General features: G+C 65.2%; 50 protein-coding genes (1 of these 50 running past the window's edge). 24 read left to right on the forward strand and 26 right to left on the reverse strand.

Features of this window, described 5'->3' with window-relative positions; translation table 11 throughout:
* Positions 1-15: 15 nt before the first annotated feature.
* Positions 16-846 carry an enoyl-CoA hydratase-related protein gene (locus AC0L3J_RS24125; RefSeq protein ID WP_473348519.1) on the forward strand — a complete coding sequence of 277 codons (831 nt, stop codon included), beginning with the start codon at positions 16-18 and terminating at the stop codon, positions 844-846.
* A gap of 15 nt (positions 847-861) precedes the next feature.
* Here AC0L3J_RS24125 and AC0L3J_RS24130 read toward each other — a convergent pair whose 3' ends face one another.
* Entirely contained in the window at positions 862-1659 is a 798-nt protein-coding gene (locus AC0L3J_RS24130; RefSeq protein WP_473348520.1) for an adenylate/guanylate cyclase domain-containing protein, read from the reverse strand.
* A gap of 117 nt (positions 1660-1776) precedes the next feature.
* On the opposite strand from AC0L3J_RS24130, the gene AC0L3J_RS24135 reads away from it, so the two are divergent.
* A complete protein-coding gene (locus AC0L3J_RS24135) occupies positions 1777-2280 on the forward strand; it encodes a hypothetical protein (protein ID WP_473348521.1) in 504 nt (167 codons plus the stop codon).
* Between the two features lie 11 nt (positions 2281-2291).
* Here the strand turns inward: AC0L3J_RS24135 and AC0L3J_RS24140 are convergent, their stop codons facing one another.
* From AC0L3J_RS24140 to AC0L3J_RS24150, 3 genes are all read right to left on the reverse strand, one after another.
* The gene (locus AC0L3J_RS24140) at positions 2292-3479 is read right to left on the reverse strand and encodes an adenylate/guanylate cyclase domain-containing protein (RefSeq protein ID WP_473348522.1); all 1188 of its coding nucleotides are present in this window, start codon (positions 3477-3479) and stop codon (positions 2292-2294) included.
* 141 nt (positions 3480-3620) lie between these two features.
* Positions 3621-4205 (reverse strand): HutD/Ves family protein, encoded by a 585-nt coding sequence (locus AC0L3J_RS24145; RefSeq protein WP_473348523.1) that lies wholly within the window; start codon positions 4203-4205, stop codon positions 3621-3623.
* Between the two features lie 101 nt (positions 4206-4306).
* Complete coding sequence (locus AC0L3J_RS24150; protein WP_473348524.1) at positions 4307-6397, reverse strand: adenylate/guanylate cyclase domain-containing protein; 2091 nt, start codon at positions 6395-6397, stop codon at positions 4307-4309.
* Between the two features lie 319 nt (positions 6398-6716).
* Between AC0L3J_RS24150 and AC0L3J_RS24155 the strand changes: the two genes are divergently transcribed.
* Genes AC0L3J_RS24155 through AC0L3J_RS24170 form a run of 4 tightly spaced genes read left to right on the forward strand, consistent with a single transcriptional unit; the run spans position 6717 to position 9261 of the window.
* The gene (locus AC0L3J_RS24155) at positions 6717-7022 is read left to right on the forward strand and encodes a BufA1 family periplasmic bufferin-type metallophore (protein WP_007600627.1); all 306 of its coding nucleotides are present in this window, start codon (positions 6717-6719) and stop codon (positions 7020-7022) included.
* Between the two features lie 46 nt (positions 7023-7068).
* Positions 7069-7983: an MNIO family bufferin maturase gene (gene bufB / locus AC0L3J_RS24160; RefSeq protein ID WP_473348525.1), complete on the forward strand. Its 915-nt coding sequence runs from the start codon at positions 7069-7071 to the stop codon at positions 7981-7983.
* Positions 7973-8752: an HvfC/BufC N-terminal domain-containing protein gene (locus AC0L3J_RS24165; protein ID WP_473348526.1), complete on the forward strand. Its 780-nt coding sequence runs from the start codon at positions 7973-7975 to the stop codon at positions 8750-8752. Before bufB ends, AC0L3J_RS24165 begins: the two co-directional genes overlap by 11 nt.
* Entirely contained in the window at positions 8752-9261 is a 510-nt protein-coding gene (locus AC0L3J_RS24170) for a DoxX family protein (RefSeq protein WP_473348527.1), read from the forward strand. Before AC0L3J_RS24165 ends, AC0L3J_RS24170 begins: the two co-directional genes overlap by 1 nt.
* A 15-nt stretch (positions 9262-9276) precedes the next feature.
* Here AC0L3J_RS24170 and AC0L3J_RS24175 read toward each other — a convergent pair whose 3' ends face one another.
* From AC0L3J_RS24175 to AC0L3J_RS24185, 3 genes are read right to left on the reverse strand one after another with little or no spacing between them, the layout of a single operon-like run.
* Positions 9277-10125 carry an SDR family NAD(P)-dependent oxidoreductase gene (locus AC0L3J_RS24175; protein ID WP_473348528.1) on the reverse strand — a complete coding sequence of 283 codons (849 nt, stop codon included), beginning with the start codon at positions 10123-10125 and terminating at the stop codon, positions 9277-9279.
* A 9-nt stretch (positions 10126-10134) separates the two neighbouring features.
* Positions 10135-10692: a carboxymuconolactone decarboxylase family protein gene (locus AC0L3J_RS24180; protein WP_473348529.1), complete on the reverse strand. Its 558-nt coding sequence runs from the start codon at positions 10690-10692 to the stop codon at positions 10135-10137.
* Entirely contained in the window at positions 10670-11371 is a 702-nt protein-coding gene (locus AC0L3J_RS24185; RefSeq protein WP_473348530.1) for a TetR/AcrR family transcriptional regulator, read from the reverse strand. The genes AC0L3J_RS24180 and AC0L3J_RS24185 overlap by 23 nt, the downstream gene beginning before the upstream one ends.
* Positions 11372-11488: 117 nt before the next feature.
* Between AC0L3J_RS24185 and AC0L3J_RS24190 the strand changes: the two genes are divergently transcribed.
* The 3 genes from AC0L3J_RS24190 (at position 11489) to AC0L3J_RS24200 (ending at position 13968) form a co-directional block, all read left to right on the forward strand.
* A complete protein-coding gene (locus AC0L3J_RS24190; RefSeq protein WP_473348531.1) occupies positions 11489-12478 on the forward strand; it encodes a Bug family tripartite tricarboxylate transporter substrate binding protein in 990 nt (329 codons plus the stop codon).
* A 25-nt stretch (positions 12479-12503) separates the two neighbouring features.
* Positions 12504-13040, forward strand: coding sequence for a VOC family protein (locus AC0L3J_RS24195; protein WP_473348532.1), 537 nt, complete (start codon positions 12504-12506; stop codon positions 13038-13040).
* Positions 13041-13155: 115 nt separating this feature from the next.
* Positions 13156-13968: a class I SAM-dependent methyltransferase gene (locus tag AC0L3J_RS24200; protein ID WP_473348533.1), complete on the forward strand. Its 813-nt coding sequence runs from the start codon at positions 13156-13158 to the stop codon at positions 13966-13968.
* A gap of 25 nt (positions 13969-13993) precedes the next feature.
* On the opposite strand, the gene AC0L3J_RS24205 is transcribed toward AC0L3J_RS24200, so the two are convergent.
* The 3 genes from AC0L3J_RS24205 to AC0L3J_RS24215 form a co-directional block, all read right to left on the reverse strand.
* Positions 13994-15550, reverse strand: a complete 1557-nt coding sequence (locus tag AC0L3J_RS24205; protein WP_473348534.1) for a L,D-transpeptidase family protein — start codon at positions 15548-15550, stop codon at positions 13994-13996.
* A 357-nt stretch (positions 15551-15907) separates the two neighbouring features.
* Positions 15908-16933 (reverse strand): fatty acid desaturase, encoded by a 1026-nt coding sequence (locus tag AC0L3J_RS24210; RefSeq protein ID WP_473348535.1) that lies wholly within the window; start codon positions 16931-16933, stop codon positions 15908-15910.
* A gap of 161 nt (positions 16934-17094) precedes the next feature.
* On the reverse strand, positions 17095-18531 hold the full coding sequence (locus tag AC0L3J_RS24215; RefSeq protein ID WP_473348536.1) for a lipopolysaccharide biosynthesis protein: 1437 nt from the start codon (positions 18529-18531) through the stop codon (positions 17095-17097).
* A gap of 306 nt (positions 18532-18837) precedes the next feature.
* Between AC0L3J_RS24215 and AC0L3J_RS24220 the strand changes: the two genes are divergently transcribed.
* Positions 18838-19905 (forward strand): endo-1,4-beta-xylanase, encoded by a 1068-nt coding sequence (locus tag AC0L3J_RS24220; RefSeq protein ID WP_473348537.1) that lies wholly within the window; start codon positions 18838-18840, stop codon positions 19903-19905.
* Between the two features lie 12 nt (positions 19906-19917).
* Here AC0L3J_RS24220 and AC0L3J_RS24225 read toward each other — a convergent pair whose 3' ends face one another.
* From AC0L3J_RS24225 to AC0L3J_RS24235, 3 genes are all read right to left on the reverse strand, one after another.
* Positions 19918-20868: a DUF6492 family protein gene (locus tag AC0L3J_RS24225; RefSeq protein WP_473348538.1), complete on the reverse strand. Its 951-nt coding sequence runs from the start codon at positions 20866-20868 to the stop codon at positions 19918-19920.
* Positions 20869-20963: 95 nt separating this feature from the next.
* On the reverse strand, positions 20964-21758 hold the full coding sequence (locus tag AC0L3J_RS24230) for a protein-L-isoaspartate O-methyltransferase family protein (RefSeq protein WP_473348539.1): 795 nt from the start codon (positions 21756-21758) through the stop codon (positions 20964-20966).
* Positions 21755-25225: an ATP-binding protein gene (locus tag AC0L3J_RS24235; protein ID WP_473348540.1), complete on the reverse strand. Its 3471-nt coding sequence runs from the start codon at positions 25223-25225 to the stop codon at positions 21755-21757. The genes AC0L3J_RS24230 and AC0L3J_RS24235 overlap by 4 nt, the downstream gene beginning before the upstream one ends.
* A 142-nt stretch (positions 25226-25367) precedes the next feature.
* On the opposite strand from AC0L3J_RS24235, the gene AC0L3J_RS24240 reads away from it, so the two are divergent.
* The 4 genes from AC0L3J_RS24240 to AC0L3J_RS24255 all read left to right on the forward strand — a co-directional run bounded on the left by AC0L3J_RS24240 (position 25368) and on the right by AC0L3J_RS24255 (position 34089).
* Positions 25368-31823: an amino acid adenylation domain-containing protein gene (locus tag AC0L3J_RS24240; RefSeq protein WP_473348541.1), complete on the forward strand. Its 6456-nt coding sequence runs from the start codon at positions 25368-25370 to the stop codon at positions 31821-31823.
* Between the two features lie 141 nt (positions 31824-31964).
* Entirely contained in the window at positions 31965-32135 is a 171-nt protein-coding gene (locus tag AC0L3J_RS24245) for a hypothetical protein (RefSeq protein WP_162847227.1), read from the forward strand.
* Between the two features lie 245 nt (positions 32136-32380).
* Entirely contained in the window at positions 32381-33112 is a 732-nt protein-coding gene (locus AC0L3J_RS24250) for a 4'-phosphopantetheinyl transferase family protein (RefSeq protein WP_456765928.1), read from the forward strand.
* The gene (locus AC0L3J_RS24255; RefSeq protein ID WP_473348542.1) at positions 33109-34089 is read left to right on the forward strand and encodes an LLM class flavin-dependent oxidoreductase; all 981 of its coding nucleotides are present in this window, start codon (positions 33109-33111) and stop codon (positions 34087-34089) included. Before AC0L3J_RS24250 ends, AC0L3J_RS24255 begins: the two co-directional genes overlap by 4 nt.
* 138 nt (positions 34090-34227) lie before the next feature.
* On the opposite strand, the gene AC0L3J_RS24260 is transcribed toward AC0L3J_RS24255, so the two are convergent.
* The 3 genes from AC0L3J_RS24260 to AC0L3J_RS24270 form a co-directional block, all read right to left on the reverse strand.
* Positions 34228-35253, reverse strand: a complete 1026-nt coding sequence (locus AC0L3J_RS24260) for a histone deacetylase family protein (protein ID WP_473348543.1) — start codon at positions 35251-35253, stop codon at positions 34228-34230.
* A gap of 126 nt (positions 35254-35379) precedes the next feature.
* Positions 35380-36321, reverse strand: coding sequence for an SMP-30/gluconolactonase/LRE family protein (locus AC0L3J_RS24265; RefSeq protein WP_473348544.1), 942 nt, complete (start codon positions 36319-36321; stop codon positions 35380-35382).
* The gene (locus AC0L3J_RS24270; protein WP_473348545.1) at positions 36278-38350 is read right to left on the reverse strand and encodes a PQQ-dependent sugar dehydrogenase; all 2073 of its coding nucleotides are present in this window, start codon (positions 38348-38350) and stop codon (positions 36278-36280) included. Before AC0L3J_RS24270 ends, AC0L3J_RS24265 begins: the two co-directional genes overlap by 44 nt.
* Before the next feature lie 206 nt (positions 38351-38556).
* On the opposite strand from AC0L3J_RS24270, the gene AC0L3J_RS24275 reads away from it, so the two are divergent.
* The 3 genes from AC0L3J_RS24275 (at position 38557) to AC0L3J_RS24285 (ending at position 40824) form a co-directional block, all read left to right on the forward strand.
* Entirely contained in the window at positions 38557-38790 is a 234-nt protein-coding gene (locus AC0L3J_RS24275) for a DUF6894 family protein (RefSeq protein WP_007606355.1), read from the forward strand.
* A gap of 9 nt (positions 38791-38799) precedes the next feature.
* Positions 38800-38976: a hypothetical protein gene (locus tag AC0L3J_RS24280; protein ID WP_197031156.1), complete on the forward strand. Its 177-nt coding sequence runs from the start codon at positions 38800-38802 to the stop codon at positions 38974-38976.
* A gap of 258 nt (positions 38977-39234) precedes the next feature.
* Entirely contained in the window at positions 39235-40824 is a 1590-nt protein-coding gene (locus tag AC0L3J_RS24285) for a gamma-glutamyltransferase family protein (RefSeq protein ID WP_473348546.1), read from the forward strand.
* Positions 40825-40827: 3 nt separating this feature from the next.
* Here the strand turns inward: AC0L3J_RS24285 and AC0L3J_RS24290 are convergent, their stop codons facing one another.
* From AC0L3J_RS24290 to AC0L3J_RS24305, 4 genes are read right to left on the reverse strand one after another with little or no spacing between them, the layout of a single operon-like run.
* Complete coding sequence (locus AC0L3J_RS24290; protein ID WP_473348547.1) at positions 40828-42114, reverse strand: NAD(P)/FAD-dependent oxidoreductase; 1287 nt, start codon at positions 42112-42114, stop codon at positions 40828-40830.
* 12 nt (positions 42115-42126) lie between these two features.
* Positions 42127-42858 carry an amino acid ABC transporter ATP-binding protein gene (locus AC0L3J_RS24295; protein WP_027568180.1) on the reverse strand — a complete coding sequence of 244 codons (732 nt, stop codon included), beginning with the start codon at positions 42856-42858 and terminating at the stop codon, positions 42127-42129.
* Positions 42855-43508, reverse strand: a complete 654-nt coding sequence (locus AC0L3J_RS24300; protein ID WP_007600584.1) for an amino acid ABC transporter permease — start codon at positions 43506-43508, stop codon at positions 42855-42857. Before AC0L3J_RS24300 ends, AC0L3J_RS24295 begins: the two co-directional genes overlap by 4 nt.
* Positions 43509-43539: 31 nt before the next feature.
* Positions 43540-44298 (reverse strand): ABC transporter substrate-binding protein, encoded by a 759-nt coding sequence (locus AC0L3J_RS24305; RefSeq protein ID WP_473348548.1) that lies wholly within the window; start codon positions 44296-44298, stop codon positions 43540-43542.
* 180 nt (positions 44299-44478) lie between these two features.
* Here AC0L3J_RS24305 and AC0L3J_RS24310 point away from each other — a divergent pair, with 180 nt between their 5' ends.
* Complete coding sequence (locus tag AC0L3J_RS24310; RefSeq protein ID WP_473348549.1) at positions 44479-45153, forward strand: helix-turn-helix domain-containing protein; 675 nt, start codon at positions 44479-44481, stop codon at positions 45151-45153.
* A gap of 105 nt (positions 45154-45258) precedes the next feature.
* Here AC0L3J_RS24310 and AC0L3J_RS24315 read toward each other — a convergent pair whose 3' ends face one another.
* Both AC0L3J_RS24315 and aptA read right to left on the reverse strand, forming a co-directional pair.
* Positions 45259-46524 (reverse strand): D-amino acid dehydrogenase, encoded by a 1266-nt coding sequence (locus AC0L3J_RS24315; RefSeq protein WP_473348550.1) that lies wholly within the window; start codon positions 46522-46524, stop codon positions 45259-45261.
* Between the two features lie 70 nt (positions 46525-46594).
* Positions 46595-47923 carry an omega-aminotransferase AptA gene (gene aptA / locus AC0L3J_RS24320; RefSeq protein ID WP_007600575.1) on the reverse strand — a complete coding sequence of 443 codons (1329 nt, stop codon included), beginning with the start codon at positions 47921-47923 and terminating at the stop codon, positions 46595-46597.
* A 149-nt stretch (positions 47924-48072) separates the two neighbouring features.
* Between aptA and AC0L3J_RS24325 the strand changes: the two genes are divergently transcribed.
* Positions 48073-48621 carry a cupin domain-containing protein gene (locus AC0L3J_RS24325; RefSeq protein ID WP_473348551.1) on the forward strand — a complete coding sequence of 183 codons (549 nt, stop codon included), beginning with the start codon at positions 48073-48075 and terminating at the stop codon, positions 48619-48621.
* A 141-nt stretch (positions 48622-48762) separates the two neighbouring features.
* The gene (locus AC0L3J_RS24330; protein WP_456765940.1) at positions 48763-48915 is read left to right on the forward strand and encodes a hypothetical protein; all 153 of its coding nucleotides are present in this window, start codon (positions 48763-48765) and stop codon (positions 48913-48915) included.
* A 43-nt stretch (positions 48916-48958) separates the two neighbouring features.
* Here the strand turns inward: AC0L3J_RS24330 and AC0L3J_RS24335 are convergent, their stop codons facing one another.
* From AC0L3J_RS24335 to AC0L3J_RS24345, 3 genes are read right to left on the reverse strand one after another with little or no spacing between them, the layout of a single operon-like run.
* Positions 48959-51214 carry a xanthine dehydrogenase family protein molybdopterin-binding subunit gene (locus AC0L3J_RS24335; RefSeq protein WP_473348552.1) on the reverse strand — a complete coding sequence of 752 codons (2256 nt, stop codon included), beginning with the start codon at positions 51212-51214 and terminating at the stop codon, positions 48959-48961.
* A complete protein-coding gene (locus tag AC0L3J_RS24340) occupies positions 51207-52262 on the reverse strand; it encodes an FAD binding domain-containing protein (RefSeq protein ID WP_473348553.1) in 1056 nt (351 codons plus the stop codon). The genes AC0L3J_RS24335 and AC0L3J_RS24340 overlap by 8 nt, the downstream gene beginning before the upstream one ends.
* Positions 52259-52756, reverse strand: a complete 498-nt coding sequence (locus AC0L3J_RS24345; RefSeq protein ID WP_473348554.1) for a (2Fe-2S)-binding protein — start codon at positions 52754-52756, stop codon at positions 52259-52261. Before AC0L3J_RS24345 ends, AC0L3J_RS24340 begins: the two co-directional genes overlap by 4 nt.
* Before the next feature lie 239 nt (positions 52757-52995).
* Between AC0L3J_RS24345 and AC0L3J_RS24350 the strand changes: the two genes are divergently transcribed.
* Positions 52996-53637, forward strand: coding sequence for a TetR/AcrR family transcriptional regulator (locus tag AC0L3J_RS24350; protein ID WP_473348578.1), 642 nt, complete (start codon positions 52996-52998; stop codon positions 53635-53637).
* Between the two features lie 53 nt (positions 53638-53690).
* The gene (locus AC0L3J_RS24355; RefSeq protein WP_473348555.1) at positions 53691-54098 is read left to right on the forward strand and encodes a DUF4864 domain-containing protein; all 408 of its coding nucleotides are present in this window, start codon (positions 53691-53693) and stop codon (positions 54096-54098) included.
* On the opposite strand, the gene AC0L3J_RS24360 is transcribed toward AC0L3J_RS24355, so the two are convergent.
* Positions 54095-55360, reverse strand: coding sequence for an MFS transporter (locus tag AC0L3J_RS24360; protein ID WP_473348556.1), 1266 nt, complete (start codon positions 55358-55360; stop codon positions 54095-54097). The genes AC0L3J_RS24355 and AC0L3J_RS24360 overlap by 4 nt on opposite strands.
* 176 nt (positions 55361-55536) lie before the next feature.
* On the opposite strand from AC0L3J_RS24360, the gene AC0L3J_RS24365 reads away from it, so the two are divergent.
* On the forward strand, positions 55537-55959 hold the full coding sequence (locus tag AC0L3J_RS24365; protein ID WP_473348557.1) for a hypothetical protein: 423 nt from the start codon (positions 55537-55539) through the stop codon (positions 55957-55959).
* Positions 55960-56038: 79 nt separating this feature from the next.
* Positions 56039-56114, forward strand: partial view of a hypothetical protein gene (locus tag AC0L3J_RS24370; protein ID WP_473348558.1) — the start only. The gene runs 209 nt beyond the window's last position; the window shows 76 of its 285 coding nt (coding positions 1-76); the start codon lies at positions 56039-56041; the stop codon falls past the right edge of the window.

Here is a 56114-nt window from a genome sequence, read left to right on the forward strand (position 1 = left end):
GAAGATGGAATCCAGATGTCACAACCTGACGAGTCCGCGCCGATGGCGGACATTCCGTACGGTGAACGGACCAAGATCACCATCGAGCGCAAAGGCCACATCGTGCTGATCGGCATCAACCGGCCCGGCATCGACAACCGGCTGGATCCGGAGGCGACCGAAAGCCTGGCGAGAGCCTACTACCAGTACGATCGGGATCCCTCGCTGCGTGCGGCGGTTCTGTTCGGCTACGGCGAACGTTTCTCCAGAGGTGTCGATGTCGACGCCTACAAGGCATTCGCCCAATCGGGAAGGACGATGATGGAGGGACCCGGCTTCATCGACCCGCTCGGGCGAACCAAGCCGGCGCTCACCAAGCCGCTGATTGTCGCGGTGCATGGCGACACCTGGAATATGGCCCACGAGATCTTCCTCGTTGCGGACATCCGCATCGCATCGGAAGACGCGGATTTCGGCCAGGACGAGAACACACACGGCCGCTTTCCCGGAGGCGGCTCAACCGTGCGCTTCCCCCGAGAAGCCGGCTGGGCAAATGCCATGCGGTTCATTCTGACAGGCGATCATTGGGATGCGAACGAGGCACTCCGGATCGGAACGGTTCAGGAGGTGGCACCAAACCGCGACTCCGCTCTGGCGAAGGCCGTCGAGATCGCCGAGAAGATCGCCGCATGCGCTCCCCTCGGCATCCAGACCTCCATGGCGTCCTCGCGCCTTGCGCTCGAAGACCCCGAGAGCGCGCTTGCCAAGCTTGGCGACCAATATCGCGCGCTGCTCACGACGAGGGATTTCCAGGAAGGGCGGGATGCCGAGGCGCAGAAGCGTCCACCCGTTTACGAAGGACGGTGAGAGCTTCACCCACTCTCACCCCTCCACTCTATAGAGCCTCCATTTTTCCGGGACGCCCTTCAGCTGATGCACGCCGTGATCCCTGAAGCGGATCTCGGACTGGGTCGTCATCAGCTCCTTCACCGCGCTGGAGACCAGAACTTCGCCGGCGCGCGCCTTTGCGGCGACGCGGGTGCCGATGTGGAAGGCGAGGCCGACCGCCTCAGTGCCGCTCACGGTGTATTCGCCGGCATGCAGGCCGACCCTGATCTCGAGGCCGAGCGTACGCACGGCCTTCTGGATCGCGGCCGCGCAATTGATTCCGGCGTCCGGCGTCTTGAACGTCGCCAGCACGCCGTCGCCCGTGGTCGTGACTTCCTTGCCGCGCGAACTCTTCAGCTCCTTGCGGACCGCCGCGTAATAATGACCCATGATCTTGGTCCAGCGGACATCGCCGAGCTTTGCCGCTTTTGCGGTGGAGCCGACGATATCGACGATCAGGATCGTGGCGAGCGCTCGCTTGAGCTCGGTGTTGCCCGCGGTCGGTCGGCGCCGGAGCACGATCGCGCCGGTCAGCGGTTCATAACGATGATTGCGGCGCCGCGCGATCGCGGCCTTGGCGTAATCCTGGGCACGCTGCGCGCTGCCGCAGCGAATGGTCTTCTCCTGCGGCAGACGGGTCCAGTAGACCTTTCGTCCGTCACCGGCGCCCTGGACCTCCACGGCGCCCCATTTCAGGAGGATCGCCGTGCCGACGCGCCGGACGCACCACGCCTTCGACGTGTAACCCGATACGTTCGACTGATGGATGCCGATGCGGAGGAATTTTGGCATGAACGTGCGGCCGATCGAAGCAACGTCTGGGCTACCCAGGGTCAAGCGTAGTGACACACTCGCGCATTGGCAATACGATCCGCCGTCAACACCTGTTCAATTTGAAACCAGTGCAATATGCAAAGTCATTTTCGCGCTTTTTGTGAAGCCGCCCTGTTGTCAGCCACACTCGCAATCGTCGCCTTGCCGGACATGGCGCGTGCGCAGTCGGGGAGCGCCGGCGGCAGCATCGGCAATGACGAAAAATCGCTGTCCGGTTCGCGCGAGACGCCGCGGGCAACCGAGCCTTCGAAGCCGGCACGACGCGGCAAGCCCGCGGACGACGAGCCGCGCCGCGCGCCGCAAAGGAGCGGCGGAGGCGGCAATCTCGAAGGAGCATGGGTGCTCACCAGTGTCGGCGCATCCTGCGGCACCTCCACCGACACGGTGGTCATCACCGGCGGCAAGCTGGTGGGACAGTATGGCACCGCCCAAGTCAGTCCGAACGGCTCCACCTCCGGCGTCGGTGCCGCCGGAAGCCTGAGTTGGACCATGTCCGGGCGATTTTCAGGCCGCAGCGGCTCCGGTACGTTCCAGCGATCCGATGGATGTGTCGGAAGCTGGACCGGATCGAAACAGTGACGGTCCTTGCCTCACCCCTGATACGCAAACAGCTCGATCGGCTCGCTGAAGCCGCGCACACCGTGCTCGCCAACGCGCTCCAGATCGAACTGGCCGCCGACGAGATCGGCGAAGTCGCGTGACAGCAGCACCGTCTTTCCCAATTGCTTGGTCAAGGCTTCGAGGCGCGAGGCCATGTTGACGGCGGGACCGATCACGGTGAAGTCGAGCCGGGTGGACGATCCGATATTGCCGTACATGACATCGCCGACATGGACGCCGATGCCGTAGTTCAGCGGCGCGCGGCCGGTCCCGTCGTTGCGCGCGTTCAACGCGATCATGGCCTGACGGGCTTCGGTCACGGCGTGCAACAGGTTTGCGCCGGCATTGGGCTCGCTCAAGGGGAAGATGGCAAGCAGGCCGTCACCGATGAATTTCAGGATCTCGCCGCCATGCCGCGCGATCGGCTCCGACATCGCGTCGAAATAGTCGTTGAGCAGATCGATGACGTCGTCGCGCGGCCAATTGTCGGAAATCTTGGTGAACTCGCGCAGATCGCAGATCATGATCGCGGCGCGCACCGTCGTACCGGTGCCGCGCCGCGTGGCGCCGGCCAGGATGAGCTCGCCGGCATGGGAGCCGACATAGGTCTCGAGCAGCGTTCGCGCCAGGCGATTTTTGATGCGGATCTCGCTGACCAGCGCCAGCACCGGCAATATGTTCTTGAGGGCGGCGACATGGGCGTCGTCGAAACCGCCGGGCCGGTTGGTCGCGAAGGTGACGAGATGGCGCTTGCCGAGCGTATGATAGAGCGGCCAGGCCACATAGTCGGTCAGGCCCTGCGCGCGCATCTCGCGATAGAGCGCGTGCTTGCGGCCGAGCGAGGGGTCGCGCTCGAGATTCTCGCGCACCTCGGTTGCCCCGTCGAACATCTCGTTGGCGGGACTGCCGATGTATTCGGACCGCTCGCGGACGTCGTAGTCGACCCGCGCAATCTCCGCCTCGCGCATGCCGTCGGCCCACATGAAGCGGGCGCCCAGCCATTGCGGATGCTGGATCAGCACGTGAACCGTCGACCGCGCCAGCGGAATGCCGGCCTGCTGAAGCCGGATGCACATCTCGGCAAAGATCTTGTCGATGAAGCGCTCGTCGCGCGTGCCGTTGATCAGCCAATCGACGACGCCGTCGGATAGCGTGGCGTTCTTGTCTCGCGAGGTCATATCTGCCCGTTCATATCGTGGCTGCCCATATCGTGCTCTGGGCAGCGGCTGCATCAGGGCAGATATCGTGCCCCGGCGCGACGGCGTCAACCTAGCCAGTTGCACGGATTGTGCGCACCGCTCCGGCGGCGGGAACGCGGTTCAGCCGACGATTTGAATAGAGCTCAGCACGGCCAGCCCCGACACAAGCGCAAGCGTCGACGCCCCCGTCAGTTCGACCTTCAACGTGTTTTCGTGCGAAATCGAAAAATCCGTGCCGTCGAGACGGATGCTGCAGTCGCCGCGCGCCGCATAAATTAGATGCGTGCCGGCGGACAATCGCCGCTCACCGGGCGCCTTAAGCGCTTCGAGCTCAAGGGCCACCGCACCGCGCCGGCCCATCAAATTCACCACCTCGACCGGCCCTTCCTCGAGCCTGGTCACGATCTCGAGTTCGCCGGTGAAGCGCACCGTCGTGAACGGCTCGCGCTCGTCGAATTCCTGGGTGGGCGATTTCAGCACCAGCCCGCGGCCGCCGACCACCATTTGCAAACGGTCGATGCCGGGCATATGGGAGAACGGCCCGGGTGCCACGATCGGCGTGGCCGCAAAGCGCCACAGCAGGCTGTCCCAATCCTTCACATTGGACTCAGCGCGATGGGCATCCGCGATATCGGTAAAGATGCCGCCGCCGTTCTTCCAGGGCGAGCGAGCGTAATCTTCGGATTTCAGCAGTGTGGTTTTCATATCTTGAGGTGCCGGGAGCGCGAGAGGGCGGGTGTCAGTTACGTATCATGCAGCGGGAATCGTAGCCAGCTCTCGTCCGTCAGCACGCCAATCTTTTGCGACTACTTCGTCGTCAGTGCCGCGACCGGGCGCCACGCAACATCAGGCGCGCTCTCAACCAACTGCCGGCAGCGGTCGCGCATCAGTTCAGCAGGGCGATCCGGGCCGCGCATATTCAGCACGGCTTCGAAATCAGCGAGTGCAGCCGCAAAATGGCGCCCGCGGTAGTTGGCGAGGCCCTGTTCATAGCGAACGATCCAATCAAGCCTCTCCCCGCCGCTCTCCCCGGCAAGTCCGACCAACTCGTAGACCGCAAAACCCTCCTCGCGTCCATACACGGCGATGCTGTCGATCTCGCGCGTGACGATGGCGCCGCGGGCGAGACGTTCGGTCGCTTCGCCAATGAGGATTTGCGTGCCGTAGGACTTGTTGGCGCCCTCGAGGCGGCTCGCGACGTTCACGGCATCGCCGATCACGGTATAATTCAGGCGCAGCTCGGAACCGATATTGCCGACCAGCATGCGGCCGGAGTTGATCCCGATCCGGATCTGGAGCGGCTGGCCGAGATCGTCAGCAAGGCCCGACGCCGCGATCGCCCTGCAACAGCCGAGCGCCGCACGGCAGCAGCGTAGCGCGTGGTCGGCCTGCGGCTGCGGCGCGCCCCAGAACGCCATGACGGCGTCGCCGATGAACTTGTCGATGGTGCCGCCATTCGCGACGACGGCCTCTGAGGCGAGGTCGAGATAGCGCGACAACAGCGGCACCACGCGGTCGCCGAGCCGCTCGGACAGCCCGGTGAAGCCGGCGATGTCGACGAACATCACGCTGAGCTCCTGCATGCTGCCACCTGGCCTTGCCTCGACGCCCTGGCGCAACAGCGAGCGGACCAGATCGGCCGGGATGAACTTGCGAAACGCCGACAGGCCGGCCGCCATCTCGGCGATCGCGCCGGACAGGCTCGCGATCTCCTTGAGCCGCGACGGATGGCGGCGGACCTGCTCCAGCGCGAAGGCTTCGACATGGCGGAGCTCGCCGACGACGCGCGACAGCGGCGCCGCGATGACGGAACGCGCCAGCATCGCCGAGGCCAATGCTGCGAGCACGGCGCCGATGGCAAGGCCGATGATCAGGCGGCGCAATGTCGTCTCGACCGGGCCGAGGAACTCGGCCTCGGGGATCACGGTTGCGAGCGACCAGCCGGGAAAAGGCAGCGGCGTCAGCGCCACTTCGTAAGCCGCGCCAGCCGATGTCAGCCGACTTCGCCAGGCTTCCTTGCGGCCATCCTCGCCCGCCTTCACGAGTGCCATCCGCGCCAGCGGCAGCAGCGTCGTATCGCCCTTCGCGACGTGCAGCTCGTCGGCGTCCTTGTCGGGCGCCGCGATCAGCTCGCCGCTGCCGTCGATGATGAAAGCCGTTCCGGTGCGCCCGACCTCGAGCTGCGACAGGAAGCGCGCGAGCCGGGTGTATTCGATGACGATGGCGAGGACGCCCTGCCGCTCCTGGTAGACGTCGATCGGACCGGCAAAGGCAATCGACGGTCGCTCGCCGGTCGGATGGTCCATGACCTTGAACCACGCCGGCTCCCCGGCCGCCAGCCCGGTCTTGAACCAGGCGCAATCGGCGACGCGAAAATCGGTCGGCTCGAAACGGCGATTGGCGAATTCGATATCGCCGGGCACCACCTCGTATTCGTCGATGCGGCGCTGGCCGGCATGATCGGTCAGCGAGATCTCCATCATCTCCAGGCGGCGGTCGCCGAGCTTGTGCGCGGCGAAGAAGGTCCCGTCGGGCCAGCCAAAGGCGACCCAGGATATCGTCGCCTGCGATTGCAGTTGCGACAGGAACACGAATTCGCGCTTGTCGGCCTCGCGGGTGTCGAGCACGTTCTGGAGGAACAGGGTGCGGATCGCAGTGTGGGCGGCACGCGCCTCGTCCACGATCGCGGCGACCTCCTTGCGGACGGCGGCCACGATCTGCTCATTGATGGTCGATGCGAGCTGCCGGCTCGCCGCCTCCGCCGTGCGCCACCACAACAGGCTGGAGAGGGCGGCGGTCAAAAGGATCGCGGTCAGGACCAGCGCCGAGACGGCGAGGCGGATGCTGACCGTCAGCTTCGCGAGCGCGCGCAGGTGCCGTCCGGGATCGACATTCATCGCTGTTTCCGTTCTCCGGCAAAGCGGCGACTGGCCACCTCCTGTTACCGCTCTACGTGGCACGCGTGCATTCGTTACCTGTGGCAGCCACCGCGCCCCGCCGCCAATGCTCTCCGGCTAAGGTCTCGATAGACACTAGGCATTGGATTGACCGGCCCGTCACCCGCTAATCCGATTCAAGCGCACAGCCCGTGCGCCCATCTAACGGCCTCACGAACTCGTGACCTGCTCGATCGGTAACGCGAGCTGGCTGCGAGGCGAACCGAACAAGGCGCTCTTCGCCTGCCAGGCGATGCCATCTCGAACAGGAGAAACTTCAATGTCTGCCAAACTTGCCGTGACCACGCTCGTTCTCGCCGGCGCCATGTCGACCGCACTGGCGACCCTGGCCACTGCTGCTCCGCTGACCAAGGCCGAAGGCGATGCGGCCGTCGCCGCCAAGAAGGAAAAGTGCTTCGGCGTCGCACTGAAGGGCCAGAACGATTGCGCCGCCGGACCGGGCACGACCTGCCAAGGCACCTCGACCGCCGACTTCCAGGGCAATGCCTGGAAATTCGTCCAGGGCGGCACCTGCACCAGCATCGAGCTGCCGGGCGGCAAGAAGGGCTCGCTCAAGCCGGTCTGACGCGCTGCGTCGCGACCACCACAACAGGGAAGAGCGGAGAGAAACCATGACGACGGCAATCGCGCCTGACATGTCTGCGGTGCCCCTCCGCTATTCCGCGCCGATCGGCGGCGTCGCCGGGACCAGCTTCAAGCCCGAACATCTTCAGGCGATCCTGGGCGCGAAACGGCAACGCGGCTTCTTCGAGGTCCACGCCGAGAACTACATGGGCGCAGGCGGACCGCCGCACCGCGCGCTGGAAGCGATCCGCCGCGACCATCCGCTGTCGCTGCATGGCGTGTGCATGTCGATCGGCGGACCACAGCCGCTCGACAAGACCCATCTGGCCCGCTTTCGCGCACTGGTGGCGCGTTACCAGCCCGCGCTGGTATCCGAGCATCTCGCCTGGTCGACGCATGAGACCAGCTTCTTCAACGATCTGTTGCCGCTGCCCTACACCGCAGCCACGCTCCGAAACGTCTGCGATCACATCGATCAGGTGCAGGACGCGATCCGTCGCCCGCTGCTGCTGGAAAACCCGTCGACCTATGTCGCCTTTCGCGAATCGTCGATGAGCGAGACCGATTTCATCCGCACTGTTGCCGAGCGGACCGGCTGCGGGCTGCTGCTCGACATCAACAATGTGTTCGTATCAGCGACCAATCACGGTTTCTCGGCGCTCGACTACCTCGCGGACTTTCCGCTGTCGCGCGTTGGGGAGATTCATCTCGCCGGCCATGCCGCGCAGGCCGACGACGAAGGTGATCTGCTGCTGATCGACAGCCATGACGGCCCGGTCGCGGACGCCGTGTGGAAGCTGTACGAGATCGTCATCCGGCGCCGCGGCGGCGTGCCGACGCTGATCGAGTGGGACAGCAACATCCCGGATTGGGCGGTCCTGCAAGCGGAGGCGGCCGCCGCGCAGGCGATCCTCGATCGTTGCCGCCCGGTCGGGCTGACGGGAGATCGTCATGCCGCCTGAGCCTGACCTTTGCTTTGCCGCAGCCTTTGCACCGGCGCTGCTGGACCCGGTGCGCCCTGCGCCTGAGATCGTGACCGGTCCGAACGGCAAGGCACCCGGCAAGCGCTACGATGTCTACCGCAACAACGTCACGGTCAGCCTGATCGACGCGCTCGCCGCGATCTATCCGGCGGTGCAGCGCATCACCGGCGCCGACTTCTTCCGTGCCATGGCGCGCTTCCATGTTCGCCAGACGCCACCGATCTCACCCCTGCTGTTCGACTACGGCCGCGACTTCCCAGCCTTCATCGCGCAATATGAACATGCGCAGATGATGCCATGGCTCGCAGACGTCGCCCGCATCGAGCGGGCCTGGCTCGATGCCTATCACGCCGCTGACGCGGCACCGCTGTTGCCGGCCCAGCTTGCCGCGGTTGCGCCGGATCGGCTGGGCGATCTCGTTCTCCTACCGCACCCGGCGGCGGGGATCGTGCGGTCGCAATTCGCGGCGGTGACGATATTTTCCGCCAACCGCGATACGTCGCCGGTCGGGCGCATCGACGCTGCGACACCGGAGGACGCGTTGGTCACGCGCGCCGAATTCGATGTCGTGGTCCGGCACCTGCCGCCGGACGGAGCGGCATTCGCGAGCAGCCTGATGTCGGGTCGGCCGCTCGGCGAGGCCGCCGCACGCGCGCTGGACGCGGCGGCCGACTTCGACCTCGCTTCGAACATCACCGGCCTGATCGAGTCGGGCGCCTTCACCTCATTCGCTTTCGGAGACGTCTGATGATCACGGACCAACGCATGCAGGCGGGTGGCGGCCTGCCCTCACTCGGGCTCCTCGTCGACAAGGCCAATCATCTGGTGCAGACCATCGCCTCGCCGTCGCTCGTCCAGCTCGTGCTCCGAGTCGCGCTGGCGGTGCCGTTCTGGCGTTCCGGCATGCTCAAATGGGCAGGCTTCCTCAGGCTCAACGACACTGCCGTGACGTTGTTCAGCGACGAGTTTATGCTGCATCTGCCGGGCGGGCCCTATCACTATCCGGCGCCGACCGTCATGGCGTTCCTCTCCGGATGCGGAGAGATCATGTTCCCGATCCTGCTCCTGCTCGGCTTGGGCACGCGGTTCGCGGCGCTCGGACTGCTGTTCATGACCGTCATCGTCGAGCTGACCGTGCCTGACGGCTGGCCGATCCACATCACCTGGGCGGCGATGGCGCTCGCCATCATGGCCTACGGGCCGGGCTGGTTCTCGCTCGACCACGTGATCTGCCAAGCGCGCGCGCCCCGGCCATAGGCGCGAGCCGCCCTCTCACATCCCGCTCAGGCCGCTATCGACCGCGAGCGTCTGCGCGGTGACGTAGACGCTCTCGTCCGAGAGGAAGAACAGCACGGCATAGGCGATTTCCCAGGCGGTGGCCTGGCGGCCGAACGGGACGTGGCCTTTGCCACGGTTGGGTCGGCCGGCGCCGGCCTCGCGGCCGTTCGGCGTGTCGACGAGGCCGGGATAGACCAGGTTGGCGCGGATGCCGCGGCGCGATCCGAGATGGGCGATGTTGCGCATGAGGCCGCCGAGCGCGGCTTTCGAGGAATCATACACCGCCATCTGCGAGCCGGCTTTCAGCGCGGCGATGGAGGAGATGAAGACGATCGATCCGCCGTTGTCGAATTTCGGCAGGCCCGCGCGGCAGCACAGCATCGGACCGCGAACGTTGACGTCGTAGATCGCATTCCACTCCGCGGGGCTGACGGCGTCGAGCCCGACCTTGCCGAAGGTGCCGATGTTGAGCACCATGCCGTCGAGCCCGCCCATGGCGCGATGTGCTTCCTCGATCATGCGCTGGACGTTGGATTCAGAGGTGACATCGGCCGTGATGGCAAAGCCCTCGCCGCCTTCGTCGGTGATGTGCTTGACGGTCTGCTGCGCGGAGGTGTGGTTGAGATCGGCGACCGCGACCTTGGCGCCCTCACGCGCGCACAGAATGCTCATGGCGCGGCCGTTGCCGATCGGATCGGTGGCGGCGTCGAACACACGCTGGCCACCGCCGACGATCAGGATGCGGCGGCCCGCGAGACGTGCCCTGCCCGGCGCTTCGCCCAGCGATTCCGCACTCGGCGGGCGGACATAGCGCTCCCGTCTGGTCTCGGAATTTTCGGACATGCACGCCGCCTATGTCTTGTTCTTGCCGCCGTCATAGACCTTCATGCCGGCCGCGGGATCGAGATCGGTTTCGGTCGCCTCGGTGACACGCGCCATCATCATGTAGAAGCCGAGCGCGACGATGGATTCGACGATCTCCTGGTCGCTGAAGTGCACGCGCATGGCGGCGAAGATCGCCTCGGGAACGCGGACGTTCTCGACCACTTCGCGACCGAATTTCAGCAGCGCGCGCTCGGCCTCGCTCAAGCCGGCGGCATCGTAGTCGGCGCGCTCGAGCGCATGGATCTGGGCTTGCGTGCAGCCGACCCCGAGCGCGATCGGCACGTGCTGGCGCCACTCATAGGCGCCGCCTTCGAGCTGGGCTGCCTGGAGGATCAGGAGCTCGCGATTGACCGCACTGAGCTTCTGCTTGTGCAGGATCGAATTGCCGAGCCGCATCGCCGGGATCATGTTGGCCTCGGCGTGGGCCATCATGCGGAAAATATTCAGCTTGACCGGCATGCGGTCGAACGAGGCGCGGATGTCGCCGCTGGTGGTATCCGGATCAATCAGGGGCAGCCTTGCCACGAGTCTCTCCCTTGGCTTTTCGTTTCTTGTTGTCGTTTGTCCCGCCAACCGCCGCGATCAGCGACAGGAAGAAGGCGAGATAGCGGTCGATCGCCTCGATCACCTTCGGCCGCGGCGACGATGCCGCGCCCATCACGTAATGCTCGAGACGGATGTAGATCAGCCCGGCCGCGAACAACCGCGCGGTCTCGCGCGGATCCGGCGTCGAGACCAGACCGGCGAGCGCAAAACCGCGGAAATAATCCGTCATCATGCTCTGCTCGCGCGCGTAGAAATGATCGGCGAATTTGGCGCGGATGCCGGGCACGCGATTGCGCTCGGCGGTGATGACTTTCTGAAACTGGTGCTCGCGCGGATCGGACCATTGCTCGACGAGGTCCAATGCAAACTGCCGGCAGAACGCGGCGGGCTGGCGCGCGAGCTGCCTGTAGCGCGGCTCTTCCAGCCGGCTCGCCGAGCTGGCCGGACCGTGCTCGCTGACGATCGCCTCGAGGATCGCGGCCTTGCCGGCGAAGTGATTGTAGAGGCTGCTCTCGCGAATGCCGACGCGGCGCGCGAGCTCGCGCATCGATGCGCCGCCATAGCCGCTCAGCGCGAACAGATCGAGCGCCTCGGCGAGGATGCGCGCGCGGGTCGTGGGCGCAGCCGCTTCCGCCGCGCTGGTGGTGTGGACAGCCATGCGGCTTGACTAACGAACGATCGTTCGCTAGTCAACCGTCGGCACGATCGCTCGTTCGATCTTGCGCTTCAACTCCGCTCCCAGAAGAAGCGGAGAGCAATCTGGGGAGACTGGGTCATGGCGCGCTTCGTCCATTTTCGTCTGCTGCGCGCCGCAACATTGTCATTGGTCGTAACGTCCTCGGCAATGCTGCCTGCGCGCGCCGAGGACCCAGCCGCCTATCCCACGCACAAGATCAGGATGCTGCTGCCCTATGCGGCCGGTGGCGGCGGTGACGTGATCGGGCGGCTGCTCGGCGACAGGATGGGCAAGACGCTCGGACAGAGCGTCTATATCGAGAACCACACCGGGGCTGCCGGCACGCTCGGCACCCAGATGGTCGCAGCGTCGGCGAATGACGGCTACACCATCACCGTCGGCGGCATGACCACGCATGTGCTGGCGCCGGCGATCTATCCGAAACTGCCCTACGATTCGATCAAGGATTTCACCACGATCGGGCGCATCGGCACGTCCTCGATCATGCTGGTGGCGACCAAGGATTTCGCCGCCAACGACATCAAGGGCCTGATCGCGCTGGCCAAGAAGGGTGAGCCGATCCAGTACGGAAGCTGGGGCGTGGGCTCGACCGGACAATTCTGCGCGGAAATCCTGATGCAGCAGACCGGAATCAAGATGGATCACGTGCCGTTCAACGGCATCGCCAAATTGGCCGGCGATTTGCTCGGCGGCCACATCTCTCTTGCGACACTGGACATGGCGACCGCGACGCCGCTGGTGAAGGACGGCTCGATCAAGGCGCTGGCCGCCTGCGGCGAGCGCTCGCCGAGCCTGCCGGATGTCGCAAGCTACAAGGAACAGGGCGTGCCGTTCGACCGCAGTCTGTCCTGGGCGATGTATGCGCCTGCGGGCGTTGCCGAACCGATCGCGAGAAAGCTGTCGGCGGCACTGAAGGACGCGCTCGCCGATGCCGAGGTGAAGGAGAAGCTGCTCGGGCTCGGCATCACACCACAATTCGTGCCGGGCGACGAGCAGCGTGACATCAACGCACGCGACATCGCGGCCTGGAAGCAGGTTGCCAAGGACGCGGGCATCGAGGTCAAGTGAAGAAGATGACGACAGGAGTGCCGGCATGAGCCGCATCTTCGGCGCGGTGCGCCAGAACGGATATGTGGTGCGGGACATCCACGCCGCGATGAAGCACTGGATCGAGGTGATGGGCGTCGGTCCGTGGTACTACATGGACCGCGTCAAGACCGACTGGTTTCGCCATCGTGGCGAAAACTCTGCCGTCGAGATGAGCATCGCGCTGGCCAATTCCGGCGATCTCCAGATCGAGCTGATCCAGCAGCGCAACGACGCGCCCTCGCTGTACAGGGAATTCCTCGACTCCGGCCACGAAGGCCTCCAGCACATGTCCTACTGGAGCCACGACTACCAGGCGCTCTACGACAGGGCGCTCGGGCTCGGCTACAGGATCGGCCACGAGGGCCAGATCGGCGGCGACAAGGGCCGCTTTGCCTATTTCGACACCCAGGCCCATCCGGGCACCGTGATCGAGATTTCCGACATCAGCGGCACCAAGGGGCCGTTCTTCGAGAAGGTCCGGCAGGCTGCGGCCAACTGGGACGGCACGCGGCCGATCCGCGAGGTCGGTGGGGGCCGATGACGCCGGCGGCCCGCAAGGCGATGCAGGAACCGGCCGGGTTCACCGCGCTGCTGGCGCGGTAGACGGCAATCCATGGTAACGTGAGCCTCGTGTCCGAACCTTCAGCGAGGCAAGCATGTCCAACACTGACAAGGTTTTCGCCGGCTCGATCCCAAAGCTCTACGACGAATATCTGGTACCCCTGATCTTCGCCGTTTACGCCGACGACATCGCGAGACGTGTCGCGGCCCGCTCTCCCTCCGTGCTGCTCGAGATCGCGGCAGGCACCGGCGCCGTGACGCGCGCAGTCGCGGCGGCGTTGCCGCCTGGCGTCCGTTATGTCGCGACCGACCTCAACGAGCCCATGCTCGCTGTCGCGGCGCAGCGTCAGGCAGACGACGATCGCATCTCGTGGCGCCAGGCCGACGGATCGGCCCTGCCCTTCGACGATGCCGAATTCGACGTGGTCTGCTGCCAGTTCGGCGCCATGTTCTTTCCGGACCGCGTCAAGGCTTACGGCGAAGTGAAGCGCGTCCTGAAGGATGGCGGCACGTTCGTGTTCAACGTCTGGGATCGCATCGAGGACAATGTGCTGACGCATGAAGCCACGGTCGCGCTCGAAAAGCTGTTTCCCGACGACCCGCCCCGTTTCATGGCCCGGACGCCGCACGGCTATCACGACAAGGCCATCATCAGAACCGACCTCGAACGCGCAGGCTTCCGTGACATATCGATCGAAACGCGGGCTGAAATAAGCCGCGCGCCATCGCCCGAGCACGTCGCGATCGCGCTCTGCCAGGGCACGCCGCTGCGCAGCGAGATCGAGGCACGCGATGCCAGCAAGCTTCAGACTGCGACCGACATCGTTGCCGAGGCGATCCGAACGCGCCATGGGTCCGGACCGATCGAGGGCAAGATCCAGGCTATCGTGATCGAGGCGGGGCGATAGTGGCGGGCTTCGATCTGTCCGCCTCCTACCAGAAGCCCCGCTGCATCGGCTGTGCCGGCTGATAATATTGATACTGGCCACGCCGGCGCGGATTGACGGGCTGCGGGTTCGGGTCGCGCTGGAAGAAGAAGCCGAAACCGTTGCCGCCATTGTCCCAGCCGTCGTCGCTCGCCATGGCCATCGGAGGCGCGGTCGGCTTGCGCGTGATGAAGCCGCCCTGGGGCTGGTTGCTCAGCACCGCGACGAACTCGGTGCGGTAGTTGGTCTCGCTGCTCAGCGGCTCGTCCGAGATGATGATCGAGGACCGCGGCAACGCGGTCGGCGCGATGCGATCGAGCACCTCCTGCGGGATGGTGATGCGATCGAGCGCGCTCTTGGCGTTGTCGCTGTCTTCGATCGTGACCACACTCCAGCGCAGGCCCATATCGTTCTTCGCCATCGCCGTGAAGATGTGGGTGCCGAGCGGCTGGTCGGGGTTGCGGATCGTGACGGGAACCTCGATGCTGGTGTCGAACACCTCGCCGCCGCCGTCCGGTGCCGGCTTGTGCGTGTTCCGCCGCACATAGAGCTTCTGCGTCGCGCGGCTGATGTAGACCGAGACCGGTTCGAGCGCGAGCTTTGCGTCGGTCGCAGCCTTTACGGCGTCGGCCTTCCTGGCCGCCGCCGCCTTAGCCGCCTCCTTCGTGGCAGCGACCGCATCGCGCTTCGGCTGTGCAGCGGCCTTGGCGGCATCGAGTTGCGTCGCCGCGTCGGCGGCCTTGGTGGCGGCTTTCTGCTTCAGCTCCTCGGCCTTGGCGCGGGCCTGATCGGTCTTGGCGGCCGCGAGTTGCTTGTCGGCGAAGGCGAGCTCGGCGTCAGCGCGGGTCTTCTGCTGTTCCAGCTTGCGCAACGACGCCGGCAGCGATGCCGCCTCTTTGGCGGCCAAAGTCGCAGCCTTCTTGGCCTCGTCGGCCGCCCTTGTGGCCTCCTCGGCCTCGCCGGAGAGCTTGCCGATCTGGCCCGGCGCCGCGGCAATGGCGTCCCGCTTCGGCATGAACAATGCGGGATGAACGATGTCGATCGGAGCCGCGTCGTTTGGCGAGATGATCACGCGCATCCCGATATTGGTCTTGTCGAACAGGCCCTCCGCGAAGCCGAACGGCATCCGCACGCAGCCATGCGAAGCGGCATAGCCGGGCAGCGGCCCGCCATGCAGCGCGATGCCGTTCCAGGTGATGCGCTGCATGTTCGGCATCCAGGCGTCGTCATACATGGTCGAGTGGTGGTCCTTGTCCTTCTCGACGATGGCGAAGACGCCGGCCGGCGTCTCGCGTCCCGTCGTGCCGGTGGACACCGGCGCGCGAAAAATCCAGCCCTCGGCGTCGTAGAAGGTGACCTGCTGGCTCTTGATCGAGACGATCGCCATGATCGGCTCGCCGGCCTCGCGGGGTGCCACCGCCTCGGCCGGCTGGCGCGCCTGTTTGGCCGCATTGGCCGGGGCCACGGCCGCAAAGGCGAGCATCGCCGCCAAGGTCACAATTCCGGGAGGCCCCCAACGCCGCATCGCCACGGTAGATTGCGCCGTTGTCATCAGGTTTCTCATGCCATCCTCGGTCGAAATGCCAGTCCGCCGGTCATTGATCAGATTGCGATCATTGAATTAAGAAATCGCAGCCGCCTTACGTTCCGTCTGTGGCGACATTCGGCACGTTCCGGCGATAAATCTCATATACGACGGTTGACGCAGGCGGAAGGGCGGCGCGCGGCCGAAGCTGGCGGTCTATCGCTGCGACAGAATGACCGGGGGTCGGTGACACGGCTGCCAGCGCCTGACGTCGGACGGCGAGGCCACGTTGAACGGGCGCTGAACGCCCATCGCCTTCCGATCGCGCGGATTCACGCCATTCGGCGGCCGCGCGGGGGCGGCGTAAGCGAAACCGCTGGGGCCAAGGCCGCCTTTTTAAACAAGCTTGGCTCCCTTTCCAAACAAGGCCGCCTCTCCAAAGGAGACGAGCCGCTGCCGCTCCTCGTCCCACAAGGTCAGCCGCACGGTCCGCAAACTCTGGAGCAGCGTAATCCGCCCGACACCAGCGAACTGCGGATTGTCGCGCAACACGTCCTGCAAGCGATAGTAGGGAATTCGACTGGACAAATGATGGATGTGGTGGACGCCGATATTTGCCGTGAACCATCGCAAGACAGCCGGCAGTTGGTAGTGAGAGCTGCCGTGCAGCGCGGCGTCGTGAAAATTCCAGGTCTCGTCGTGGGCCCAGTGCGTGTGCTCGAACTGATGCTGGACGTAGAACAGCCAGACACCGATCGACGCCGCCAGAACAATGATCGGCAGATGCACGAGCAGGAACGGCCCATAGCCGACCAGCTGGATCATCGTGACGACGAGAACCGCGAGGGCGATGTTCGTGCCCATCGTGCTCAGCCAGGGTTTCCAGCCGCGACGCATCATCCCCACCGGCAATCGGTGCTTCAAGATGAACAAATACGAGGGGCCGACGCCAAACATCACCAGGGGATGTCGATACAAGCGATACAGCGTCCGACGCCATCGAGACCGCCCGAGAAATTCACGCGTGGTCAACGTGTCGATGTCGCCCAACCCTCTTTGATCGAGATTGCCGGAGTTCGCATGATGGCCTGCATGGTTGCGCCGCCAGTAGCCGTATGGCGTCAGTGTCATCACGCCGAGGGCACGGCCGACCCAATCGTTGGCAAGGCGGCCGCGGAAGAAAGAGCCGTGTCCGCAATCGTGCTGGATCATGAAGAGGCGGACCAGCAAACCCGCCGCGGGCACCTCCAGCAGGAGGGCCAACCAATAGCCCTGGTCCAGAGCGGCCCAAATCAGAGCCCAGATGACGACGAACGGTATCGCCGTAATTGCCAGTTCGAGGACACCACGCGTATTGTCGGGCTCGCGATAGCGGGCAAGCAACTGCGCCGATGCGCGGATTTCCGGCGTTCCTTGGGTCATATCTGCTCTGCTCCCGACATGCGGCCCAAGAAGCACGGTTATGGCCAAGGATGCAACAAAATCGCCATCCGCCTGGACCGCTTTCGGTCGAAACCAAGCCATCGCCAAGCGGCGCCTTCAGGGCCTCGGACGGTGAGGCTGCGCCTCGTCAGACATCGCGGCTAAACGCCCAACGCCTTTCGATTGAAGGTTCGCAGGAATCGCAGCGACAGCGTCCGGACCTTTGCGACGTTCAGCAACCAGCCGGCAGCGGCATAAGCGAGCCCGCCGGCGAGGCTCACGACCATGAGCGGGACGAGGCCGATGCCATTGACCTGGGATCGTGCCACGAGAATCGCGGCCGCCATCGCCGCGGCGGAGACGGCAACGCCGGCGAGCCGGTGGAGGTCGAACGGGACCGGATGGGCGCGATGCATCAGGACGACGGCAACGAGGAAGCCCATCGCTTCGGTTGCGAGCGTCGCCAGCGCCGCGCCGTAGAGGCCATGGCCGGCCACCAGCACGAACATCAACGCCACGCTGACGACCAGCGTCAGAAACGACTGCGCCGCCAGCATGAACGGCCGCTCGGCAAGCTGGAAGCTGATCTGCACGTAGAATTGATTGGCGATGCCGAACAAGCGCGCGAGCACCAGGATCGGCAGCAATGCCGACACCCCGGCGCGGAAGTCGACGCCGACGAGTGTCCCGGCGACCTGGTCGGCTGCGAGCGCAAGCCAGACGGCGACGGGCGCGACTACGACGAGCAGAAGCTCGAGGCTCTCGGTCAGCCGCTCCCGCGTCGTCTCGGAGTTTTTCTCCGACAATGACCGGAACACCAGCGGCACTGTTGCCGCAGCGACGCTGGAGGCGATCATGACCATGAACTGTCGCGGCAGATCGGCGGCGACGCCAAAGATGCCGGCGGCGTCCTTGCCGAGCAAATATGCCACGATGAGGCGGTCGCAAGCCGAGTAGACCGCAACGGATAGACCGGCCAGCGTCAGCGGCAGGCCGTAGCGCGCGAGCTGCACGAACTGGCTGCGCTGAAAGCGCGCGATCCTGGTGCGGTCACCGACGAGGTTCAGGATGATCCCGGCGAGCGAACCCAGGCCGAATGCGGCGAGCAGTCCCAGTCCACCCCAGCCGAGCCAGATGCCGAGCAGGCCGAAACCGACGCTCGACACGCTGCGCACGATCGAGATCGCCGCGAATCTGTACGGGCGCAGTTTGGCCCGCTCGAACTCCTGGCCGACATCGACGGCATTCGCCATGATCGCGACGAACATGCTGGCCAGCAGCAGCCCGACGCTGAGATCGCTGCGGAACAGGAAGACCAGCGGCGTGGTGGCGCAGAGGGCGGCAACGGTGAGCGCAAAGGCGACCATCGCCGTGCCGCGAAAATCCACCTCGGCCGACATCGCCTGATAGCGCGACACCGAGAGCTTGATCCAGGCGAAGAAGATCGCGCCTAGAATGCCCGCCAGGCTGGTGCCGACAACATAGACGCCGTACTCCGCCGGCGTCAGCAGCCGCGTGTAGGCCGTGACGGCAAAGAAGCCCACCGCCGCAGGCAGGATGTAGGCGACGAGATAAATCGAGAAATGGCGGTTCAGCATGCGAGCACGGGACCGGCAACATTGTTGCGAGTGTGACGGCCGTTCATCAATTGGACCATGGCGGGGCGAACGAATTGCGCCGCAGCATCCCTCAAGAATGTCACATAAGTCTGGAGATCGGGCGGCGAATGCGGCTTTGAGGCCGCTTTCGCGGGTTAGCGTTAAATTTGCCCTTCCCTGACGGCGGCACGGCCACGGAAAGGAACCGTGGTTTCGCAGATGGCAAAGTTAACCCAACGAGGGAAAACCCCGGCGTTGCGAGGCGTCGCTTGGTACGATGGCGCGTTGGTGCGATTAAGGAATGCCGTGACCAGGCTCGACAGACGCGAATTTCTCCTCGGCAGCGCCGCAGCACTCACGGCAGCCGCATCGGCATCCGCAGCGCCGGCGTCGAAACTCGCCCAGCGCTATCAGGGATTTGGTGCCGCGGCCACGCTCTGGGATCTGCAAGCCGATCCCAGGCTCGGCGAAGCCATCAGCACGTATTGCACGCAGGTGGTTCCGGTGCTCGAGCTGAAATGGCCGATGCTGCGTCCGGACGCGCACACCTTTGCCTTCGAACGTGCCGACGCGATCCTGGATTTCGCCCGGCAGAACGACCTGACGATGCGCGGCCACGCGCTCGCCTGGTATCACGACATTCCGGACTGGACCAAGCAGATCAAGGATACCAAGGGTGTCGAGCGCGCCTATGTCGACCACATCGGCACCGTCGTCTCCTATTACAAGGACAAGCTGACGTCGTGGGACGTCGTCAACGAGCCGATCCCCGACAATCCGCGCAGTCCAAAAGACCGGCGCGAGTCGTTCTGGACGCAGCATCTGGGCAATCGCTGGATTCCGTTGGCGTTCCGCACGGCAGCGGCGGCCGACCCCTTCGTCAAGCTCGCGATCAACGAATACGACATTGAATCGGCCAAGGACACGTTCATCGCGAAGCGCGCGGCCTACCGCCAACTCATCATGGAGCTGCTCGACCAGGGCGTGCCGCTGCACGCCGTGGGACTGCAATCGCATCTGCATGCCGAGCTCGAGATCGACACCCATGGGCTCGCCGAGTTCGTCACCGAGCTGCGCGCCTGGGGCCTCGAGGTGTATGTCACCGAGCTCGATGTCGACGACCAGAAGCTGACGGGGACGCCGGCAGAACGCGACGCCATCGTCGCCAAGCGCGTCGATGATCTCCTGACCGCGATCTCGACCAGCGGACCGGTGCGCTCGATCCTGACCTGGGGCCTCTCGGACCGCTATAGCTGGATCAACGGCACCTTTGCCCGCGCCGACAAGCAGCCGAACCGTCCTCTGCCGCTCGACGGCGAGTTCAAGCCGAAGCCGTTCATGAACGTGATCAGTAAGTTCACGAAGGACGCGTGAAGGCGCCGGGTCTCAGCGCGTCTTCGGAGCCTCGAACTGAACCTGGTCCCCGATGTCCTCCGGAGACAGGCTCGGACTGCGACGGTCGCGCGAGCTGAGGCGGAACACGTCGCGGATGTCGTCGATCGAGGTCGACGAATAGGACTGGATGCAGAGCGCCACCTGGTCGGGCGAAGCGGCATGCATCATCGCTTCGATGGCCGGGCGGTCGAGGCGCGTGTCATCCCAATGCGAGACCGCGATGCTGTCCTCGGTGACCCGATGGGTGGCCAGATGCGCGGGCGCGTTCGCGACGAAATGGCCGTACATGAGATATTCCGAGAACTTCTTCTTCCGGCACAGTGCCAGAACCCAGTTCAATCCCGTCGCCGACTTGATTGCGTCGGTCATCGCGCGCGCAGTGTCCTTGTCCCAGACCAGTGCGTTGCCGACATAGTCGTCCGCGGGGAAGGACCTGTCCTTGATGCCAAGGAGCTGATCGATGGTGCGGAGCCACAGGACATGCAAGGGGTGGGCGGCGTCGATCCCGTTGCGCGTCACGAACAGCGGCGTCTTCTCGGCACCGGCATACTGGCCGACGTCGAATTCGCGGAAGAACAGATTGTCCGAATCCAGGATGCAGACGCGCTGCTCGGGCGCGTTGAGGACGCCTGCGATCTTGAGGATCTGCTGGATGTGCCAGCCATGAACAGGTGACGACAGCAGCGACAGCCAGACGCGCCGCTTGCTGATGAACTGCAGAGCCGGCGGCAGCGCCCTGAGCCATTTCGGCAAATAGCGCGAGGCCGGAACGATGACACGCTTGTCGGAACCGAACCGCGCGAACAGCGGCAGATCCTCATCGTTAACGAGAACATAATGCCGCGTGTACCCGGTCAACCAGCTGTCGATGCTCTCGCTGAGCAGCGAAAAGCGCTCGATATCCTTGGCGTAGCTGGCGGTCAGCAGGGCAACGGAATGCATGGCGCGCGCTCGTATGGCGATCAGGCCGTAGTCATAGCGGCGTCGAGACGCGTTGGATACTTACATTCGCAATCAAGGTAAAATGAAACGAAGCGTTAGCCATCCGACGGCAGCCCCTGCTCGATGCCGCGAAAGCGCAGCGGCGCCAGCGCGGAGGCGCGCTGCCACCAGTCGGCGACGCGGTCGTCGAGCGCGGTCACGCCTCGACCCTGACCGGGGAAGATCCGGATCTGCTGCACCGCCTCGGCTTCGAACCCCTTGCCCTTGCGGGTGATCTTGAGCGCGGCGCCTTCGCGGTCCCGCTGGGTCAGCGGCACCAGAAGCCGGCCGCGCGGACGAAGCGATCGAAGCCAGAGCGGATGCGGCTGCGAGAAGCCGGCATGAACGATGATCACGTCGGCGGGTTCGCCGATGTCCTCGCATCCGTCGCCATGGACGACCGCGACGTTGCGATAGGCGCCGAGATAGCTCGCGGCGCGCGCCGCAAGCCGCTCGTCGCATTCGATTGCCTGCACCCTGCCCTTGGGGCCCACGATCTTCGACAGCACGGCCGAGAAATAGCCGAGCCCGCAGCCGATCTGGACCACACGGTCTTTCTCCCCGACGTCGAGCAAATCGATGAAGTGCGCCCACAGGCTCGGCAGTCCGGTGTCGAGCTTGCGGCGCGCATCGATCGCGACCAGCACATTGTCCTGGAGATGAACGGGATCGGCATCCGGCGTCAGCCGATAATTGCGCGCCGCCTCGCTCTTGATGCGCCAGGGTCCCTTTGCCAGAAACTTTTCGCGCGGAACGGTGGCGAGGGCTTCGAGCAGGCGCGTTGAGGAGATCCGCTCGCGCTTTGCGATCAGCTCCACGTAACGCGCACGCGCGGCGGCAAGATCGCTCATCTCACGGGATCGACCTGTGCACGAACAGGCGCGTCCGCGCCGAGCTCGTCGATCAGTTGCATCGCCTGTTTCAGGTCCGGCGTGGAAAAGCCCTCGCTGAACTTGCCGACGATCGGTACGAGCAGGAGACGAGCGTGCTCGCGCTTGCCGGCTTGGTACGACAGGCGCGCGAGGCTGACGGCGGTGCGAAGCTCCCACGACAGCGCGCCCTGCTTGCGTGCGATCTCCAGCGACAGGTTGAACAGGTCCTCGGCCTCCTGCACCGAGGCCGGATCCCCGTCCGAGAGCGTGATCTCGCCTTGCAGGCGGTAGACCTCGGCGAGGTAGGAGTGGTCGCCGGTCCGTCTTGCGGTCGCGAGCGCACCGTCCAGCGCGCGCAAGGCGGCATCGCGCATCCCGACCTTGGCGTAGGCCTCCGCGAGCAGGCAGCGGAACCAGCAGCCGGCGAGCCAGGAATCCATCGCTTCGTATTCGTCGAGGCCGAACCGCATCTGGCTGAGGCCTTCGTCGGCCTCGCCGAGCTGCGCCAGCGCCCAGCCGCGCAGGATCGCGGCCTGCTGCTTCCAGTGCAGGAAATTGTGCTCGGTGGCGATGATCATGGCGCGGTTGGCGTGGTCGCGCGTGCCTTCGACATCGCGCAAATGCTGGCAGAGATAGGCGCCGAACACGAGCGCGAAGGCGAGCGTGAAGGGGTGGCGGATCTTCTCGGCGTTCGCGATCGCCTGCTCGCTGTGCTGGCGCGCCGCGTCGGGCCGGCCGAGGAACCACAGCAGGTAGCCGAGATAGGACAGCGAGACGACGCCGGGATCGGTGCCGTGCCGCTCCATCAGATCGGAGTGCAGGTCGGGGCTGTAGAGGTTGATGCAGCGATGCAGATGGTGCTGGGACACAGCAAAGCGCCCGCGATAGAGCATGGTCATCGCGATCGAGCGATGCGCCTCGATCAGATAGCCGGTCTGCTGCGCCGGCAGCGTCCCCTCGTTCAGCCGCTCGCGCTTGGCGAACTTCAACAGCTCGACGCTGAGATCGTGCGCGCGGGTCAGATCGGCGCGGATGAAATGACAGACCCAGAGCCCGCGCGTGGCGGCGAAGGCCTTTTCGTCGTCGTCGAGCTGCTGGCCGAGCTCGAGGGCGCGGACGTAGTTCTCCTCCACCTCCTGCACGGCATAGCCCTTGGCGGCGATCAGCGCGTTGCCGAGCGCGATGCGCAGCTCCAGCTCCATCTCGTCGGCGCCCTGCATGCGCGCATTGGCCTGCACGACGCTGAGGCCGCGGCGCAGATGGCCGATCGCCTCCAGATTGGCGCCGCTCTTGGCCGCCTGCTTGCCGGCCTTGAGCCAGAAGCTGGCAGCGCCCTCGCTCTGGCCGGATTCGGTCAAATGATGGGCAAGCAGCTCCGGTTCGCGCTCGGTCTTCTCGGGATACATCTCGGCGAGCACCTGGGCGATCCGGGAATGCAGCTTGCGCCGCTCGCTGTGCAGCAAGCTCGCATGCGCTGCGTTCTGGATCATCACGTGCTTGAAGGAGTAGAGCGCGTCGGGCGGATGGCCGCGGCGCATGATCAGCCCGGCCTCCTCCAGGTGATTGAGCGCGGCCTCGATCTGTTCGGCCGGCGTGTTGGCGACCGCGTGTAGCGTCTCGTAGGAGAATTCGCGGCCGATGGTGGCGCCGATCTGCGCGATCCGCTTGAACGGCCCCATCCGGTCCAGCCGCGCCATCAGCGAGTCCGTCAGCGTCGCCGGGATCGCGAGCTGCCGCCACGGGCCCGACAGCACGTAGCGCCCGTGCCGTTCGGTCAGGAGGTTGGATTCGAGCACCGTCTTGGTCAGCTCCTCCAGGAACAGCGGCACGCCGTCGGTCTTGACGATGATCTCCTCGATGACCTCCTTGGGAAGCTCGCGTCCCGCCACGCGCTCGACCAGCGTCGCGCGCAACTGCCGGCTCAACCGGCTCAGGACCAGGGTCGTGATATGCGAATGGGCGTTCCAGCTCGGCTGGAATTCGGTCCGCGCGGTGATGATGACCAGGATTGCCCGGTGCTGTGCCCGGTCGACCAGGAGATCGATCACCTCACGGGATGTCGGGTCGATCCAGTGCAGATCCTCGAATGCGATCACCAGCGGCTGCTCGCGCGCCAGGCCGAGAAAATGATTGACCAGCGCCGCGACGGTCGCATCCTTTTGCTGCTGCGGCGACAGCTCCAGCGGCGGATAGCGGTCACCGGTCGGAATGGACAACAGCGCGGCAAGCAGCGGAGCAACCTGCTCGATGTCGCCATGAGCGGCGGCGATCGCGGTCTCCAGGCTCGCCAGCGACTGCACGGACGCATCCTCGCGATCGAGACCGAGAGAGAATTTGAGCTGCTCGGCGAACGGATAGAACGCCGTGGAGGTGTAATAGGGCGAGCACTGGAACGAGACCTGTCCATGGCGGTCGCCCGCGATCCGCTCGAAGATCTCCTGGATGATGCGCGACTTGCCGATGCCGGGCTCGCCGAACTTGACCACGACCTGGCCCTCGCCCTCCTTGGCCTGCTGCCAGCGCCCCATCAGCAGCGCAATCTCCTCCTCGCGGTTGACGAGCGGGGTCAGCCGCGTGCCCATGGCGGCAGCGAAGCGGGTCTCCACTCGCGAGGCGCGCATCACGTGCCAGGCCTGAGCTTTCTCCGAGATGCCCTTGAGCGCGTGGACGCCGAGATCGCGGTAGTCGAACTTCCCCTTCAGCAGCGACTGGGTCGACGTGGAAATCACCACACCGTTGGGCGGCGCCAGGCCTTGCAGGCGCGCGGCGAGATTGACGGTTTCTCCGACCGCGGAGTCGCGCTCTTCAGTGCCCTGTCCGACGAGGTCGCCAACCACGACGAGACCGGTCGCAATGCCGATGCGGACGGCGGGCGAGTGGCTGAGCGCACCACGCGGCTCGATCGCGCGGGCGGTCGACAGCACCCGGACGATTTCCAGCCCCGCTCGCACGGCGCGCTCGGCGTCGTCCTCATGTGCGGTCGGATAGCCGAAATAGACCAAAATACCGTCCCCGACGAAACGGGCGGCAAAACCTTCGTAATGCTTCACCACGCGGACACAGGTTTCGCGGAAGCTCGCGATCATGTCGCGCACGTCTTCCGGATCGAACTGCACCGAGAGCGAGGTGGAATCCACCATGTCACAGAACATCGTGGTGAGCTGACGCCGCTCGGCGCCGACCTCCGTCCGGATTTGCGGGCGCGCCGTCCCGTCGGGCTTCTCCGCGGTTTCGGCCCGGAACAACGCGGTCATGGCCCGCTGGAGCCGCTTCCGATCGCCGAGTGGCAATCCGAGCTCGACCAGATCGGATTCGGTCAGGTCTCCCATGACATCGAGATCGAGACGGTGCTGCGCGAAGAGATCGGTATAGTGGCTAAGACCGATACCCTCGAGCCAGCGCTTCAGCCCGCCTTCCGTTCCCGTGCCCGACTCAGTCTCCAGCATGGTGATTCTGCCCGACCAATCACTCCGTCGAAGGGCTCAGGGTCCCGCAACCACAGATTTTGGGGCCAAAACTTCACCTCAGACTGGACGCGTTCCGTAACTTCTTGGAAGAATAGCCGAACCGGATCAAAAGGGAACGGAATTGTCGGACGCTACACGCCCAGCGCCGCAGGGATCAGCCGGCACGACGGCCGAAACGAAGATATTCGCGGATATCGGCGGTCTTCTCGATTTCCATGCCCGCAAGACGCCGGCGGCGCCCGCGCTCCTCGCCCCTGGTCGGCCGGTCCTCAACTACGGCGGGATTGGCCAGCGGACGCAGGATCTCGTCCGCACGCTGCGCGGGCTTGGCATTACCCCTGCCGACCGTATTGCGGTTGCACTGCCGCGCGGTGCCGACAGCGCACTGGCGCTGATCGCGGTCGCCTCGAGCTGCGCTTGCGTCCCGGTCAATCCCGATCTGACGGCGGACGAGCTGCAACGCTATTTCAGCGAATTGAAGCTGAGCGCGCTCGTCACCCGGGCCGACACGAACTCGGCGGCCCGCGATGTCGCCAAGGTGCTCGATATTGCCGTGATCGATTTCGTGCCGGGGTCGCAAGACGATCTCGGCGGCTGCACGTTCGTCGGGCCGGCGGTTGGACCGGCGAGCAGCAGCGGCGCCTCGCGCGGCGACGACGACGCGTTCATCTTGCTGACCTCGGGCACGGCGGCGCGACCGAAGATGGTGCCGCTGACGCATCGCAATGTTTGCCTCTCCGCCTACAATGCCGGCCGCGTGCTGTCGCTCGCGTCCCATGATCGTCTGCTCAACGTCCTGCCGCTGTTTCACGCCCATGGTTTGATTTCCGGCCTGCTGACAGCGCTGGCCGCAGGCTCCAGCGTGATCTGTACCGAAGGTTTCGACGCAGCCTCCTTCTTCGGCTGGATGCGGCAGCTGCAACCGAGCTGGTACACGGCAGTGCCGACCATCCATCGCGCGCTGCTGACGGCGGCGGAAGCCAACCCGGATCTTGCCCGATCGTCCTCGCTGCGCGTGATCCGCTCCGCCTCGGCCTCGCTTGCGCCTGCGATCCTCGGCGGGCTGGAGGCGACGTTCGGCGTTCCCGTGCTCGAAACCTACGGCATGACGGAGGCGGCCTCGCAGATCGCGGCCAATCCGTTCGAGCTGCGCAAGGTCGGATCGGTCGGGCGCGCCGCGGGCCCCGAGATCGCCATCATGGACGAGACGGGCCGCGCGCTCGCCAGCGGCGAGCACGGCGAGATCATGCTGCGCGGACCGAACATGAGCCGCGGCTACTATAATGACGAGGCGGCGACGCAGGCTGCCTTCCGCAACGGCTGGTTCCGGACCGGCGATCTCGGCTATCTCGACGCCGACGGCTATCTCTTCATCGTCGGCCGCATCAAGGACGTCATCAACCGCGGCGGACAGAAGATCTCGCCTCTGGAGGTGGAAGAGGTTCTGCTCAGCCATCCGGCGGTGCTGGAGGCCGGCGTGTTTGCCGTCCCGCACCCGAAGCTCGGCGAGAACGTCGCCGCAATCGTGGTGCTGCGGCCGAATTCCGAGGCGACCTCGGACCAGTTGCGCCAGTTCGCCCGGAAACGGCTCGCGGCCTACAAGGTGCCGAGCCTGATCCGCAGCGTCGCGACGCTGCCGAAAGGCGCCAGCGGCAAGGTCAAGCGCAATGCGCTGGCCGAGCTGATCGCAACAATGGGCGGCGGCGAGGAGGAGGCGCGTCTGCCGCGCAACGCGCTGGAGACCGAGCTCGCCGGGATCTGGGCCAATTTGCTGGAGCTGCCGCAGGTCGGGAGCGATCAGGACGTCTTCGCGCTCGGCGCCGACTCGCTCGCGGTGACGCAGATGCGCTCGCGCCTGCGCGAACGCTTCAACGTCGATTTCTCGTTCGAGGACGTTTTCGATTGCGCCACGGCCGCCGCGCTTGCGGCCCGGATCGAGACCGCCGCAATTCATCGCGAAACGATGCTGCCTGCCTGGCGCCAGGCCATGAAAGCAGACGCGCCGCTGTCGTTCCAGCAGCAGCGGATGTACGTGCTCTCGCGACTGGACCCCACGCGCTACAATTATAACGTCGTCGAAGTCGCGCTCCTCAAGGGTGGGCTCGACGTCGCCGCACTTTCTACTGGCCTCGCCGCGATGTCGGCGCGCCATGAGGCGTTGCGGTCGGTCATCGTCGAACGTGAGGGCGAGCCGGTGCAGCTTGTGCTGCAATCGCCGCCGCAGTTCGAGCGGATCAAGCTCAAGCCCTGCCCCGCGGACAAGCGGGCCGCTGTTGTCAGGCGCGAAGCGCTCCGGCTCGCGCAACATCCGTTCGACCTCGCGCACGAGGCGCCGCTGAAGGTCACGTTGCTCTCGTTCGACAAGAACAGCCACGCGCTCGTGGTCAACGTCCATCATCTCGTCACCGACGGCTGGTCGCAGCGGCTGTTCTGGGAAGAACTCGCCGCCCATTATTCGGCAGCGCGCAAGAACGACGTGGCGGCACTGCCTTCGCCAGCCTTCCAGTATCGCGACTTCGCGTTCTGGCAGCAGAGCTGGGCGCAGACGCCGGCGGCCAGGGAGCAGCTCGATTACTGGCGGACGCAGCTCGACGGCGTCACCACACTGCCGCTGCGGACTGACCGGCCAAGGCCGGAGGTCTGGAGCGGCCACGGTGCCCGTTGCTATCTCGAATTCTCCAGGACCCTGTCGGCCGACCTGCGCGCGCTGAGCCAGAACCAGGGCGTCACGCTCTTCATGACCCTGCTCGCAGTGTTCCAGTGCCTGCTGTTCCGTCACACCGGACACGAGGATGTCGCGACCGGCTCGCTGATCGCCAACCGCAACCAGATCGAGAGCGAGCGCCTGATCGGATTGTTCGCCAACACCCTGATCCTGCGCAATGATTTTGGCAGCGATCCGAGCTTCGGCGACATGTTGCGCCGGGTCCGGCAGGTCACGCTCGATGCCTATCGCAACCAGGACCTCCCGATCGAGGAGGTCCTTCGCGCGCTTCAGATCGCGCGAAGGAGCGACGGCAATCCGCTGTTCCGGATCATGTTCATCCTCCAGAACGCCTCGATCGAGGCGGCGTCTTTCCCCGGTCTGTCGACGCGGCGGATCGAGATCGATCCAAAAGTGGCGCGATTCGACATCACGCTCGAGTTGGTCGAGGCTGATGGCCGTTTCACCGGCTTCTTCGAATACGCCACCGATCTGTTCGACGCGGCGACGATCGAGGGCATGGCCGCTCAGTTCAAAACCCTGCTCAAATCCGTCATCGCCGATCCCGAGCAGCGCATCTCGCACCTGGCACTTCTGACCGAGACCGAACGCCGGCAGCTGCTGGCGCAGGGCCGGGGCGTGCCGGCCAATTTCACCACGCGCGGCAATTTGAGCGAACGTTTCGACCGCCAGGTCAAGAAGACGCCGAACGCGATCGCCGTGTCGGACGGCCGCACATCCGTGAGCTACCGCGAGCTGGCGCGCCGCAGCCAGGCGGCCGCGCGCTGGCTGGCCCGCGAAGGCGTCGGCGCCGAGGCCGTGGTCGCCTTGCTTGCGGAGCGCGGACCCGACCTGCTCGCGGCGATGATCGCCGTGCAACGCGTAGGCGCCGCCTTCCTCAATCTCGATCCCGACCAGCCGCCGGCACGGCTCGCAACCATCCTCGGATCGAGCGGCGCCCGCATGCTGCTGACCGGACGGGCGCAGGCGTCCATGGCGGAGGCGCTGCTCGAACCGCTGGTCGAGCGCATCCCAATGGCCGGGCTCGAGGATGCGATCGCGCCGGCTTCGACCAAGCCGGCCCGTGCGGCGCGGCGCGCGGCTTCGAGCCTTGCCTATCTCATCTACACTTCTGGGTCCTCCGGCGCGCCCAAGGGCGTCATGATCGAGCAGCGCGGGCTTTCGAACCATTTGGCTTCGCTCATCTCCGAGCTGAACCTCTCGCGCCGGGACGTGATCGCGCAGACCGCGCCGCAGAGTTTTGTGATCTCGGTATGGCAGTTCCTCGCGGGGCCCATGGTCGGCGCGCGCGTCCATATCTGCGGTACCGCGATCGTGGGAGACCCGATTTTGCTCGCGCGCGAGATCGAGCGCGAGGGCATCACGGTGCTGGAGATCGTCCCATCGCTGCTGCGCGTGATCCTCGATCGCATGGACGAGGCACAGGTCCGACGCGCCTTTGCGAGGCTGCGCCTTCTGATCTCGACGGGCGAGCCGCTACCCGTCGATCTCTGCAACGCCTGGTTCGCGCGCTGCCCGAAAGTGCCGCTGATCAACGCTTACGGTGCGTCGGAATGTTCCGACGACGTCTCGCTGCATCGCCTGACCAGGGCGCCGGCGACCATGACAAACAACGTCCCGGTCGGCGCGCCGCTGCCGAACACCGAGCTCTACGTGCTCGACGCAAGCCTGCAGCCGCAGCCGGTCGGCGTGACCGGCGAGCTCTGCATCGGCGGCGCCGGTGTCGGCCGCGGCTATGTCAACGATCCCGCGCAGAACCGGCAGCGCTTCCTGCCCGATCCGTTCTCGCGCAAAGCAAGCAGCCGGCTGTACCGGACCGGCGACCTCGCCCGTCGCCGCGCCGACGGCACGATCGAATGCCTCGGTCGCGCCGACCATCAGGTCAAGGTCCGCGGCTACCGTATCGAGCTCAAGGAGATCGAGAACGCGCTTGCCGACCATCCGGATGTGCGCGCCGGCATCGTCGAGCCGCGTCGCGAAGCAAGCGGCGATGTCAGGCTGATTGCCCATATCGTCGCGAGATCCGGCAGCCGGAGCAGCGCCAGCGAGCTGCGCGACTTCCTGAAGAGCCGACTGCCGGGCCATGCCATCCCGTCCGCGTTCCTGTTCCTGGACCAGGTGCCGCTCAATGCCCATGGCAAAATCGACCGGAGCGCGCTGCTGGCGCCGGCGCAGCAGGAAACCTCCGGACCGGATGCGACTGTGCCGGCGCGGCGCTTCACCGAAAAGGTGCTGTCCGACATCTGGATCGACCTGCTGAAGGTCGAGAGCCTCGGCGTGACCGAGAATTTCTTCGACCTCGGCGGTCATTCGCTGCTGGCGGGCCAGGTGATGGCGCGCGTCGCCCGGGCGCTCGGCGTGTCGCTGCCGATCAAGACCATCTTCGAGGCACCGACGATCGACGAGCTTGCCCGGCGGGTCGACGAGGCCGTGGCGGCAAAGCCGCGCAAGCCGGCCGCAAGTTTGGCAAGGCTGGTTGGAGCGAGCCTGGCCGAAGGCAGCCCTCCCACGCTCTCGATCGCGCAGGACCAGATGCTGCGGATCGAGCAGAATCTTTCGGGTTTGCCGCTGTTCAACCTGCCTTTCGCCTTCCGTCTTCAGGGGCCGCTCAATCTGGCCGCCCTGGCGCAGGCGATCGACGACCTCGTGCGCCGGCACGAATCGCTGCGGACCCATTTCGGCTGGAGCGGCGGGGAGCCCGTCAGCCACGTCGCCGCGCCCGGCGCCCTCGGCCGTGTCCTGACCGTCGAGACGATCGGCGACGGTCAGCCCCACAACAACAAGCGGCGCAAGGCGCTGGAACTCCGCAAGATCGATCTCCTGATCGAACAGGAGACCTATGTCCCGATCGACACCACGCGCGCGCCGCTGCTGCGCACCCGGCTGCTGCGGCTCCACGATGACGATCACGTGTTGTTGCTGACGCTGCACCACGTCGTCGTCGACGGCTGGTCGATCGGCGTGCTGTTCGAGGAATTGTCCCACCGTTATGCGGCGCTGGCCGGATACCCGTCGGTGCCGCTGCCGAAACCGCCGCCGGCCTTTTCGGACGTCGCGCGCTGGCAGCGCTGGTGGTGCGGCACCGATGCCGCCCGCCGTCAGGCGGCTGAATGGACGGAGAATTTGCGCGGGGCGGCTCCCCTCTTCGAGGGCGAATCAAGCCCGGGCCCGTCCAGAGGGCACCATCCGGTCGGTCTCGAGCGTGAGCTGATCGGCCAGCTCGCGGCCTTCGCCGGCCCGCACAATTGTACGCTGTTCATGTGCCTGCTGACCGGCCTGAAAGCCCTGCTGCTGGCGCGGACCGGCCGCCACGACATCTCGATCGCCACCGCCATGGCCAATCGCGCCCAGCCTGACACCGACCGGATCGTCGGTCCGTTCGAGAACACGGTGATCGTTCGCACCAAAATCACGCCGGAGCTGTCGTTCGCGCAGGCCGTGGCCCGGGTCCGCCAGAGCGTGCTTGACGCGCATGCGCGCCAGGAGCTGCCGTTCAACATCCTGGCCGACCATCTGGAGCAGGAGGGGGTCAATCCAGCCGCGCTGCTGCAAGTCTATTTCACCCTGCAAAACCCGCTGCGCCAGCCGCTCGATCTGCCTGATCTCACGACAGGATCGATCGGCAACATTGCCCGCGAAGGCCAGCCGGTGCTGCCGATCGACCAGACCTGGCTGTCGCTGATGCTCAAGGAGCGGCCGACGGGAATCACCGGTTCATGCAATTACAAGAGCGAGCTGCTCGACGGCGCTACGGTCGGCCAGTGGATGGAGGATCTCGTCGCGCTGCTCGGGGCCGCCCTCGTCCAACCCAACGCACCGCTCGGCCGATTGCTCAATCGCAGAGCGGCATGACCGGCCGTACATCACGGGCGAATACGGGGTCACCCGTCAAAGCTGTGAATGACCAAGTTGCATCTTGATTATTTGGCGCCATCGCGCAAGATTATTCTCGCGTTTTGATTTGGACGATTATTTTCAACCGGGGAGTTCGTTATGGGTTTCATCAAATTTACCAAGGGCACCTCGTTGAGCGACAAGGACCGCAAGGCCCTGCAGAAGTTGCTCGGCGCCGAGAAGAAAAAGCTGCAGTCCGCGCTGAAGGACGTCGACGCCAGCATTTCGATGCTGGGCGGCTCCAAGAAGTCCAAGAAGAAGAAGACGTAAGACTCGTCGGCCGGGACGCCGCACGAATCTTCAGGCTTCAGTTTTCGGGCTTTTGTTTTCAGATTTGGCCGCTCGCGTGTCGAGTTGGGGTCTCGCACAAGCTTGCGCCCGTAAACCGGCCAGCAATCGACAAGGATTCGCCCGAGTGGACCGCTAGAAGCGGTCCGCTCAGTTAATTCTTGCTCAGTTGATTCTTCCGTCATGGCAGGGGATTTGGCCCCGGCCTGACGCCATGGGCCCAATTGATGGCAGACGACAGAATTGAACTGTTTGTCGGACTGATCGAGACTTTTGACGCGCCGGATGCGGTTGATACGTGCCGGCGCCTGCTCTCGGTCGACGAACGGGGACGAGCCGACCGCTTCAGGTTCGAGCGGCACCAGCGGCAATATATTTTCGCGCACGCGATGTTGCGCCTCGCGCTCTCGCACGTCGCACCTGATGTCGCCCCCACCGACTGGTCATTTGCGGCCGGGCGTTACGGGCGGCCGTTTGTCGCATCGCCCAAGACCTCGAGCACGCTGCATTTCAGCCTGTCGCACGCCGACGGCTGCGTCGCCTGCGTCGTATCGGGGCATGAGACCGTCGGCGTCGACGTCGAGACCGTGTCGAGTCGGGTGGCGCCGCTGTCGACCGCGCTTCGGTTCTTCGCGCCGGAAGAGGTCGAAACGCTGCGCGGGCTGCCGGAGCCCGCCGCGACCGAGCGCTTCTTCGACTACTGGACGCTGAAAGAGGCCTATCTGAAGGCTAGGGGTTTCGGCCTCAATTTGCCGCTCGACGCCTTCGCGATGCAGGTATCGCGCGAGGCCATCGAGATCAGCTTCACGCCCGATATCGCCGACGATCCGGAAGGCTGGCGATTCCAGCTGATCTCGCCGTCGCCCTCGCATCGTCTCGCGATCGCCGACGGCTCCCGCGCCACCGGTGGCCTTCCCATCACCCGCAATGCGTGGCCGCTGCAGGAGGCGGCTGAATGACACTGCCGCGGCTGCGCGTCTTTCCGGCGATTTCGCGCAACCGCGATCCCAAGAAATATGTCGGCGAGCTGATGCGGGTGGCGCAGTTCGCCGAGCGCAACGGCTTCGAGGGCATCCTGCTGTTCGAAGGCAACGACGTGTTCGTCGAGCCTTGGGCGATGGCCCAGCACATCATTGGCGAGACGACCCGATCCTCGCCGCTGATCGCCGTCAATCCGGTCTACATGCACCCGTTCACGGCGGCAAAATTCGTCTCGTCCTTTGCGCAGCTCCACGGCCGCAAGGTCTATCTCAACATGATCACGGGGACGGCGGTCAGCGATTTGCAGGGGCTCGGCGACGAGCAAACGCATGCCGACCGCTATGTCCGGCTCGGCGAATTCGTTGCGCTGATGCGCCAGTTGCTGGCAAGCCCGCGGCCGGCGACTTTCGAGGGCCGGTTCTACCGCGCGAGCAACCTGCAACTGCGGCCGCGCCTGCCGCCGGAGCTGATGCCGGAATTTCTGGTCGCAGGCCAGTCCGAGCCGGCACAGCGCGTCGCAAAGGAGACCGGCTGCATCAAGATGCAGATGCTGCCGCCCGATCTCGACCGCGGCCTCGATGCGCCCGGCGTGAATTTTGGAATTTTCGCCCGCGAGGGACGCGACGAGGCACGGCAAGCGGCAAAGGCGCGTTTCCGCGATAATGCCGACGATCGCGAGCTGCTCGTGCTCACCGTGGAGAACAGCGATTCCGTGTGGAAACGGCGGCTCTACGAGGGCCAGAGCGGCAAGCTCGCGGACAATGGCTATTGGCTGCTGCCGTTCCTGACCTTCCAGGCCGACTGCCCCTACCTCGTCGGCAGCTATGCGGAGATCGGCGCGAAGCTGAAGGAATTTGCCGCGAAGGGGCTGACCACGATCATGCTCGATATGGTCGCGGACGAGACCGAGATGCAGCACGTCTGCAAGGCGCTCGCGGCGAGCGGGATGTTTTGAGATGTTGATGAAATCGACCTAACCATCCACATCGTCATTGCGAGCGTAGCGAAGCAATCCAGAGCCCTCCCTGGAAAGATTCTGGATTGCTTCGCTACGCTCGCAATGACGGAGAATGACGGGCTACTCAGCGAGAAATCACCGCGCCTCTTCGAATCCCGCCAGCACCGAGGTCAGGTTCGCGCCGAGGATATCCGAGAGATAGCCGCCCTCCTGCACGAACACGGTCGGCAGGCCCATCTTCGCGATGGCCTGGCCGATGCGGCGGAAGCCGGGCGTGGTGACGGCGAGACCCTTCAGCGGATCGTGCTCGGAGGCGTCGAGGCCGAGCGCGATGACGAGGGCGCCGGGCGCAAAGGACTCGATCGCCTTGCGCGCGATGTCCATCGCCTGGATGTAGCCGTCATCCCCGGTGCCGATCGCCAGGGGAATGTTGAGGTTGGCGCCGAGGCCGGGACCTTCGCCGCGCTCATGCGCATAGCCCCACACGTACGGATAATACGCGACGGGATCGGCATGGATCGAGACCGTGTAGACGTCCGGCCGCGCGTAAAAGATGCCTTGCGTGCCGTTGCCGTGATGGACGTCGACGTCGAGGATCACGACACGCTCGTGCCTCTGCCGCAGATGCGCCGCCGCGATCGCGCTGTTGTTGAGGAAGCAGAAGCCGCCGGCCATGTCGCGATAGGCGTGATGGCCGGGCGGCCGGCAGAGCGCATAAGTCGCATCCTCGCCGTCCATCACCATCTGTGCCGCGGTGACCGCAACGTCGGTCGCGGCGCAGGCCGCGGCCCAGGTGCCCGGGCCGATCGGCGCCGCGGTGTCGGCGGTGTGCCAGCCGAGCTTGCCGGTGATATGAGTGGGATAAGTCGCGGCATGGCGCACCGGATGGATATTGCCGATCATCTCCGGACCGGAATCGCCGAGCGCAGTCCAGGCCTCCCAGGCCTCGCTCAGGAACGATAGATATTCCGGACTGTGGATGCGCGCACGCGGCCCCTGCCCGAATGTGGTTGGCTCGACCAGTTGATGCTTGCCGTCCTTCAATCCCTTGAGCAGGCGGTCGGCGCGCTCGGGCTGCTCGGTGGTGCGCTTGACGACGCCGCGAACCAGGAAGAATTGCGGATCGTGGCTGCGATGCAGCTCGGTATGGACGGCTTTCACTCGAACACTCCGTGGTCGCTTTGACGGTGCCACAGATGTCTAAATCCCCGCGGCGCCGAGATGCAAGCAAGAAGAATGCCGCCCCTGTCCCACCGCCCTGCGCCGCAAGCAGATCGCTCGTGAAGCTCAGCAGCGCCCGCGCTGAAGGCAGTGCTCGCGGCCCTGCTGGTCGGTGCGGAAGGACTCGACGAAGCCGCCCTGACGCTGGGTGACGAAGATCGTCTTGCCGTCGTGGCCGCCGAAGGCGAGGTTGGTCGGCTCCTTGGCCCTCAGCGCGATCTCCCGTTCGACTGCGCCATTGGCCTTCATCAACGTGATCGTGCCCTTGAGGATACGCGCGACATAGAGGCGGCCAGCCATGTCGGTGCGCAGGCCATCGACAGTGTCAGGCTGAAACGCCTTGACGAGTTTTGGATTGGTGAGCTCGTTGCCGCCGACCGTGTAGGACCAGATCTGGCCACTGCTGGATTCCCCGACATAGAGCGTCTTGTCATCAGGGCTGAGGTCGATGCCGTTGGTGGTGCCCATCGCGCGCGGCACCGACATGACCTGTCCCTGCACCGTTCCGTCGGCTCCCTTCGCGATGCGCCAGATGTGGCCTTCGCGACCTTTCCAGTTCGGATCGCTCGCGTAGATCGTGCCGTCGCGGGCGATGGTGATGTCGTTGGGCTGGTTCATCTCGTCGGAGTGAAACCAGATGGCGGGCTCGGTCGATCCCTTCGGGATCGCGAAGATGTTGTGCTTCTTGTAGTCGGCGATGAACATGGTGCCGTCGCGCGCGAAGCGGATGGCATTGCCGACGCTGCCCTCGGGCAAACCCGTGAACGGCTCGGACGCCGCGCCGCCGACAGGCAGCTTGCCGATGGTGCCGGGCTTGCCGAAATTGACGACGAAGAGATTGCCGTCGAGATCGGCGGCCGGCCCTTCGACGCCGAAGGTGTATTCGCCTGATGGCGTCACCTGCACGCTTTCGAACAGTTTCGTTTCCGCTCGTGCCGGTGCCGTCGCAAGGACGAGAACAACGCTACTGCACAGGCACCAGAAATTCCTGCCGGATGTAATAGCCATCGCCGTCGCTGCACTCGCCATTCAGATAGGGATCGGCCGGCCGGAAGAAGCGGCTGAAGCCGAGTTTGTCTACAGCGTTCCTTTGTGTCACGACGACGACCTTGGCAGCCGGTATTTCGCCGCATTCCTTGTTGGTTTTGCCAAAGAACTTGCGCTGCGGCGGGCCGGACTTGATCCGCATCCGGATACCTGGAACCATTTTTGACACCAGCAGATCCGCCGTGTCGCGCAGGCGCGCGTAGCCAGGTTCAGCCTTCGGCAGGCCTTCGCCACCCGGCGGCATCAGCTTCTCCGCACCTAACCCGCGAAGCCGCGTGCGCAACTTGCCGGAGTCGGGATCACCAGGATAAATCCAGCTATCCTGCGACAGCATGAAGCGAAGCACCGTCGCGTCCTTCTGTGCGTCCGATTGGCCCGGCTTTAGGCCGAAATCCGAGTGACAGCCGACGCAGTGCTTTTCGACGAGGCCCTTGCGCAAATTGGTGAGCCGGACGCTGTTCTGCGCGTCCCTGGCAACGAAAACCGCCAGTTGATCGATCAGCGCCTGGCTACGCATGTCGCAGGGCAACGGCGACGGCGCATCGCCCGCGGCGCGGTCGATCCGGATCACGGTCTGGTTCTTGTCCTCGACCAGCCAGATGGCGCCGTCCTCCGCGACCGTCATGCCGACCGGCGCACCTTGCGGCCGCGCGCCGTTGACGCGGTGCCAGCCTGCGATCAGCTCCTCGAACGGCGCGGCGGCGACATCGCCAGCCTCGGTTTGGAAGCTGTGGGTCGGATCGGCCGCGCAGCTGACATGATAGCGTACCGGCGGCGGGGCGGGCTTCGGGAAGCCGTGCTCGTCGACGTCATAGACGATCACGCGGCTGCCGGTCGGGCGATAGCCATGCAGGCCGACCAGCAGTCTGCCCTCGAGCTCCGGAAATTTCGCGCCGTGATAATAGAGCATCGCGAGCGGCGCGCCGTGCGGCGGCAGCAGCGAGAACGGCGCCTTGTAGAGAGCGTTGGCGATGCACAGCGATTTGTAGACCCCCGACTGCAACACGATCCTGAATTCGGGACTCGGCGTCGTCACATCGTAGCAATAAGGCCAGCCGTAATGCCTGCCCTGCTCGATCGCGTTGATCTCCTCGTTCGGCTTGAAAATGTCAGGCAGGTCGCGGCCGTTCTCGCCTTGCAGGAAGGCATAGCCCGCATCGGGAAAGTTCGGGTGCAGCGCCAGCGCCATCGAGTTGCGCAGGCCGCGCGCATAGACGCCGTGCGGCGGGTCGGGTTCGCCAGGCTTCAACGCCGGGAAGATACCGCCCGGGGGCGGCGTGAACAGCCAGATCGATGCCATCGCGGAAGCGCCCTCGGCCGCCGCGCAAGGTTTCGTGATCGGCGCCGGCGTGATGCAGTCGTCGCTGTGCGAGCCGATGTTGACGAACAGCCGGCCGTTCTTATCAAAGACAAACTGCTTGAGTGGATGCGCGCTCTCGTCGAGCTTTGTGCCATCGGGCAATGTGACCCGGCGGCCGGGCATGTGACGGACGATGGTCTCGACCGTGTCGCGCGGATTGTCGGCGAGCGGATCGAATCGGAAGATCGTCTCCGCGCTCGAGGCATAGAGCTTCTTGTCCGGGCCGATCACGAGACCGAACGGATATTCGATTGCAGTCAGCAGCTCCTTGAACCGCTGTCCCTGGGGCGCGCGCGGGTCGAGCAACAGCAGCCGACCATCGGTATGGCCCCAGCCCGCCATGTCGGCGACCACGAACAGGTCACGACCGGGCACCTGGACGATCGAGCGCGGGAATTTCAGCCGATCCTCCTCGCTGGCGACGAGGCCGGCGCAAAATCCCGCCTTCATGTCGATCTGGATTTTTGGAAAAGCCAGATCGGCACTGCCGCAGGTCTCCGTGCCGATCGCATAGCCGCTCTTGCGGACCGGTTCTGATGAGCCTACCGAGGTGAGGGTCAGGAGGACCACCAAGGCGCCCGCGCATGCGCGCAGGCTTCGGCTTTCGCGCCAAAATGTGAGGTGGTTCACGGCGCCTCCCGGACTTTCCGTCCAGGGTTGTTCCATGCCGTGGGAATGCCGTCCAGTTGATCAACACCCCCTTGTGATCAAACCGGCAGGGGGCTTGGCGCCGACCAATCTCCGTAGATTCCCTTACCGGGCTCGGCCCGAATGTTTCGCGAATGCTTCGGGTGGTATTGCTTTGCCGTCCCAATCGCTCCCAATAGGAGACGCATATGGTCCAGGTCTATTTTCACTGCTCCAACTTGGACGGCACGCTGATCGATCGCAGCGGCACAGCCGTGACCAACCTGACCGAGGCGCGCGACCGTGCCGCCCAGATCATGAACGCGATGATCCTGACGCCCGGCGCTGAGGATTGGCGCGACTGGGTCATCCATGTCAGCGGCTCCGATGGCGAGGAGATCTTCGATCTCCCCTTCACTGCCATGCTCGGCAAGCCGCACTGAGGTGATGCCATGCTGCTCGCGTCACTGACCCTGCTCCGCCAGCCCCTGAACTTCGTCGCCAGCAAATGGCAGACGCTGATGCGGGTCGCGGGCAATCCCTACCGCCCCGAGCTTCACTACATGCGCGGGCCTGGCCCGAAATGGCACGCCAAGTATCAGGCCAGCCGGCTGGATCGCGCGCGCTGAGCCCTGCGGCTCCTGCTCCCCACTGATCGGTGTCTCAATGCGTCATGCCCGGGGATAGCCGTCCGAAGGACGGCGTCGCTTCCGCTCGCCTATGCCCCGGGCATTCTCGTCTTTCCGAGCACCATCCCCTGCCTGTTTCACACCAGCCATGCCGCGCCGCGCTTTCGATGTTCTCGCTGGGGGCAATGTGCCATTCTTTGTGCGCTCCGCCGAATGCGGAGCTCAGCGCAACGAAACCCAAGACAGCACACAAACATCATGCCTCACCAATTCAGCCACGCCCAAACCGTCCGCAAGCCCGCCGTCACATCCAAAGGCGGCATCGTCGCCGCGCAATCGCGGCGGGCGGCCGAAGTGGGGGCGCAAGTGCTGGCGGCGGGCGGCGACTGCGTGGACGCGATCGTCGCCACCACCTTCGCGCTCAATGTGCTGGAGCCCTGGAACAGCGGCATGGGCGGCGGCGGCGCGATGGTGCTCTACCGTGCCGCGGAAAATCGCTATGAGGTGATCGACTACGGCATGTGCGCGCCGCAAAGCCTGCGCGCCGTCGACTATCCGCTCAGCGGCGAAGGCGCGGCTTCCGACCTGTTTCCCTGGCAGCGGGTCAAGGACGACCGCAATATCCACGGCCCCGGCTCCATCGCCGTGCCCGGGGTCGTCACCGGCATGGAAGAGGCGCATCGCCGCCACGCCAGGCTGCCATGGAAAGATCTCGTCGCGCCGGCCGTCGCCCTCGCCGGTGAAGGCCTGCTGGTCGACTGGTGGACCACGCTGACGATCGCGGCATCGGCGGCCGATCTTCGGCGCTATCCGGGAAGCGCGGCCACGTTCCTGAAGGATGGCCTCCCTCCGAGCGCGCCATGGGGTATCAAGTCCGAGACGCGGCTGCCGCTGGATACACTGAAGGCGACGCTGGCGTATCTTGCGGCCGCCGGTCCGCGCGATTTCTACCAGGGCGACCTCGCCAGAAGCATCGCGTCCGACATCAAGGCCGACGGCGGCGCGCTGTCGGTGGAGGACCTCGCCGCGTTCCGAGCCCATCTGCGCGATCCGCTGGCGATCCCCTATCGCGGCGGCAAGGTGTTTGCGACGCCGGAGCTCACGGCCGGGCCGACCATGGCGCATGCGCTGCGCCTGTTGCAGCAGAACCTGAAGCCGGGAAGCGCGCCCGATGCGGCCGCCTATGCCGAATATGCCGCCGCGCTGCAATCGGCCTATCGCGAGCGGCTCAAGGACATGGGCGATGCCGACGGCAAGCGCTCGCTCGGCGCGGACTATCTGGCGCCCGCCTGCACCACGCACTTCTCGGTAGTCGATCGCCACGGCAACATCGCGGCGGTGACGCAGACGCTGCTGTCTTCCTTCGGCTCGAAATACGTCACGCCGCATACCGGCATCGCCATGAACAACGGCATCATGTGGTTCGACCCCATGCCGGGCACCACCAACTCGCTCGCCCCTGGAAAGCGCTGCCTCACCAACTACACGCCTGTCATCGCCGAGGCCAAGGACGGCAGACGGCTCGCGGTCGGCGCCTCCGGCGGTCGCCGCATCCTGCCGTCGGTGATGCAGATCGTGTCCTTTGCGATGGATTTCGGCATGGATCTCGATGCCGCGATCCACCAGCCGCGCATCGACGCCAGCGAAGGCGCGATCGTGATCGGCGATACCAGGTTGCCGGCGGACACACGCGAGACGCTCGCGGCGCGATTCGACTATGAAGAGGCGCGAGTGCAGTCCTTGCCGCAAAAATTCGCCTGCCCGAGCGTCGTGATGCGCGACGGCGACACCAATTCCGGCGCGGTCGAGATCTTCCAGCCCTGGGCCGACGCGGTGGCGGAGGGCTGAGGCTTAGATCCCCAGCCGGTCGCGCACGCGACCAGCGATCACTGCCGTCGTCACGCCGACCGGCCAGAAGGCATGCATCGGGATCGGCTTGATGCCGGTGACGGGCATGTCGATCTCGGCCTTGGCGCCGCCGATCAGACGCCGCGCCAGCTGCGCGCCCATGGCCGTCGAGAGCGCGACGCCGCGGCCGTTGCAGCCGAGCGAGATCAGGATGTTGTCCGCTGGCTCGTGCACATGCGGATAATGATCCGCGGTGATGGCGAGCCGGCTGTTCCAGCCATGGGTCCAGGCGACGCCCTTGAGCTGCGGCCATAGCCGCTCGGCGTATCGCATGAGATAAGCGACGTCGCGCGGCGAATTGATCCAGCGCATCGGACCGCGACCACCCATCAAGAGGCGGTTCTGCTGATCGATGCGGTAATAGACCGTGATGTGGCCGCTCTCGTAAAGGACGGGACGCGTCGGCATGATCGAACGCGCGACCTCATCCGAAAGCGGCGCGGTGGCCGCGATCGAGGAGAACACCGGCACGATGGTGCGGCGAAGCGCCGGCCAGAGATCGTCGGTAAAACCGTTGGTCGCGAGCAGCACCTTGTCGGCATGCACCACCGCGCGCGGCGTCTCGATGCGCCAGCGGCTGCCCTCGCGACGGAGCGACAGCGCCGGTGTTTCGCCGTGCACCTTTGCGCCCGCGGAGATCGCGGCGCGCGCAAGGCCGCGGGCGTAGCTGAGCGGATGCAGGTCGCCGCCGCGGGTATCGAGCATGGCGCCGATGTAGCGATCGGTGCCGGTCATCTCGCGCAACTGCTCGCGATTGAGGTACGTCACCGGCATGCCGCGGGCGATGCACTGTTGTGCGGTTGTCTCGATCGCGGCGGCGCTGGCCTCGTTATAGGCCGCACGCAGCGTGCCGTTCTGCCGCGCCTCGCACGGGATCTGGTAGCGGCGGATCAAATCGTGGGTGAAATCGGTCGTGCCATAGGAGAACCCGACCATGCGGCGGCCGAGCTCGGCGCCGAAATCGGCCTCGATCTGATCGGGATCGTGCTTCAGTCCCGGATTGGTGTGACCGCCATTGTTGCCGGATGCGCCCCAGCCCGGCTCCTGCGCCTCCAGCACCAGTGCCTCGACACCCTGCTCCGCCAGATGTAACGCGGTGGACAGGCCGGTGTAGCCGCCGCCGATGATGGCGACCGAGACCGTCTTGTCGATGTCGAGCGGCGGCGTGGCCACCGGCGGGACGGCAGTGTCGGCATAGAGAGACGGCGGCAGAGGCAGGCGCGTGGTCATGGCGAAGACCGATCAGAGCGGATGCAGCACGCGGCGCAGAAAATCCTGCGTCCGCGCATGCTGCGGTTGGTTGAGCACCGATTTCGCCGGTCCCTGCTCGACGATGACGCCGCCGTCGATGAACAGCACGCGGTCGGCGACGTCGCGGGCAAAGCCCATCTCGTGGGTGACGACGACCATGGTCATGCCGTCGTCGGCGAGCTTGCGCATCACGCCGAGAACGTCGCCGACCAATTCAGGATCGAGCGCCGAGGTCGGTTCGTCGAACAGGATGGCCTTGGGCTGCATCGCCAGCGCCCGCGCGATCGCGACGCGTTGTTGCTGGCCGCCGGAGAGCTGCGGCGGATGTTCGTTGGCTTTCTCGGCAAGGCCCACCTGGGCGAGCAGCGCGCGGCCACGCTCGAATGCGGCAGCGCGCGGCTCCTTCTTCACATAGAGCGGTCCTTCGACCACGTTTTCCAGCACCGTCCGGTGCGGAAACAGGTTGAAGCGCTGGAACACCATCGAGACCTGGGTGCGGACTTGCACGATCGACGGCGCGTCGCGGTCGACCTTCAATCCCTCGACACTGATCTCGCCGCGGTCATAGCTTTCGAGACCATTGATACAGCGCAAGATGGTGGACTTACCGGAGCCGGAGGGGCCGACGATGCAGACCACCTCGCCCTTCTGGACGGACGCCGTGATGCCCTTGAGCACCTCGTTCTCGCCAAAGCTCTTGTGGACGTCGGTCAGCTCGATCATTTCTTGCCGGCCCGCTTCTCGAAGTGACGGACCAGCAGGATCAGCGGAATGCTCATGGTGAGATACATCAGCGCGACCATCGTAAACACGTTGGTGTTCTTGAAGGTCGAGGACGCGATCAGCTTGCCCTGAAGGGCGAGCTCGGCAACCGTGATGGTTGAGGCCTGCGAGGAATCCTTCAGCATCATGATCATGACGTTACCGTAGGGCGGCAGCACGATGCGCACCGCCTGCGGCAGCACGACGCGACGCATGGTCAGCCACCAGCCCATGCCGATCGATTGCGCCGCCTCGATCTGCCCCTTGTCGATGGCCTCGATGCCGGCGCGGAAATTTTCCGCCTGATAGGCCGAGTAGGCGATGCCGAGCCCGAGGATCGCGGCCTGCAACGCGCTGAGCGTGACGCCGAGATCGGGCATCACGAAGTAGAGGTAGAACAACAGCACGATGATCGGAATGCCGCGGATCACGTTGATCAGGCTGGCGCTGAGCAGCGACAGGACGCGGATGCCGGAGACCCGCATCATCGCCCAGACCAGGCCAAGCACCGTCGAGAGCAGCAGCGAGCCGATGGTGACGACGATCGTCAGCACGACGCCGCTCATCAGGATCGGGAAGAATTCGGCCGCGTCGTGCCAGAAACCTTTCATCGATCAGCTTTCATCGATTGGCCGCCGGCGATCAACCCTGTGCCTTCAGGCCCCATTTATCGAGGATCTTGTCGATGGTTCCGTTGGCCTTCAGCTTGGCGAGCGAAGCGTTGATCTTGCCGAGCAGCGCGGCTTCGCCCTTGCGCACGCCGATGCCGACCGAGCCGACGGTGACGGGCTTGTAGCCGTCGACCAGGCGCACCTCGGGAAAGCCGCCCTGCTTCAGATTGTAGGCGAGGATCGGGTAGTCGGCATAACCGGCCTTGAGGCGGCCGGTGTTCACGTCGCGCAGGATGTCGGGGATGGTGTCGTAGGCTTTGACGTCGGCGAACAGGCCGGACTTCTTCAGCGCGTCGACGAAGGCGGTGCCGACCTGGGCGCCGACCGTCTCACCCTTCAGATCGTCCTGGGTGGCGTAGGCCTTGGTGTCGCTCTTGGGAACCACGAGGCCTTCACCATAGGTGTAGATCGGGTCGGAGAAGTCGACGACCTCCTTGCGCGGCGCCGTGATGAACATCGCGGCCGCGATGATGTCGATCTTGCTCGATGTCAGCGACGGTATCAGCGCCGAGAACTGCATCGGCTCGATCTGCACGTTGAAGCCGGCATCCTTGCCCACTTCAGTGACGAGATCGACCATGATGCCCTGGATGCTATTGCTCTTGGTGTCGAGGAAGGTGAAGGGAATGCCTGTCGGCGTCGAGCCGACCTTCAGCACTTGCTGCGCCGAAGCCGGCGCTGCTGCGGCAATCGCGAGTGCCGCGACCGCGGCCAGACCAAAACGCTTCATCGCATCCCCCTTGGGCCCGGCCGATGGCGGCGCTCGCAGATCTCGTCATCGCAGACGTTGCGGGCCAAGCCGTTTCGGCCTATTTTCACCAGTATGAAAATTTGGTCACACTTTCGCGGCCGTTGCAAGCGGTTTTCATGCACATGAAGGAAGCGGTTTGACGTGAGCGGTGGCAAAAGAATGCGCAGACCGGCCGCCGCAAAGCCGGCGAAGAAGGTGCAGATAAAGGTGAAGGTGAAAGCCAACGCCAAGGTCAAGGCTATCGCCAAAGCGGCCGAGCCGGCGATGGACGTCGCGGTCGGCCGCCGTATCCGCGATCTCAGGCGCATCAGGCAATTCTCGCTCGAGACGGTCGCCTCGCGCACGGATCTCTCGATCGGATTCCTCAGCCAGATCGAGCGCGGCCTGTCGTCGCCGTCGCTGCGCGTACTGGCCACGCTCGCCGATGTGCTCGGCGTCGGCATCGCCGCGCTGTTCGGCGCGAGCCCGAATGCCGACGGCGCATCCGACCAAATCGTCACGCGCGGGCTTCAACGGCCCGAACTGAAGCTCTGGCGCACCGGCGTGTCGAAGCAATTGCTGAGCCCCGCCAGCACCGACAACCGGCTCAATCTGTTCCTGGTACATCTGGAGCCCGGCGGCTCCACCGGCGACGAGCTCTACACCCATGACGGCGAAGAAGCCGGCCTCGTTCTCGAAGGCGAGATGATGCTGACGGTGGACAGCGAGACATGGTCGCTGAAGACCGGCGACAGTTTTCGGTTTGCAAGCCGACGACCGCACCGGTTTTCAAATCCGGCCGACGACGCGAAGGCGGTGGTGCTGTGGGTGAATTGCATGACGGGGACGGCGTAGCGCAGCCGTCATTGCGAGCGAAGCGAAGCAATCCAGACTCTCACCGCGAAGACACTCTGGATTGCTTCGTCGCTTCGCTCCTCGCAATGACGCGAGGATAGAGTCTTAACCGAACCGATACTTATATCGATCCACCGTCAGCGCACTCACATCAATGTCCGGCTTCTTGCCCGACAGCATGTCGGCGAGCACGCGGCCGGAGCCGCACGACATGGTCCAGCCGAGCGTGCCGTGGCCGGTGTTGAGGTGAAGGTTGGCGTATTGCGTCGGGCCGATCACGGGCGGGCCATCCGGGGTCATCGGGCGCAGGCCGCTCCAGAACGTCGCCTTGGAGAGATCGCCGCCGCGCGGGAACAGATCGGTCAGCGAGTGGTCGAGCGTGGCGCGGCGCGCGTCGTAGAGCTTGGTCGAGAAGCCGGAGATTTCGGCGGTGCCGCCGACGCGGATGCGATCGCCAAGGCGCGTGATCGCGACCTTGTAGCTCTCGTCCATCACGGTCGATTCCGGCGCGCCCGAGGCGTCCTTGATCGGCACCGTGATCGAATAACCCTTCACCGGATAGACCGGCAGCGAGATGCCGAGGGGTGCGACGAGGCGCGACGAATAGCTTCCGAGCGCCAGGACGTAGGCGTCCGCCTGCAACATTCCGGCGCTGGTGGCGACCCCGCTGACGCGCCCGCCGTCGGTGACGATGCGGTCGATGCCGGTGTTGAACAAGAAGCGCACGCCGAGCGCTTCGGCATGCTTGGCCAGCGCCTGCGTGAACATGTGGCAGTCGCCGGTCTCGTCCTGCGGCAAGCGTAGTCCGCCCGCGAACTTCTCCTTCACGCCCGCCAGCGCCGGCTCGGCCGCGATGCAGCCTTCCCGGCTCAGCACTTCAAACGGCACGCCGTACTCCTTGAGCACGGCGATGTCTTCGCCGGTGCCGTCGAGTTGGGCCTGATAGCGGAACAGCTGGAGCGTGCCCTGCGAGCGCTCGTCATACTGGATGCCGATGTCGCGGCGCAGATCGCGCAGGCAATCGCGGCTATATTCCGCGATCGGAATCATCCGGCTCTTGTTGATCGCGTAGCGTTCGCTGGTGCAGTTGCGCAGCATCTTGAGCAGCCAGACCCACATCACGGGATCGAGCTTCGGCCGGATCACCAGCGGGCCGTGCTTCATCAGCAGCCATTTGACCGCCTTCACCGGTACGCCGGGACCAGCCCAAGGCGAGGAATAGCCGGGCGACACTTCGCCGGCATTGGCAAAGGAGGTCTCGAGCGCCGGTTCGGGCTGACGGTCGACAACCGTCACCTCATGGCCGGCACGCGCGAGGTAGTAGGCAGAGGTGACACCGATGACACCGCTACCGAGGATCAGAACTTTCACGCTTGGTCAAACTCCCGCGGCATCACGCTCGCCGCTGCAAGAGGAAACTCCGCAACGGCGAGAGCAATTATCAGGCCACCCGCTTGATGGCATCGCCGAGGATCGACACGATATCGTCGATGTGGCTCTTCTCGACGATGAGCGGGGGCGACAGCGCAAAGCTATCGCCGCTCATGCGGAAGTACAGCCCGCGATTGAAGCAATCGACCATGACGTCGTAGCCACGCACGCCGACCGTACCGTCACGCGGCGACAACTCGACCGCGCCCATCAGGCCGCAATTGCGGATATCGACGACATTGGGCAGGCCCTTCAGCGAATGCAGCGCATCGCGCCAATATTCTGAGATCGAAGCACCGCGCGTCAGCAGGCCTTCATCCTTATAGATGTCGAGCGTGGCGATGCCCGCGGCGCAGGCGACCGGATGCGCCGAATAAGTGTAGCCGTGGAACAGCTCCATCGCGTTCTCCGGGCCGACCATCAGGCCGTCGTGAACCTTGCGGCTCGCGAACACGGCGCCGCAGGGAATGGTGCCGTTAGTGATGCCCTTGGCCGTCGTCATCATGTCAGGCGTGACGCCGAAGAAGTTGGCAGCGAACGGCGTGCCGAGCCGGCCGAAGCCGGTGATGACCTCGTCGAAGATCAGGAGGATGCCGTGCTTGTCGCAGATCTCGCGCAGGCGCTGGAGATAGCCCTTCGGCGGCGGCAACACCGCGGTCGAGCCCGGCACCGGCTCGACGATGACGGCAGCAATGGTCTCGGCGCCGTGCAGGGCCACCAGCCGCTCGAGATCATCGGCGAGCTCGGCGCCATGCTCGGGCTGATCCTTGGCGAAGGCGTTGCGGGTGAGATCGTGGGTGTGGCGGATGTGGTCGACGCCCGGCAGCAGGGTGGCGAAGGCGCGGCGATTGGCGACCATGCCGCCGACCGAGGTACCGCCGAATCCGACGCCGTGATAGCCGCGCTCGCGGCCGATCAGGCGGGTGCGGCTCGCCTGGCCGTTGGCGCGATGATAGGCGAGCGCGATCTTCAGCGCGGTGTCGACCGACTCTGAGCCGGAATTGGTGAAGAAGATGCGATCGAGGCCCTTCGGCGCGATCTCGGCCAGACGCTCGGCGAAGTCGAATGCCAGCGGATGGCCCATCTGGAACGACGGTGCGAAGTCCAGCGTCATCAGCTGGCGCTCGACGGCCGCGGCGATCTGCTTGCGGCCGTGGCCGGCATTGACGCACCAGAGGCCGGCGGAGGCGTCGATCACCTTGCGGCCGTCGACGGTGGTGTAGTGCATGCCCTCGGCCGAGGAGAACAGGCGCGGCGCCTTCTTGAACTGCCGGTTGGCCGTGAATGGCATCCAGAACGAGTCGGTCTTGATGGTGTTCGGAATCTGATGAAGGGTCACGGGCCACGCTCCTTTGCTGACCTGCTACCAGAGGCACGGCTTGAAAAGCGCAACAAGTCCTTTTCTGACCGGCTGCAAGCCATTGATTTGACTAGGGCTGCCGGTCCATATTTGCGCGATCCGCAACACCTGCAACACGGGACAGGGATATGAGCGTCGATATCGGTGGACGGCTGCGATTCATCCGGGCGCGCCAGAAGCTGTCGCAGCGCGAACTCGCCAAACGCGCCGGCGTCACCAATTCGACGATCTCGCTGATCGAATCCAACCAGATGAACCCATCGGTGGGGGCGCTCAAGCGCATCCTCGACGGCATCCCGATGGGGCTCGCCGAGTTCTTCGCGCTGAAGCCGGAGAGCCGGCGCAAGATCTTCTACCGCGGTGAAGAGCTGACCGAGGTCGGCAAGAAGCCGATCTCGTATCGGCAAGTAGGCGACAATCTGTTCGGTCGCAGCCTGCAGATCCTGAAGGAGCGCTACGAGCCCGGCAGCGACACCGGGCGCGTTCACCTCGTCCATGACGGCGAGGAGGGCGGCATCGTGATCTCGGGAAGGCTCGAAGTCACCGTCGAGGACGAGCGCCGCATCCTCAATCCGGGCGATGCCTACTATTTCGAGAGCCGTCGCCCGCATCGCTTCCGCTGTGTCGGCGGCAAGCCGTGCGAGGTGATCTCGGCCTGCACACCACCGACGTTTTGAAGGTTGTCCGCAATCCTACGGAGCCACCGGTATCTTACGGAGGTTGAGCCATCTCAATTTCCGCAGCCTGATCCTCTATATGTTTCGAGCCATAGCCAAGCAGCCTCCGCTTTCCGGAGCCGCTTCGTAACAGGGCTCGCTATGAAGATCACGCTCGCCAATGCAGAGGCCGCACTCGATGAAGTGCAGCGCGACAGCGACAGGCTCCATTCGGAGGAGCTGCGCAAGACCATCGCGAACTACATCGAGTCGCAGCGAGAAGCGCTCAAGGCTCTTCGCAAGAAGCTGCATTAGCACGCGGCGGAGCGAGACGGCCTCGCCCGCCGCTGCTTAAAGCCTAGGTCAGCAACTCCTCGATCCGGATCGGGAAACGGCGAACACGCACGCCCGTCGCATGCCAGACGGCGTTGGCGACTGCCCCTGCACTGCCGGTGATGCCGATCTCGCCGACCCCCTTGATGCCGAGCGCGTTCACATGCGGATCGTGCTCATCGACCGTGATCACGTCGAGCGGCGGCACGTCGGCATTCACCGGGACATGGTATTCGCCGAGATTGGCGTTCATGATCCGGCCCGTGCGGCGGTCGGTGATGGCTTCCTCGTGCAAGGCGAAGGACAGGCCCCAGATCATGCCACCGAACAGCTGGCTCTGTACCATGCGCGGGTTGACGATGCGCCCCGCGGCGAAGGCGCCGACCATGCGGGTGACGCGGACCTGGCCGAGTTCCGGGTCGACCTTCACCTCCGCGAATACCGCGCCATGGGCGTGCATCGCATACTCCTCCATTGCCGCCGGATTCGGCGCGCCGGTGCCGCGCGCCTCGACCTCGGCCACGCCGGCGCGCGCGAGAATCTCGGAATAGCTTTCGCCGCGGCTTTCGTCGTCGCGCCGGATCAACCTGCCATCGCGCGCGATCACGCCGGCATTGCCGGCGCCAAACAGCGGCGAGCGCTCGTCGCCGGTGGCGAGATCGGCGAGTTTTGCAATCACGGCCGCGCCTGCGCTGTGGATCGCGGCACCCGCGGTCGCGGTGTGCGCGGAGCCGCCGGCAATGCCGGCATCGGGCAGGTCGGACGTCCCGGCCTTGAACTCGACGCGATCGATATCAAGCCCGAGTTCGTCGGCGGCAATCTGCGCAAGCGCGGTCCAGGCGCCCTGCCCCATGTCATGCGCGCCGATTTCCATGGCGCCGGAGCCGTCGCGGCGAAGCACGGCACGCGCTTCGGCCTGGAACATCAATGCCGGGAAGGTCGCGGTGCCCATGCCCCAGCCGACAAGAAGACCATCGTCGTTGCGCATCTGCCGCGGCTGGAGCGTTCGCTTCGCCCAGCCGAAGCGCGCCGCACCTTGCTCGTAGCAGGCGCGCAGCGCCTTGGACGAGAACGGTTTGCCGGTGATGGGCTCGACCTCGGCATAGTTCTTCAGACGAAAGGCGAGCGGATCGAGGCCGCAGGCCCAGGCCATCTCGTCAATCGCACTCTCGAGCGCGATCGAGCCGGTCGCCTCGCCGGGCGCGCGCATGAACAAAGGCGTACCGGTGTTGACGCGCACGGCATCATGCGAGGTGCGGATCGCAGGCGCCGCATAGAGCGTGTGCGAGGCATCGGCCGCGGGCTCGTAGAAGTCGTCGAACGTGCTCGACACGGTCCGCGCGTGGTGCTCCAGCGCGGTCAGGCGCCCCTCGCCATCGGTGCCGATGCGCAGCCGCTGCCGCGTCGGCGCGCGATGGCCGACCGGGCCGTACATCTGCTCGCGGCGCAGCACCAGCTTGACCGGTTTGCCGACGAGCTTTGCCGCCATGATGCCGAGGACCGGAGGACCAGCCATGAGCCCCTTCGAGCCGAACCCGCCGCCGAGGAACGGGCTGCGGATGTGGATCTTGTCGTGCGCGATGCCGAACAATTCGGCGACTCGCGCCAACGACAGCATGAGACCCTGGGTCGGCATGTCGATCTGCAGACTGTCACCGTCCCAGGCCGCCACGATCGCATGCGGCTCCATTGCGTTGTGATATTGCGGCGGCGTCTCGTACATCGCGTCGATCCGCTTGTCTGCTGAGGCAAGCCCCGCCTCGACATCGCCGCGGTGATTTTCTGTGGGGTTGCCGACGCCGACGACCGGCGGCACGAAGCTTTCACCCGCATCGAGCCCAATGAGCGCGGGCAGCGTCTCGTAGCGCGGCGCCAGCAGCGCCGCGCCTTCCGTCGCCGCCTCCAGCGTCTCGGCGATCACGACGGCGATCGGCTGGTTGGCGTAGCGGACCTCATTGCTCTGCAACACCTCCATCCGGAATACGAATGGATTGGTCTTGATCTCGGGGTCGATCGCAAGCTCAGGCTTGTGGTCTGACGTCATGATTTCGACGACGCCGGGATGGCGCTTGGCAGCGCTGACATCGAGCGAGGTCACGCGGCCGCGCGAAATGCTGGCCACCGCCATCACCGCAAACAGCATGCCCGGCGGATGATTGTCGGCGGCGTAGGTCGCCTGGCCCTTGACCTTGAGAACCCCGTCGCGGCGGGTCAGCGGCTGGCCGATGTTCGAGCCGTGGCGCAGATGAGCGGGCGCGCTGGTGAGATTAAGCTCAGGCATGAATGGCTCCGGACGTCGAGGCAAAGGGAGAGGCCGGCAGCGCGGGGATGCGCGCGGGCGTACCGGCGGCGGCGAGGCTCAGCGCACGCACGACGATGCGGCGCGCGAGCTCGATCTTGAAGGCGTTGTCGCCGGACGGTTTTGCGTCGGCGAGCGCGCGCGAGGCGGCGTCCTGGAAAGCGTCCACCGTGGGCGCGACGTTCCTGAGCACGTCCTCCGCAGCGCGGGCGCGCCAGGGCTTTGCGGCGAGACCGCCGAGCGCAAGCCGCGCCTCCGCGATCTTGCCGTTCTCGATCCGCAGCGCAGCCGCAGCCGAGACGACGGCAAACGCGTAGGACGTTCGATCGCGGACCTTGAGATAGCGCGCATGCGCGGCAAAGCCCCGCGCAGCGGGCGGCAGCCGCACCGCCACGATGAGATCACCCGGTTCAAGCGCCGATTCACGCTCGGGCGTATTGCCGGGCAGGCGATGCAATTCGTCGAGCGCGATCTCGCGCCGCCCGTTCCTGCCCTCGATCTCGACGATGGCGTCAAGCGCGACCAAGGGCACGCAGAAGTCGGACGGATGCGTGGCGATGCAGTTTTCGCTCCAGCCGAGCACGGCGTGGGTGCGGTTCTCGCCTTCACGCGCGTCGCAACCGCTGCCGGCCTCGCGCTTGTTGCAACGGCTGGCGGTGTCGTAGAAATACGCGCAGCGCGTCCGTTGCAGCAGATTGCCGCCAACGGTCGCGGCATTGCGCAATTGCGCCGATGCGCCGGAGAGCAGCGCTTCGGCGACGGCCGGGTAGGCCTTGGCAAATTCGGCGTCATGCGCAAGGTCAGCGTTGTTCACCAGTGCGCCGATACGCACGCCACCGTCGGCAAGGCGCTCGATCCGATCGAGCCCGTCGAGATGGGTAACGTCGACCAGACGATCCGGACGGCTGACGCCACCCTTCATCAGATCGAGCAGGTTGGTGCCGGCGGCGAGATAGGTCGCGCCCGGCTGCGCGGCGGCAGCGATGGCCTCGGCGACCGTGGCCGGCCTGACATAATCGAACTGCTTCATGCGGAGCGCCTCTGGTTGGATTCGTCCATACCGGCCTGCGCGTCGAGCACGGCATCGACGATGCCGGCATAGGCGCCGCAGCGGCACAGATTGCCGCTCATGCATTCGCGAATGCGCTCGGGATCGTTGCCGGCCTGCGCCTCGCTCATCATGCCGATCGCGCTCATGATCTGGCCGGGCGTGCAGAAGCCGCACTGAAATCCGTCATGGGCGATGAAGGCGGTCTGCACAGGGTGAAGCTGGTCGCCGCGCGCCACGCCCTCGATGGTGAGAATGTCGGCGCCGTCATGACTGATCGCGAGCGCGAGGCAGGAGTTGATGCGCTTGCCGTCGACGAGAATGGTGCAGGCGCCGCATTGGCCGCGGTCGCATCCCTTCTTGGTTCCGGTCAGATGGAGGCGCTCACGCAGGAGATCGAGCAGCGTGACGCGCGGATCGTCGAGGACGAAGTCGCGCCGCGCACCGTTCACGGTGAGGCTGATGGAGTGGTTCATACAAGGCTCCGATCAGATATGGACATGAGTCGTCGCGCAGCGCGCCACCGCCGTGGCCGCCGTCGACATGCGCCCCCGAACATCATCCGGGCAAACGACTTCAGCGAAGATACGGAGGCACCCTCCGCTTAACAAGGGCCGGCAGGAAATATTTGGAATTCGTCAAAAGCCCGTGCGCATCAACGCGATGCAGCCCCACAAGGGTTCAATCTAACCAATTCGTGATCTACATTGCGTGGATGGACGACCACACCACCGACCAGACCCGGAAGCCCCGCGCCGATGCCGTGCGCAATCGCGAGCGCGTGCTCGAGGCCGCCAAGGCCGTGTTCAACGCAGGTGGTCCCGAGGCGAGCCTGGAGGCGGTGGCAAAACGTGCCGGCGTCGGCATCGGCACGCTCTATCGGCATTTCCCGACGCGCGAGGATTTGTTCGAGGCGGTGTACCGGCGCGAGGTCGAGCAGCTCAGCGAGCTTGCCGAGCAGTTGAAGAACGGGGACCCGGTCGATGCGCTCAGACGCTGGCTGCACTCAGGCGTCGAGTTCGTTGCCACCAAGAAGGGCATGGTCGCAGCGCTGGCACTCGCGGTGCAGAGCGGGTCGGAGTTGCATGCCTTTTCCTTTGAGCGCCTCACCAAGGCGATCGGCTCGCTGCTCGACCGCGCAGCCGCGGCCGGCGCGATGCGCGCAGACATCAGTCCCGAGGACTTGCTGCGCGCGTTCTTCGGCATGTGCTACATGCACGACCAGCCCGGCTGGCAATCCTCGGTGCTGCGGATGCTCGACGTGTTCGTCGACGGTTTGCGGGTGCGGCCTGTCGTGAAAGCCAAGGTACGCGCCGCCGCCAAGCCTGCGAAGCCGGCTGCAAAGCGGAAGCGATAATCCGCGAGATGTGCTAGGATCGGCGCCGCCGGGATTTCAACGCGGAGCCTGTCATGCGCATCGCCGCCTTGCTGGTCTTTCTCAGTGTCGCCTTCGCTCCCATCTCGGCGCGCGCCGACGATGTCGCGACGGCACAGGATATCATCCGCGCCCAGGAGCAGGCATTCGGCCGCGACGACGCGCGCGCGGCCTATTCCTACGCCGCACCGGCGATCCGGGAGATCTTCCCCGCGCCCGACATCTTCATGTCCATGGTGCAAAACGGCTACCCGCCGGTGTACCGGCACAAGAGCTTTGAATTTGGCGACAGCAAGAGCGAGGGCAGCCGCATTGCCCAGCACGTTCATATCATCGATGCCAATGGCGAGGCCTGGGAAGCGCTCTACACGCTCGAGCAGCAACCGGACGGCAGCTACAAGATCACGGGTTGTTCGCTGCTGAAGGCGGGACAGGCAGTCTAGGTCGCAAAACCCGGACCGCTCCTGACGGCATTCATCCGCGACCGGATCAGCAGCGTCAAGACGATGCCGATATTGAGTGCGTTCCACGCCACGCCGTTGGCGAACGCCGCTGCGTAGGAGCCGGTGGCGTCGAAGATGACGCCCGAGACCCAGCCGCCGAACGACATGCCGAACACGGAGGCGAAGATCACGATGCCGACGCGGGTTGCGGCCTCGCTCGCAGGCATCGCCTCGCGCACGATGATGGCATAGCTCGGCACGATGCCGCCCTGGAACAAGCCGAACATCGCGGAGATCAAATAGAGCCAGGTCAGGCTGTCGAAGAACAGGTAGAATATGAGTGCAAAGCCTTGCGCCAGCGCACCGATCAGAAGCGTCGGGATGCCGCCGATCTTGTCGGCGAGGTAGCCCGAACCGATCCGGCTGACGATGCCGCAGGCCATCATCAGCGACAGCATCTCGGCGCCACGCGCCACGCCATATCCGAGATCGCCGCAATAGGCGACGATATGCACCTGCGGCATTGCCATGGCGACGCAGCAGGAGATGCTGGCGATCGAGAGCAGCACCGTCAGCGTGTTGGTCGACAGTTTGAGGTCGACCCGCGGCGGCGCTGCATTGGCATGATCGTGAACTTTGTCGTCGCCCATCTGTGCGCGCAGGACCAGCACCAGGATGGTCATCAGGCTGACGCAGACGAGGCCGATGCCGATATGAGTGAAGCGCCAGCCGATCGTCTGCATGCCCGTGCTCACAAGCGGGGGCCACATCGTGCCGGCGACATAATTGCCGCTCGCGACGATGGTCACGGCAAGGCCGCGATAACGCTCGAACCAGTGCGAGGCCTCCGCCATCAGCGGCGCGAAGGTCGCCGACGTGCCGAGCCCGATCAGGAAATACGCCGCCACGAACTGCCAGAGCTGGGTGGACAGACCCGCCAGCACGTTGGCGACGCCGAGGATGGCGATGCTGATTGCCATCGCCGCCACGATTCCAAACCGATCTGTGATCCTGCCGGCGATGACGCCGCCAAGCCCGAAGCCGAACATCATCAGAGTGAAAGCCAGCGACACCGCGCCGCGCGTGGCGGAGAATTCGGCCTGCACCGCGGGAATCATGACGACGATCGCCCACATGCCGACGCCGCCGATCGAACCGATCAGAAGCGCAATGACGAGGCGCATCCAGGCCTGACGCGAATCAGGGGTGAATGCTTCGGGTGTTTGTCCTGATTGATTTGGCGCGTGCACGGGCGGGACCATGGCCCGCGGATCGCCACAGGGTCAAGCATTGTGGCGCGATATTGGGCATGCACGGTGCACTGCGGTAAGAAGGAGCTTGGCGAACGCGCGTTTTGTCATTATTTTGCAAATCAGCGCGTGCAACATGGCGGCGCGGAGAGCATGTCGGCGGAATGTTGCTGCGATTGACACGATCGATGCGGATCAGGGTGGGGCGTTTGATTGCCCTTGCCTATCTGTTCTGCGTGCTCGCGCCGGCCGCAAGCCTCGCCTGGGGTAGCGCTCCAGCACCGTGCCTCGACGACGCGCTCCTCGCCGACCGCGCGCCGGTGCATCACCAGATGCAGGCCGGCCACACGCATGACGGCGCCTCGCATGACCATGCCGGGCCGCATGCGCATCACCACGCCGCCGCGCAGGACGCGCCCCCCGCTCCTCATCATCACGGCGGCAAGGGTACGGCGGGACCGTGCTGCGCGATGATGTGCGTGAGCGCGATGCCGGCAGACCTGCCCAGCGTTGCAAAGCCGCTTCAGCCGGTTTCCGCCTGCTCGCCCGAGATCGTGGCCAGCCTGCACAGCGCGGCGCCGCCCCTGCTCTACCGTCCTCCCATCGTCTGATCTGACGCGCGACGACGTCAGGCCGAGCGCGCATCCGCGCGCGCGAACCTGTGGTCTCCAGACAGATCAGGGATGACTCATGCTTACGCTTTCCGGGGCGAAGTCCGCCGCTGCATTCGCGGCGCGGGGACGACACTTTCGATTCAATTGGCCGC

The organism is Bradyrhizobium sp. Kon37 (genome assembly GCF_055807535.1).

Excerpts from the sequence above, each read along its gene's own strand:
- AC0L3J_RS24125 (WP_473348519.1), top strand. The coding sequence starts at position 16 with ATGTCACAACCTGACGAGTCCGCGCCGATGGCGGACATTCCGTACGGT.
- AC0L3J_RS24130 (WP_473348520.1), bottom strand. The coding sequence starts at position 1,659 with ATGCCAAAATTCCTCCGCATCGGCATCCATCAGTCGAACGTATCGGGT.
- AC0L3J_RS24135 (WP_473348521.1), top strand. The coding sequence starts at position 1,777 with ATGCAAAGTCATTTTCGCGCTTTTTGTGAAGCCGCCCTGTTGTCAGCC.
- AC0L3J_RS24140 (WP_473348522.1), bottom strand. The coding sequence starts at position 3,479 with ATGACCTCGCGAGACAAGAACGCCACGCTATCCGACGGCGTCGTCGAT.
- AC0L3J_RS24145 (WP_473348523.1), bottom strand. The coding sequence starts at position 4,205 with ATGAAAACCACACTGCTGAAATCCGAAGATTACGCTCGCTCGCCCTGG.
- AC0L3J_RS24150 (WP_473348524.1), bottom strand. The coding sequence starts at position 6,397 with ATGAATGTCGATCCCGGACGGCACCTGCGCGCGCTCGCGAAGCTGACG.
- AC0L3J_RS24155 (WP_007600627.1), top strand. The coding sequence starts at position 6,717 with ATGTCTGCCAAACTTGCCGTGACCACGCTCGTTCTCGCCGGCGCCATG.
- bufB (WP_473348525.1), top strand. The coding sequence starts at position 7,069 with ATGACGACGGCAATCGCGCCTGACATGTCTGCGGTGCCCCTCCGCTAT.
- AC0L3J_RS24165 (WP_473348526.1), top strand. The coding sequence starts at position 7,973 with ATGCCGCCTGAGCCTGACCTTTGCTTTGCCGCAGCCTTTGCACCGGCG.
- AC0L3J_RS24170 (WP_473348527.1), top strand. The coding sequence starts at position 8,752 with ATGATCACGGACCAACGCATGCAGGCGGGTGGCGGCCTGCCCTCACTC.
- AC0L3J_RS24175 (WP_473348528.1), bottom strand. The coding sequence starts at position 10,125 with ATGTCCGAAAATTCCGAGACCAGACGGGAGCGCTATGTCCGCCCGCCG.
- AC0L3J_RS24185 (WP_473348530.1), bottom strand. The coding sequence starts at position 11,371 with ATGGCTGTCCACACCACCAGCGCGGCGGAAGCGGCTGCGCCCACGACC.
- AC0L3J_RS24190 (WP_473348531.1), top strand. The coding sequence starts at position 11,489 with ATGGCGCGCTTCGTCCATTTTCGTCTGCTGCGCGCCGCAACATTGTCA.
- AC0L3J_RS24195 (WP_473348532.1), top strand. The coding sequence starts at position 12,504 with ATGAGCCGCATCTTCGGCGCGGTGCGCCAGAACGGATATGTGGTGCGG.
- AC0L3J_RS24200 (WP_473348533.1), top strand. The coding sequence starts at position 13,156 with ATGTCCAACACTGACAAGGTTTTCGCCGGCTCGATCCCAAAGCTCTAC.
- AC0L3J_RS24205 (WP_473348534.1), bottom strand. The coding sequence starts at position 15,550 with ATGAGAAACCTGATGACAACGGCGCAATCTACCGTGGCGATGCGGCGT.
- AC0L3J_RS24210 (WP_473348535.1), bottom strand. The coding sequence starts at position 16,933 with ATGACCCAAGGAACGCCGGAAATCCGCGCATCGGCGCAGTTGCTTGCC.
- AC0L3J_RS24215 (WP_473348536.1), bottom strand. The coding sequence starts at position 18,531 with ATGCTGAACCGCCATTTCTCGATTTATCTCGTCGCCTACATCCTGCCT.
- AC0L3J_RS24225 (WP_473348538.1), bottom strand. The coding sequence starts at position 20,868 with ATGCATTCCGTTGCCCTGCTGACCGCCAGCTACGCCAAGGATATCGAG.
- AC0L3J_RS24230 (WP_473348539.1), bottom strand. The coding sequence starts at position 21,758 with ATGAGCGATCTTGCCGCCGCGCGTGCGCGTTACGTGGAGCTGATCGCA.
- AC0L3J_RS24235 (WP_473348540.1), bottom strand. The coding sequence starts at position 25,225 with ATGCTGGAGACTGAGTCGGGCACGGGAACGGAAGGCGGGCTGAAGCGC.
- AC0L3J_RS24245 (WP_162847227.1), top strand. The coding sequence starts at position 31,965 with ATGGGTTTCATCAAATTTACCAAGGGCACCTCGTTGAGCGACAAGGAC.
- AC0L3J_RS24250 (WP_456765928.1), top strand. The coding sequence starts at position 32,381 with ATGGCAGACGACAGAATTGAACTGTTTGTCGGACTGATCGAGACTTTT.
- AC0L3J_RS24255 (WP_473348542.1), top strand. The coding sequence starts at position 33,109 with ATGACACTGCCGCGGCTGCGCGTCTTTCCGGCGATTTCGCGCAACCGC.
- AC0L3J_RS24265 (WP_473348544.1), bottom strand. The coding sequence starts at position 36,321 with ATGGCTATTACATCCGGCAGGAATTTCTGGTGCCTGTGCAGTAGCGTT.
- AC0L3J_RS24275 (WP_007606355.1), top strand. The coding sequence starts at position 38,557 with ATGGTCCAGGTCTATTTTCACTGCTCCAACTTGGACGGCACGCTGATC.
- AC0L3J_RS24280 (WP_197031156.1), top strand. The coding sequence starts at position 38,800 with ATGCTGCTCGCGTCACTGACCCTGCTCCGCCAGCCCCTGAACTTCGTC.
- AC0L3J_RS24285 (WP_473348546.1), top strand. The coding sequence starts at position 39,235 with ATGCCTCACCAATTCAGCCACGCCCAAACCGTCCGCAAGCCCGCCGTC.
- AC0L3J_RS24290 (WP_473348547.1), bottom strand. The coding sequence starts at position 42,114 with ATGACCACGCGCCTGCCTCTGCCGCCGTCTCTCTATGCCGACACTGCC.
- AC0L3J_RS24295 (WP_027568180.1), bottom strand. The coding sequence starts at position 42,858 with ATGATCGAGCTGACCGACGTCCACAAGAGCTTTGGCGAGAACGAGGTG.
- AC0L3J_RS24300 (WP_007600584.1), bottom strand. The coding sequence starts at position 43,508 with ATGAAAGGTTTCTGGCACGACGCGGCCGAATTCTTCCCGATCCTGATG.
- AC0L3J_RS24305 (WP_473348548.1), bottom strand. The coding sequence starts at position 44,298 with ATGAAGCGTTTTGGTCTGGCCGCGGTCGCGGCACTCGCGATTGCCGCA.
- AC0L3J_RS24310 (WP_473348549.1), top strand. The coding sequence starts at position 44,479 with ATGCGCAGACCGGCCGCCGCAAAGCCGGCGAAGAAGGTGCAGATAAAG.
- AC0L3J_RS24325 (WP_473348551.1), top strand. The coding sequence starts at position 48,073 with ATGAGCGTCGATATCGGTGGACGGCTGCGATTCATCCGGGCGCGCCAG.
- AC0L3J_RS24330 (WP_456765940.1), top strand. The coding sequence starts at position 48,763 with ATGAAGATCACGCTCGCCAATGCAGAGGCCGCACTCGATGAAGTGCAG.
- AC0L3J_RS24335 (WP_473348552.1), bottom strand. The coding sequence starts at position 51,214 with ATGCCTGAGCTTAATCTCACCAGCGCGCCCGCTCATCTGCGCCACGGC.
- AC0L3J_RS24340 (WP_473348553.1), bottom strand. The coding sequence starts at position 52,262 with ATGAAGCAGTTCGATTATGTCAGGCCGGCCACGGTCGCCGAGGCCATC.
- AC0L3J_RS24345 (WP_473348554.1), bottom strand. The coding sequence starts at position 52,756 with ATGAACCACTCCATCAGCCTCACCGTGAACGGTGCGCGGCGCGACTTC.
- AC0L3J_RS24350 (WP_473348578.1), top strand. The coding sequence starts at position 52,996 with ATGGACGACCACACCACCGACCAGACCCGGAAGCCCCGCGCCGATGCC.
- AC0L3J_RS24355 (WP_473348555.1), top strand. The coding sequence starts at position 53,691 with ATGCGCATCGCCGCCTTGCTGGTCTTTCTCAGTGTCGCCTTCGCTCCC.
- AC0L3J_RS24360 (WP_473348556.1), bottom strand. The coding sequence starts at position 55,360 with ATGGTCCCGCCCGTGCACGCGCCAAATCAATCAGGACAAACACCCGAA.
- AC0L3J_RS24365 (WP_473348557.1), top strand. The coding sequence starts at position 55,537 with ATGCGGATCAGGGTGGGGCGTTTGATTGCCCTTGCCTATCTGTTCTGC.